Origin of the sequence: Enterococcus sp. AZ050, from assembly GCF_051715085.1 — a bacterium.
Classification (GTDB): Bacteria; Bacillota; Bacilli; order Lactobacillales; family Enterococcaceae; genus Enterococcus; species Enterococcus faecalis.
This window is the reverse complement of sequence record NZ_JBIOTC010000001.1, coordinates 1,750,001-1,807,671: the sequence shown is the minus strand read 5'-3', so window position 1 is coordinate 1,807,671 and position 57,671 is coordinate 1,750,001. Positions and strand designations below refer to the sequence as shown.

The window sequence follows — 57,671 nt, the reverse complement described above, 5'->3', positions numbered from 1 at the left end:
ATGGAGAAGTAACATTAACGATATGATAGATGCCTTCACGGAATCCGTTCATTTCATATGCTAAGCGGCGTTTTTCCCAATCTTTAGATTCGATAACTTCTGCTCCGTTATCTTTTAAGATTGTGTCGAAACGTTCTACTAAAGCAGTTTTTGCTTCTTCATCAATGTTCGGACGAATAATGTACATGATTTCGTACTTCGTATCTTGACTCATTGATTTTCACCTCCCTATGGACTTCAAGGCTCTTAGTTGGCTAAGAGCAAGGAGAACATACCTAAAAAGGTAGTTCACAATCTCTAATTATATGCTAATTGATGGACAAAAGCAAGAAATAGTTTTGAAAAGCCCCAATAAAAAAGTTTCGCCAGTTGGCGAAACTTTTTTATGTTATTCTTCTGTTTCTGATGTTGTTTCTACAACTTCAACGATTTCTTCTTCCACTTCTTCTGGTTCTACAACGGCCATTGTTACCACTTTGGCACCATCTTCCATTCTCATTAAACGAACCCCTAATGTTGCGCGTCCTGTTTGAGAAACAGAATCAACGTTAAAGCGGATAATGACGCCTTTGTTCGTAATCAATAAGATATCTTCATCCCCATTGACCGTGGTTAAACCAGCTAATGGACCATTTTTCTCAGTGATATTTGCTGTCTTAATCCCTTTACCGCCACGTCCTTTAACTGGATATTCAGAAGCTTTTGTACGCTTACCATAACCATTTTCAGTAATGACTAGGACTTCTTTATTTTCATCCAGAATCGCTGCGCCGACCACATAATCATTTTCGCGGAGACGGATTCCCCGAACACCTGATGCTGTCCGGCCCATATCACGTACAGTATTTTCATCAAATGTGACAGAGTATCCTGCATGTGTTCCGATAATCATCTTCTGATTGCCATTAGTCGTTACCACGTTAACTAACTCATCATCTTCTTTTAAGCTAATGGCGATTAATCCATTACTACGGATATTAGAAAAGGCTGTTACGGCTGTCCGTTTGACGGTTCCTTTTAAGGTTGTGAAGAACAAGTATTTACCTGCTTCCGCTTTGCCCTCAACAGAAATAATCGCTTGAATTTTTTCTGCAGAATCAATTCCCAGTAAGTTGATCACTGGAATTCCTTTTGCTGTTCTACCGTACTCAGGGATTTCGTAACCTTTTGCTCGGTAAACTTTCCCAGTGTTCGTAAAGAATAATAACGTGTCGTGTGTTGAACAAGAAACTAGGTTTTTCACGAAATCATCATCATGAACGCCCATCCCTTGGACACCACGTCCGCCACGGCGTTGCGCCCGGAATTCAGAGTTTGCCATCCGCTTAATGTAGCCGTTATTGGTTAACGTAATCACGACTTCTTCTTCTTCGATTAAATCTTCATCTTCAAGACTTAAGACTTCACCTACTAATAATTCTGTGCGTCGTGCATCACCAAATTTTGTACGAACGTCATTTAACTCTGTTTTAATGATTTCAATGACGCGTTCTGGACGGGCTAAAATGTCCTCTAAGTCCGCAATGAATTTCAATAGCTCTTGATATTCATTTTCAATTTTGTCGCGTTCTAAGCCTGTTAAACGGCGTAAACGCATATCTAAAATCGCTTGCGCTTGACGATCTGAAAATTCAAAGCGTTCAATTAACGTTGCTTTTGCTTCGTCATCTGATTGTGATCCACGGATAATGGCAATGATTTCATCGATATGATCTAAGGCAATTCGGAGACCTTCTAAAATATGTGCCCGTGCTTCTGCTTTGTTTTTGTCAAAAATCGTCCGGCGAGTAATGACTTCTTTTTGATGCTCGACGTAGTTTTCTAAAATACGTTTCAAGCTTAAAATTTTCGGTACACCTTTTTCAATGGCTAACATGTTAAAACCAAAAGATGTTTGTAAGGCAGTCATTTTGTACAAGTTGTTTAACACAACAGAGGCACTCACATCTCGACGAACATCGATGACAATCCGCATGCCTTCACGAGAAGATTCATCCCGCAAATCGGTAATTCCTTCAATTCGTTTATCTCTGTGTAATTCAGAAATTCGTTCGATTAATTTGGCTTTATTCACCATATAAGGCAATTCAGTTACTAAAATACGTTCTTTTCCATTCGGCATTTCAGTCAATTCAACTTTTGCACGAACTGTAATCGAACCTTTCCCCGTTTCATATGCTCGGCGAATCCCTGATTTCCCCATCACTAAACCGCCTGTTGGAAAATCTGGTCCAGGTAACACTTCCATCAATTCATTCGTCGTTACATCAGGATTGTCCATCAATAAACTTGTTGCATCAATCACTTCACTTAAATTGTGTGGTGGAATATTTGTTGCCATCCCCACCGCAATCCCCGTTGTTCCGTTAACTAGTAAGTTTGGAAAACGAGCAGGTAAAACTACTGGTTCTTGTTCTGAATCATCATAGTTTCCTTGGAAATCGACTGTATTTTTGTTAATATCTCGTAGCATTTCTAAAGCAATTTTACTCATACGTGCTTCGGTATAACGCATAGCGGCAGCGCCGTCACCATCGACAGAACCGAAGTTTCCGTGGCCGTCAACTAACATAGCCCGATAACTAAAAGGTTGTGCCATCCGCACCATTGATTCGTAAATCGCACTGTCCCCATGGGGGTGATATTTACCCATAACATCCCCAACAATCCGGGCTGATTTTTTGTGTGGTTTATCAGGGGTTACCCCTAATTCGTTCATTCCATATAAGATTCGGCGATGAACAGGTTTTAAACCGTCACGAACGTCAGGTAACGCGCGGGCTACGATAACACTCATTGCGTAGTCAATGAAAGATTCTTTCATTTCGCTGGTCAGATTGACGTCTTGAATGTTTTCTTTAATTTCTTCACTCATGAATTTTTTCCCCTCTAAATATATGTTCTAGCGTCTCTTACAACGTTGCGACACATTAAATATCCAAGTTTTTCACGTAATGGGCATTTTCTTCGATAAACGCACGACGTGGTTCCACACGATCGCCCATTAGCATTTCAAAAATTTGGTCAGCTTCAATGGCATCATCGACACTCACTCGCGCCATTAATCGTTTTTCTGGGTCCATTGTTGTTTCCCAAAGTTGGTGATCATCCATTTCACCCAACCCTTTGTAACGTTGAACACTTGGTTTTGGTGAAGCAGGTAATTCTTCTAACACTTTTGCTAGTTCCTCTTCAGCATGTTTGCCCGGTTGAACGTAGGTGATGTTTTTCCCTTGTTTCACACCATATAGTGGTGGTTGGGCAATATACACATAACCAGCTTCAACAATTGGCCGCATGAAGCGATAGAACAAGGTTAATAACAACGTTCGAATATGCGCACCATCGACATCGGCATCGGTCATAATCACTAGTTTGTGATAACGTGCTTTAGAAACATCGAAATCTTCGCCGAAGCCTGTTCCCATAGCTGTAAATAATGACCGAATTTCTTCATTGGCTAAAATTTTATCCATGCTGGCTTTCTCGACATTCAAGATTTTCCCACGAATTGGTAAAATGGCTTGGAATTCACGGCTACGGCCTTGTTTTGCTGAACCGCCGGCCGAGTCTCCTTCGACGATAAATAATTCGCATTTTTCCGGATCTTTACTTGAGCAATCAGCCAGCTTCCCTGGCAAGTTGCTAATTTCTAAAGCGCCTTTACGACGGGTGACTTCACGGGCTCTTTTAGCGGCTAAACGAGCTTTTGAGGCCAACATACCTTTTTCGACAATTTGTTTACCGACTGTTGGATTTTCCATCAAGAATTTTGTAAAGTATTCTGAGAATAAACGATCCGTGACGGTCCGTACTTCTGAGTTTCCTAATTTCGTTTTGGTTTGTCCTTCAAATTGAGGATCTGGGTGTTTGATGGAAACCACTGCGGTTAAGCCTTCACGAACATCTTCCCCAGTTAATTTTTCATCGTTTTCTTTCATCAATTTTTGTTTACGTGCATAGTCATTAATCACACGTGTTAAAGAAGTTTTAAAACCAGATTCATGCGTTCCGCCTTCATAAGTATGAATATTGTTGGCAAAACTTAAAATATTTGAGTGGTAGCCATCTGTATACTGCATTGACACTTCCACTGTAATATCTTGTTGCTCTCCTTCAATGAAGATTGGCTCTGGGAAAATAACGTCTTTATTGGCATTTAAATGCTCAACATAACTCTTAATCCCGCCTTCATAGTGATACTCTTTTTTATCTTCTTGTCCTTCACGACGGTCTTCAATTGAAATGTGTAAGCCTCGATTTAAAAAGGCTAATTCACGAACCCGTGTTGCTAATTTATCAAAATCATAAACGGTTGTTTCTGTAAAAATTTCAGGATCTGGAATAAAGTGAACAGTGGTTCCGTGGCGATCCGTTTCTTCGATAACTTTTAGGTCATCAACAACCGCACCACGACGATATTCTTGGTAATACACTTTGCCATCTTTATAAACACGAACATCTAAACTGGTCGATAAAGCATTAACAACAGAGGAACCAACACCGTGCAAGCCACCTGATACTTTATAGCCGCCACCGCCAAATTTCCCGCCGGCATGTAGCACTGTAAACACTGTTTCCACAGCTGGGCGACCTGTTTTGGCTTGAATCCCGACTGGAATTCCACGACCATCATCGATAACAGTAATACTATCGTCTGGTTCGATAATTACTTGAATTGATTTAGCAAATCCTGCTAAGGCTTCGTCGATAGAGTTGTCAACGATTTCCCATACTAAGTGGTGTAACCCTTCGCCACTAGTAGAACCTATGTACATACCAGGACGTTTCCGGACAGCTTCTAAGCCCTCCAAAACTTGAATCTGACTAGCGTCATATTCTTGCGCACGTTCTCTCATGTTTTTTTCTTCTTCTGTCATGTCGCTGAATTCCTTCCTATCTTGCCTTGTTGAACATAAAAAATATCTGGTTCAACTGTTAGCTTGTCTTTTATGTGATCTAAACTAGTTGTCGTTAAGAACGTTTGAACTTTGCCTTCAATCGTTTCTAACAAGTGAATTTGACGTTCATTATCTAATTCACTCATGACATCATCTAGTAATAACACAGGATATTCTCCTGTTTCTGAATGCATCAAATCAATCTCTGCCAATTTAATACTTAAAGCTGTCGTTCGCTGTTGGCCTTGTGAGCCATACGTTTGAACATTTTGACCATTGACAATAAACAGCAAATCGTCACGATGAGGGCCTAAAAAAGTATTCGCTTTAAACAATTCACGCTTACGATTGTTCATTAATTGTTGGAGCAATTGATTTTGAAGTGCTTCTAAGGAAAGATCCGTGTTGTCAATTGGGATGCTTGATGCGTAGTCAATGGTGAGCGTTTCGCGTCCATGACTAATTTTTTGATGGAGTAAGTTTGCCCAGTGTTCTAATTTTTTAAGAAAACCTAACCGAGCGTATAGAACTTTCCCGCCAAATTCAGCTAGCTGTTCTGTCAAAATATCCAGATAAACAGTATCTGTTTGTTTCTTTTCAGCTAGTTGTTTTAGGTATTGGTTCCGTTGCTTTAAAACAGACTGATATTGGACAAGATCATAAAGATAAATAGGACTCACTTGTCCGAGTTCCATGTCAATAAATTTCCGGCGGACTTGAGGTGAGCCTTTCACCAAAGATAAATCTTCTGGGGCAAATAAAATAACATTCAGTTGCCCAATGTACGCACTGAGCCTTTTTTGCTCAATGTGGTTAACCTTGGTTTTACGTCCTTTGTTGGAAATTAAAATTTCCAACGGCACGGTGCCTGTCTTTTTTTCAACCACACCGCTAATTTTAGCTGCTGCTTGTTCCCAGCCAATTAATTCTTTTTCATTGCTGGTTCGATGACTTCGTGTCATTGCTAGAACATAAATGCTTTCTAACAAGTTGGTTTTTCCTTGGGCGTTTTCGCCTAAAAAAAGATTTAACGTTTTTGGAAAATCTAAGCTGACTGTTTCATAATTACGATAATGCTGAAGTGTCAGCTCATTCAGCCGCATCGTCGGACTCGTTTCCGTTTTTCACCATAAAAAAAGTACCTTCTTCAGGTATCTCAATCATCATGCCCGCATAAAGTTTCCGTCCGCGACGATTTTCCAACTCGCCATCAACAAACACGCTATTGTCTGCCAAATACCATTTGGCTTGGCCGCCACTACCAATGACGTTGATTTCTTTAAGAAACTGACCAAGCGTTATATACTCAGTTGCTAAAACAAACGTTTTTTTCAATGTGCATCCCTCTTTTTTCTAATACGTTCTCATATATATTATACCCTTTTTCATAAGAGAAAACAAATTTATCTGTCTAATTTTCATTCTAAGCAATTTTAATTCTAAATGACCGAAAATATTATTAGGATAAAAAAACTCTTAAAAAGCATTTTAAAACGGAAATTGATATTTTCTTGAGAAAAAAGGGGCCTGATTTGGCAGAAATGACGAGTAGCGTTTAACTAAAAAACAATTAGGGGTAACTCAAAGACAAACGAAGAGGGCGCGCAATGAAGAAAAGTAGCTTGTAGAGGTCTGAGCGTCGTTTTAAGCAACGTAAACTTCTTTCACTAGGAAATATTCATAAAAAAATGAACAGCCCTTAAACGAAAAATTAAAGGGCTTTTTTCTTTATCCACGAAAAAAAAGGCAGAATTTATTCGTCAAACGATAGTTCAAATATTCACAATCATATTAGCGTAAAAGCTATTCTAGTTTTAAAAAGCTTATCTAGCAGCGTTTATCGGCTTTAAACAGACGACAAAAAAGAACCTTCGGCGATCATAGTGATTTTCCGAAGGTCTTTTTTAAACATGATTAATTTGTACGAACCGGTGTAATTAGTTGAATGAAATCTAGTTCTGTTTCGGTTGGCTCCAATGTAAACGGACGAATTGGAGAAAGGAATTTCACGGTAATATTCATATCGCCAAACGCTCGCAATGCATCTTTCATATAATCTGGGTTGAAAGAAATATCCAACGCTTCACCAGAAACATTTTCATAGTTTAACGCTTCTTCGACTTTTCCAATTTCAGGTGAATTTCCATATAAAACAACAGAATCTGGTGAAATTGAAAGGCGAACAATATTGTTACGTCCTTCATGAGAAAGTAAAGAGGCACGTTCGATTGCTGAAAGCAGTTCTGGTACATAAAATTCAATTTGCGTGTTATGGCTAGTTGGAATTAAACGGTTGGTATCAGGATAATTTCCTTCTAACAAACGAGAATAGAAGTACATTGTTTCTGTTTTAAATAGCACTTGATTTTCCATAATGCTGATTTCAACCATTTCTTCTTCATTGGTTAATGAACGAGAAAGTTCAGTTAAACTTTTTCCTGGAATTACAATGTTAAAGTCTTCTACTGCTTGTTCTGTCGGGATCACACGTTGACTTAAACGATGTGAATCTGTCGCAACGGCAAGTAATTTTTGATTTTCTAAAATAAAGTGAACCCCAGTTAAAATTGGACGACTTTCGTGCATCGATACAGCAAAACCTGTTTCACTAATAATTTTTGTAAATAAATGAACAGGTAATTTCATTTGGTTTTGAGTATCAATTACTGGTAAGTGCGGATAATTGTCAGCATCTAATCCATTGACCGTAAAATCAGCTTTTCCTGAAGTAATTGCAACTTGATTGTTATCTAGAACTTCCATTGTGAACATATCTTCTGGTAATTTACGAATAATTTCGCCAAAGAAACGAGATTGTAAAACGATGCTACCTGTGCGTTCAATCGTCATTTGAGCTTTTTCATCATCTTTACTTAAAAAACTTTCAATTGAAATATCCGCGTTACTCCCAGTAAGTGATAAGCCATCTTCTGATAACACAATTTTAACACCTGTTAAGATTGGAATCGTTGTTTTAGAAGAAATTGCTCGTTGAACAGTTTGTAATTCTTGTAAAAAGACACTTCGTTTGACCGTTAATTTCATAATGTAAACTCCTTTTTAAGTATTTTCAATACGTTCTAATTTTGTACGCCACTGTTTTGTATATTATATATAAATAAATAATAAAAGTAATAGGGCATGTTGATTCTGTGGAAAAGTCAAAAGAGCATTGATTTTACTAAGTTATCCACTTGTGTATAAGTTGTGGATAACTTTATTCTTTTTTGTTTAGTTTTCCACATCCTAAGAGTTCAATAAATTTTTAATTTCACTGACTTCTTTTTGAATCGCTGGATCTTTTTCCAATAATTGCTGAATCTTTTCGTGCGCATGAATCACCGTTGTATGATCTTTACCGCCAAATTCGGCACCAATTTTTGGCAAGGAATTGTCGGTCATTTCTCTAGCAAGATACATTGAGATTTGACGAGGAACCACAATTGTTTTCACCCGTTTTTTCCCTTTTAAATCTTTAAGAGGCACATGATAATATTTGGATACTTCTTCTTGAATTTGTAAGATGGACAATTGATTTTTACTACCAACTGATTTTAGAGATTTCAAGGCGTCCGCCGCTAAACTAGTGGTAATATCTTCTCCATTAATAGTTGCAAAGGCTTGAACGCGGACCAAAGCACCCTCTAATTCACGGATATTGGAATCGATTTGACCAGCGATATAACTTAGTGTATCATCCGGAATTTCTAAACGCTCGGCATCTGCTTTTTTGCGCAAAATTGCAATCCGTGTTTCTAAATCAGGCGGGGTGATATCGACAGACAAACCCCAAGCAAAGCGAGAAACTAATCGTTCAGGTAATTTTGGAATATCATTCGGCGGGCGATCACTTGTTAAAACAATTTGTTTATTTTCATTGTAAAGATCGTTGAAGGTATGGAAAAATTCTTCCAATGTTGCTTCTTTTTCCGCCAAAAATTGAATATCATCGACTAATAATAAGTCAACATTGCGATATTCTTTCCGAAATTGTTCGGATGTCTTTGTTTGAATTGAGTTGATAAATTCATTCGTAAACGTTTCGCTACTAACATATTTGACTTTGGCATCTGGTTGATTCACTAACATTTGATGACCAATGGCATGCATCAAATGGGTTTTCCCTAACCCTACACCACCATAGAAGAAAAGGGGATTGTAAATCGAACCCGGATCCTCGGCAACAACAAGCGCTGCAGCGTGCGCCATTTGGTTTCCTTTACCAATAACGAAGGTGTCGAAAGTGTACTTAGGATTAAGCATCGCTTTTTTACTTTGTTCACTAAAAACAACTTCTTCTTCGGCAGGTTCTTCGAGTTCTTGTGCCAGTGCTGCGTCTTTTTCATCGGCAACAACAAAATGGGGCATCACTTCTGCACCGGTCAATTTAAATCCAGTTTCGACAATTTTTGCCGAAAGATTTTTTTCCCAGTAATCACGATGAACTGCAGAAGGGACTTCTAGCCACAATTGATTGTTGTCTAATTTCAAAGGGCGTGTGGTTTTAATCCAAGCATCAAAACTTGGCGCCGACAAAATCGCTTGATAGGCTTCTTCAAGGCTATGCCAAAAACTTTCCACGTCGGGCATACAGTGACCTCCTATATGTTTAAATTTTGGTTATCTAAAAAATGTGGATAACTTAAAAGAATGAGCATAGTCGATTTTAGCATTTTTTTAAAACTTTTTCCACAAGCAATTGTTCAATGTGGAAAAAAAGTACACAAGGGTGAAAAAAAGTTTTCCACAGGGTGTCGACACTTGCGGAAGAAAGTGGTTGTTGAATGAGTTATCCACAAAAAGTTGAGAATAATTAAGCTTGACACAATAATGTTTCAATAACTTATCAACAGCTAAAAAAACACCTGTGTAAAACTTTTTAACAGGCTGTTTTTTTGTGTAAAACTAGTGGAAAAATGGCTGTGAACAGAAAAAAATGTGGAAAACTATCCACAAGCTACTCACAGGAAAATTTAATTTGTGGATAATTGAAACGAATCTTTCTCAGGAAATATTTCTTAAATTTTATTGACAAAAGACCCTATTACTCGTTATACTATCAAAGTATGTCTATATATTGATGGATAGTTACAATTTCAGGAGGTGTAATTGCATGAAAAGAACGTATCAACCAAACAAACGTAAACGCCAAAAAGTTCACGGATTCCGTAAACGTATGAGCACTAAAAATGGCCGTCGCGTATTAGCAAGCCGTCGTCGTAAAGGTAGAAAAGTTATTTCTGCTTAATGATGGTCTGGTCTTTTAAACAGTCAATTTCTAAGAACCCTTAGTTATCTCCATAATTTTTTGGAAGATGTGAAGATAACTAAGGGTTCTTTTTCTGTTTTCAATAAAAGAAAGCAGGATTCTATAGAAAAGGCTACTAAAAAAGAGCGGAAATATGCTATTATTATTAAGAAGTAAAAAAATATAGAAACAAAGGGATGCCGATGAAAAAGTCCTACCGTGTCAAGAAAGAAAAAGAATTTCAACAGGTGTTTAATAAAAAACAATCTTGTGCAAATCGTCGTTTCGTGGTGTACGTTTTAGAGAAACCACAACAAGCCCATTTTCGAGTGGGGATTTCTGTTGGGAAGAAAATTGGAAACGCGGTCACAAGGAATGCTGTGAAGCGGAAAATCCGCGCGAGTTTATTTCAATTAAAAGACCGTATCTCTCCAGAAATTGATTTTATCGTGATTGCACGTCCAGGATTGGAAAAGTTATCGTCTGAAGAAGTGAAAGCTAATTTAACACATGTGTTAAATTTAGCTAAAATATTAGATGTAAGAGAGGGAATTGAGTAGTGAAGAAGTATAAGCGCTTATTATTAATGGCTGGGTTAGTGACCTTAGTCTTTGTTTTATCCGCCTGCGGAACCGCGCCCGTAAGTGAAAGTAGTACAGGAATTTGGGATCGATACATTGTTTATTATTTTGCCCAAGCGATTAAGTTCCTATCATTAGGCGGCAGTGTCGGAATTGGGATTATCCTATTTACGTTAGTCATCCGGATTATTTTATTGCCGTTGATGCATTTCCAAACGAAGAGTATGCGTAAAACACAAGAGTTGCAACCGCAATTAAAGGCCTTGCAACAAAAATATTCTTCAAAAGATCCTGAAACACAACGCTTATTCCGAGAAGAACAGCAACGTTTGTATGCAGAGAATAATGTGAATCCTTACATTGGCTGTTTACCACTGTTGGTTCAACTACCAATCATGATGGCTTTGTATCAAGCCATTTCACGCGTGCCTGAGTTAAAAGAAGGAACGTTCTTGTGGTTAAGCCTCGATAAGCCGGATCCGTATTTAATTTTACCGATTTTAGCGGCTGTCTTTACGTTTGCTAGTACGTATCTTTCAAGTATGAGCCAACTAGAAACAAATGCCTCACTGAAAATTATGAATTACGTTATGCCAGCGATGATCTTCTTTATGGGGATTTCATTAGCCAGCAGTTTATCTCTTTACTGGGTGGTCTCAAATGCCTTCCAAACAGGGCAAACATTGTTATTAAACAATCCATTCAAAATCCGTAAAGAGCGGGAGGAAGCAGCACGTCAAGCCAAAGCACGGGAGCGAGCGCTTGAACGAGCAAAAAGTCCTAAGAAAAAAGGGAAGAAAAAATAAAGGAGGTCGTTCAGATGCCGATTTATGAAGGAAATACAATCGAAGAAGCAACGCAGAAAGGCTTACAAGCACTTGGTTTAACCAAAGAGGATGTTACAATTGATGTGTTAGACGAAGGAAAAAAAGGATTTTTAGGTCTAGGAAAAAAACTTGCCCAAATTTCAATGGAACCAACGATTAGTGAGCAAGTCACAGAAGCGGTCGAAGAAACAGTGGAAGATATTGTTGTTGCCGATGAAGCAACAGCAGTGGAAGAAGCAGTTGAGGAATTAACCGAAGCAATTCCTAGTCTCTCAGAGGAATCAACACATTCTTTAGAAAATCTGGAAGACGAAGCTGCTATTACTGAATTAGCGATGTATTTAACGAATATTTCAAATGAACTGAACGCCCCTGCCATGGTTCGCATAGCGCGCGAGAATGGCAATATTATCTTCCATTTAGAAACAGAAAAACAAGGTATCTTAATTGGAAAACACGGAAAAGTGTTAAATGCGTTACAGTATTTAGCGCAAGTCTTTATTCACCGCATTGCAAGCAATAAGCTATCGATTGTTGTGAATGTCGGAAATTATCGTGAAAAACGTCATGAAATTTTGGAACGTTTAGCGAAACGCACCGCGGAAAAAGCCAAACGTACTGGGCGGCCAGTCTTCTTGGAACCAATGCCGGCTTTTGAAAGAAAACAAATTCATCACACGCTAAGTAAAGATGAGCAAATCAAAACCCATTCTGAAGGGGATGAACCTTATCGGTATTTAGTGGTTGAACCAGTTAAGAAGTATTTTTAAACAAACAAAGAAACGTTGGCAACTCTCAGCAGGGACTGAATAGTTGCTAACGTTTCTTTGTTAAATGATTTTTTAGCCGTCTTCGTTTCTTTTTTTATGTTATGATAATCAGTAATTACTCCAGTAGTAAATTCAAATGAAAAAGTTTTGTAAAGAGACGTAGGGGGAGCAACAGGTATGCGTACGGAGAAAATACTGGTTGTAGATGATGATGCAGCAGTTCGTCGCTTGATTTGGAAAGCATTACAATCAACAGGTATTCTTATTTACCAAAGTGAATCAATTGAAAAAACAAAAGATATCGTGTCCAGAGTTACCTTTGATTTGTTCATTTTAGATGATAACTTGGAACATGACAGCGATGGTTACTACTTAGTCCAAATGATTAGAGAGAAATATCCACTAGTGCCAATTATCTTTTTTAGTAGCAAAAAAGAAGAAGAGGATATTATTGCAGCCTTGGAAATGGGCGTGGATAGTTATATAACGAAACCTTTTTCCTTGAATGTTTTTAAGGCTCAGGTGATTGCTTCGTTGAATCGAGCTCGAATGATTCGAAAACAATTGAATGTTTATAAAAAAGAAGAGCTACAGGTAGGCGATTTCCGTTTTGATTATGGTCGTTATCAACTATTTAAAAAGGATTTACCTATTTCATTGTCTTCGAAAGAAGTTCAATTAATTCAATTTTTTCTGGAGAATCCCGAGCAAGTATTCTCTAAAGAACAAATTTACAGCAGTGTTTGGGGTACTGGGGATGTCGATGCGAATACGATTATGGTTTTTATTAATCGTTTACGAAGTAAATTAGAAGAAAACCCGAAAGAACCTTGTTACCTTCGGACCGTTTGGGGCATTGGTTATACCTTTACGCCAGATGGTTGCGTACAAAAAAAATGAAAAAAGGCCCGCAGTTGCACGAGCGACTGCGGGCCTTTTTTGATTATTCAATTTGTCGACGTTCCATTTCTTTCAAAATAAATTGAAGCGAACGATTTAGATGTTCATGGGTTAAAAGTGTGATCTGGTCAATATTCTTTGTTTTCATTCCGCGGAAAATTAACCAATGTTCTTCTAGGGCAATACTACGACGTTCTGAGGCACGAATCGCAATATCTCTGAAATAGATTAAGTAAGCATGGAGATCAGTCACAATTTTTTTTAAACGTAGCATCTGACTCTTAGTATAAATAAAGGAATTAAAATCTGAAAAGTTCTGTAGTAAGTCATCTACTTGGTTATTTTTATTGTATTGTTCTCCTTCGAGAAGTAAGGCTTCCAATTCATCAAAATCTTCTGGTGTCATGAGTTCCATGGCTTTAATGGTTGCTAAAGTGTCCAAAGATTTACGAATATCATAAATTTCATAAGCATCTTTCATACTAATCCCTTTAACCACGATACCCACCATAGGTATATGTTCCACCAATTGTTCTTTGACCAATTCTTGTAAAGCAAAGCGAATGGGCGTCCGACTAATGTTTAATTGCTCGGAAAATTCTTTTTCGTTAATCCGTTCACCCGCAGGAATATCCCCTAAAATAATGGTTTTTTTAAAGGCTTCGTAGGTACAAATTTTTAGAGGTTTACTGCTGGTTAAATCTAAGTTCCGTTTTACTGCTTCAACCGTTGGATTCATATGAGGCACCTCCCTATAGGTTATTTTTATAGATAATAAATATAATATTAAAAATGAAAATATAACGCAAGAAAAGACAAAATGAAAAGAAAACCGAGGAGAAAAGGCACTCCTACGGTTTCAGCGACGACGTTTAATTTTGTGGAATAAATAAAGGCATGTGACCTAAAGCAACAATTGTAACAACGAAAATAACGAAAATTCCTAAGGCATATTTTGCCGATTCTTTTTGCCATTGGCCCATATCTAAACCAGTTAAACGTAATAGCAAGTAAATAAATGCCACTAATGGACTTAATAAGTGGAACGCTTGCCCCATTAAGGAAGCTAAAGCCATAGACATATTGTCAAATCCATAAGAACGTCCAGCTTCTGCTAGGACTGGTAAGACACCGAAATAGAAACCATCGTTTGAAATAAAGAATGTTCCTGGTGCTGAAATGAACGCAATCACTAAGCCCCAAGCGCCGGCTAATTGTTTTGGAATAATATTAACAAAGCTATTTGCTAAGGCATTGGCCATACCAGAACCTTGGAATAAGCCCATGAAGACGCCAGCAGCAAAAACTAAGATAACTACTTGCACAGCATCACCAGCATTTGCACTGATACGGCTGCTTTGATCTTTTAATTTTGGATAGTTGATCATTAAAGCGATACAAGTACCAACTAGGAATAATAATAACGGTGGCATTTCAATCCACGAAGGCAAACCTAATTGACCAACGAATGAACTTAGGACTAACCATCCGATTAAGACAATCGTTAAAATACCATTGAATGCAAAATTCTTTGGACGACGAATTTCTAATAACTCAGGATCGTTAACAATAGTCATTTCTTCCAATTCTTTATCAGTAAGCGTTGTCACGCCTAAGCGAGCACGTTCTTTTTTCCCCATGCGATAAGCAACAAAGAAGATAACATACAATACAGATAAAATCATACCAGGTGCTAAATAAGAAAGAATGTCGGCATCAACTTCTAGTACGGCCATGGCACGAGCTGTTGGACCGCCCCAAGGTAATAAGTTCATAATGGTGTTTTGTAAGATAACAAGCACACCTAAATTCATCAATTTCATATTAAGTTTTTTGTAGATGGGAATAAACGCAGAACAGCAAATCAAGGTCGTGGTTGTTCCATCTCCGTTTAAGGAAACAGCAGCAGCAACTACCGCAGTGGCCATCAAGACTTTCATTGGATCGCCTTTAGCAAAGTAAATCATTTTTTTAGTGATTGGGTCAAACAAACCAGCATCCAACATAATAGAGAAGTAAAGAATGGCAAATAATAACATAATACCAGTTTTTGAAGTAGTTGAAATCCCATCTAAGACGAAATTCCCAATGTTGACTTCAGGGACAACACCGTCAGCACCAGGTGGCGGACTCGCTACTCCAGTTGCAATTGCAATCAAAGTAAAAATAAGAGGAATAATTACTAAAGATGTAAACGGTGACAATTTCTTTTTCATGATTACATACATAAAGATGATAATCATACCATAAGCTAAAATAGTGAGTAACATGTTTTTCTTCCTTTCTTTTTTAGAACTTTTTTGTAAGCGTTAACAACCGGTGTTAATAAAAAAGAATAGCCATGAGAAATGTTTCACAGTATTCTGGTTTACAACAAAAAATATTTTTTGTGTTTGTCTATAGTGTGAGAATATACAAACTTTCGCAGAGAATAAATAGCCTAAAACAAAAAGAACATCAAAAAAACAATTCAACAATCAAATTCTTATTAATAACTTAATATAATATTAATAGAATCTTAACGGCTGATAAATGCTTATATACCAATGTTTACAGAGTTTTTTTCACAAAATAAACAATAAAAGAACAATCTGAGCTAGTGTTTTCACTAGGTTTTTTAACGGTTTTTTCTATAATGAACGTATACCAAGAATTAGTGAAAGGAGAGACAATATGGGCCTATTTAAGTCCTTATTCAAGAAAGAGCAACACACGCAGGATACCGAGATTAATGAAAGCGTTATCCAACGTGAAGCGGATAACTTGGAAAAGCGATGGATAGATATACCAGCATATATTCCTGCTGAGCCAAAAGAATATCAATTGGTAAGTATTGTGGCCACTGCCATCGCAGCAGGAGAGTTTCCAGAAAGTCGTTTTGTTATCAAAAAAATCGCAAAACGAAATCCAGAAGCAAAAGAAGTTGCCATTATTGCAGCCAGTATAGCTGCAGAGCTTTCAGAAGAGTCTCAGCTAGTTGTCAAAAGAATTTCAAAACAAAACCTTGAGGAGGATCATTATGTTACGCAAATTTAAAATTTCAATTGATGGGAAAGAATATTTAGTCGAGATGGAAGAAATCGGTGGCGTCCCACAACCAGCACCTGTTGCGCCACAACCAACAGCGCCAGTTGCTACGACAGAAACACCAGCCCCTGCTGTTGAAGAAGCCCCAGCGCCAGCAGCACAGCCAGCCGCCCCAGCAGGAGCAGATGCAATGCCTGCGCCAATGCCAGGAACTGTGTTAAAAGTATTAGTCAATGTTGGTGATACGGTGTCTGAGAACCAACCATTGTTAATTTTAGAAGCAATGAAGATGGAAAATGAAATCGTTGCAGGAAAAGCAGGTACGGTAACAGGAATTCATGTTACCCAAGGCCAAATTGTGAATCCAGGGGAACCATTAATAACAATTAACTAGAATTAATTTAAGAAGAGGAAGTGATTTGTGTGGAGACACTGATTCAAGGTGTTATAGGAATGGGCCAAGAACCAGGACGCATTGTGATGATGCTGATTGGTGGACTATTAATGTATTTAGGAATAAAAAAAGAGTATGAACCAACACTTTTAGTGCCGATGGGTTTAGGAACGATTTTAGTGAACTTTCCTAATTCCGGCGTATTGAGCGCTGGCGGCGAGCCAGGTCCGTTTAATGTTCTTTTTGATTTTGGAATAAAAACAGAGTTATTCCCGTTATTATTATTTATTGGGATTGGGGCAATGATTGATTTCGGGCCATTGTTACAAAATCCGTTTATGTTGATGTTTGGTGCCGCTGCACAGTTTGGGATTTTCTTTACAGTTATTATGGCTGTTTTATTAGGTTTTGATTTAAACGATGCTGCTTCGATTGGGATTATTGGTGCCGCTGATGGTCCAACGTCTATTTTCGTAGCAAATACCTTACATTCAAAATACATGGGGGCCATAATGGTTGCCGCTTACTCCTACATGGCGTTAGTTCCGATTATTCAACCAGTAGCGATTAAAGCAGTGACGACGAAAGCCGAACGTCGTATCCGTATGACTTATCGGGCCGGTGAAGTTTCTCAAACAGCGAAAATTCTTTTCCCGGTTGTTATTACGATTGTCGCAGGGTTAATTGCGCCGGTGTCATTACCATTAGTTGGTTTCTTAATGTTTGGGAACTTATTAAGAGAATGTGGCGTTTTGGATCGTTTATCCATTACAGCTCAAAATGAATTGGTAAATATTATTAGTATCTTGCTAGGACTATCTATTTCCGTTAGCATGAACTATGCAGAGTTCTTAAAAGTCGATACATTGATGGTTATTGGCTTAGGGTTAGTCGCCTTTATTATGGACTCAGTCGGCGGCGTGCTTTTTGCTAAATTCTTGAATTTATTTAGAAAAGAAAAAATCAATCCAATGATTGGTGCTGCGGGTATTTCCGCTTTCCCAATGTCTAGTCGGGTCATTCAAAAAATGGCTACAGATGAAGACCCACAAAACTTTATTTTAATGCATGCTGCTGGTGCCAACGTTTCAGGACAAATCGCTTCTGTAATTGCTGGTGGCTTACTATTAGCCTTTTTAACATAGGACGGAAAGGAGAACGAATACATGTCTGTTAACATGGAAGATTTAAAAATTGCTTTTGAACTGTTAGGTTTTGGTTGGGGCGGCGTTTTCGTTGTTTTATTTATCATTTATCTAGCATCTAAATTACTAACAAAATTATTTCCAATTAAAAAATAAAGGAGGTTATTGCTGTGAGCAGCGTATATACAATGAAAAGAATCTGGTTGCAAAAAGATAAAAAAGCTTATCAAGCTTGGCGCGAATTAATGGAAAAAGCCGAATTGCAAACGACAGAAGCACTTGATTACACCGTTGGCATATATGATGACGCAGCATTAATCGCCTCTGGCTCGCTTTCAGGCAAAACGATTAAGTGCGTGGCCGTTTGTAAAAAATATCAATCTGAAAATTTGTTAACCCAATTGGTGGTTCATCTACTTGAAAAACTGAGAGAAGAAAACCAATTACACAGTTTTTTGTATACAAAACCAAAAAATGAACAAATTTTTCAGTCGCTAGGCTTTCAAAAAGTGGTTGCGAATCAAGAGGTGCTATTTATGGAGCAAGGCAAACCAGATTTTGCCGATTATCTTGGTTACCTGACACAACATAAAAAAGCAGGGCCAGCCAGTAGCATTGTCATGAATGCAAATCCTTTTACGAAAGGCCATCAGTACTTAGTCGAAAAAGCAGCCCAAGAAAGTCCGCACGTTTATGTGTTTGTTTTATCTGAAGATAAATCGCTATTTTCAAAAGAAGCACGTTTCGCAATGGTGCAAAAAGGGGTCGCCCATTTACCCAATGTGACAGTCCTATCTACAGAAGATTACTTAGTTTCGTCTGCGACTTTTCCTACCTATTTTTTGAAAGAAAAAGCGCCATTAGAGGTAGCTGCAATTCAAGCAACGCTTGATGCAACGTTATTTAAAGAAAGAATTGCGCCAATACTTGAAATTCAGCAACGTTATGTGGGAGAAGAGCCTTATTCAGAAGTGACCGCTGTCTACAATCAAGCAATGCAACTAGTTTTCGGACAAACGATAACGCTAACCATTGTCCCGCGATTAGCGAGTGATGGAGAGCTGATTAGTGCGACGAAAGTTCGCAAAGCGATGGCTGAAGGCGACAAAGAGACACTCAAGAAGTTTTTACCAGCAACAAGTTATCAATACTTAGTAGAACACAAGAAACTAATGAGGTGAAGAAAGTGAAGATTATCAAAAATGCTACTGCAGGGACAGTAGAATCAAGTGATATTATGATTACCGTCCAACCCATTGAATCAACAGAAAATACCATTGAATTAGAAAGTAGTGTCGAAAAACAATTTGGCAATCAAATTCGTCAGGTGATTACGACAACTTTGGAACATTTAGATGTCCAAGGCGTTGCGGTCAAGGCGATTGATAAAGGGGCATTAGATTGTACGATCAAAGCTCGGATGATTACAGTTTTACATCGAGGCGCTGAAAAAGAAACGTATGATTGGAAGGAGTTGGACTCATGGAACGTTTAAGAAGAACAATGATGTTTGTCCCTGGAGCGAACGCAGCAATGCTAAGAGATGCACCTTTGTATGGGGCAGATTCAATCATGTTTGATTTAGAAGATGCAGTTTCATTAAAAGAAAAAGACTCTGCCCGTGTTTTAGTCCATTCTGCTTTGAAAACTTTCGATTATGGCAATATTGAAATTGTTGTTCGGATCAATGCTTTAGATGCCGGTGGCGCAGAAGATATTGAAGCAATGGTCTTAGCTGGTGTCGATGTGATTCGTTTACCAAAAACAGAAACAGCCCAAGATATCATTGATGTCGAGGCAGTCATTACAGAAGTAGAACAGCAAAATGACATTCCCGTAGGAACAACGAAAATGATGGCTGCCATCGAATCGGCTGAAGGTGTTCTAAATGCGCCCGCGATTGCCAAAAGTTCAACTCGCTTGATTGGCATCGCGTTAGGCGCCGAAGACTATGTTACCAATATGAAAACACGGCGCCATCCAGATGGCCAAGAACTATTCTTTGCTCGTAGCATGATTTTACATGCCGCTCGAGCAGCTGGGATTGCAGCTATTGATACGGTCTATTCAGATGTAGACAATACGGAAGGCTTTGAAGCCGAAGTTCGTTTGATTAAACAGCTAGGTTTCGATGGGAAATCGGTGATTAACCCTCGTCAAATCCCATTAGTTAATACTATTTATGCGCCAACAGAAAAAGAAATCCAGAATGCTAAGGAAGTAATCTGGGGCATTCGGGAAGCCGAAGCAAAAGGTTCCGGTGTTATCTCCGTAAATGGAAAAATGGTTGATAAACCAATTGTTGAACGAGCTGAACGGGTCATTGCGTTAGCATTGGCGGCTAAATTAATTACCGAGGAGGAAATATAGACATGGTAGTAAATAAAGTAGGCAAAGACATTCCTCAATCTTATGCAGAGCAATACGGCATTTATGAAGGAGAATTAGCACACATTGATGCTTATCAAGAAGCGAGCCGAGCAATTAAACCAGTGAAACCTCGGGAGACAAAACTTTTAGGAAGTATTCGTGAAGCAATTGAAAAAACAGGTTTAAAAGATGGCATGACCATCTCTTTCCATCACCATTTCCGTGAAGGAGACTATGTGATGAATTTAGTTTTAGCCGAGATTGCCGCCATGGGGCTGAAAAACATTTCGATTGCACCTAGTTCAATTGCAAATGTTCATGAACCTCTGATCGAACACATTAAAAATGGAGTAGTCACCAACATTACTTCTTCTGGTTTGAGAGATAAAGTAGGCGCCGCTATTTCAGCAGGTATCATGGAAAATCCTGTGGTGATTCGTTCACATGGTGGCCGGGCACGGGCAGTAGCAGCAGGCGATATCCATATTGATGTAGCTTTCTTAGGTGCACCAAGTTCAGACGCTTATGGAAATGCGAATGGAACCAAAGGAAAAGCCACCTGTGGTTCTCTTGGATATGCGATGGTCGATGCAAAATATGCGGATCAAGTGGTCATCATTACTGACACATTAGTGCCATATCCTAATACCCCTATTAGTATTCCACAAACAGATGTTGATTATGTGGTAGAAATTGATGCAATTGGTGATCCAGATGGAATTGCCAAAGGCGCGACACGTTTTACAAAGAATCCTAAAGAATTATTGATTGCTGAATATGCCGCAAAAATAATTACACATTCTCCTTACTACAAAGAAGGCTTCTCATTCCAAACAGGAACAGGTGGCTCTTCACTAGCAGTTACGCGGTTCATGAGAGAACAAATGCTTAAAGATGGCATTAAAGCAAGTTTCGCTTTAGGCGGAATTACGAATGCAATGGTGGAACTTTTGGAAGAAGGTTTAGTAGAAAAAATTATTGACGTCCAAGACTTTGATCATCCATCAGCTATTTCTTTAGGAGAAAATGCCAATCATTATGAAATTGATGCCAATATGTATGCTTCACCGCTTAGCAAAGGGGCGGTTATTAATCAATTAGATACAGCTATTTTATCTGCTTTAGAAGTGGACACAGATTTTAATGTAAATGTCATTACTGGTTCAGATGGTGTCATCCGTGGTGCTTCTGGCGGACATTCCGATACAAGTATGGCTTGTAAAATGAGTCTAGTGATTGCACCACTTGTTCGTGGACGGATTCCAACAATCGTCGAGCAAGTAAATACAGTCGTTACACCAGGTACGAGTGTCGATGTCGTAGTAACAGAAGTCGGCATTGCAATCAATCCAAAAAGAACAGACTTAATTGATTGTTTTAAAACCTTAGATGTTCCTCAGTTTACGTTAGAAGAGTTGAAAGACAAAGCCTACAACATTGTTGGCACCCCGGAACCAATTAAATATGGAGACAAAGTTGTTGCGTTAATTGAATACCGAGATGGTAGTCTAATTGATGTGGTACGCAATGTTTAATGGGGAAAAAGTAACACTTTTAGAGATGTTGGATGCTCGCGAACAAAGAGCTGCCACACAGAAGGAGTTGTTAGAAACAGCACCAGAAGCTAGTCTCTTATCTGCCACAATGAATATTCCTGGAGAAGTAAAAAATTCGCCCACTTTAACGGCTGTTTTTTTAGAAGTAATTGACGAAGTCGAGCAACAATTGCTGGATCAAGTACCGATTGTTAATTTTTACCGGAATGAAAAAACAGGTCCTGAATATTATTTGGCGGTTTCGTTAGCCCCACAAGAATTAAAACAAAGAATGGTCAAAATTGAAGAAACACATCCTTATGGTCGTTTAGTGGACCTAGATGTTTTATGGGGAAATGAAGAACTAAAAAGCCTTCATCGAGGAGATTTAGGCTTGCCACCACGGCGCTGTTTTATTTGCCAAGAAGAGGCGAAAGTCTGTGGACGAAATCGACGTCACAGTCTTGAAGCAATGCAAGAAAAAATAACAGAAATAATTTTGACACGAAAGGAGCAGCCAAGTGAGTAAAAAAATTCGTTTTACAGAAACGGTGCTACGGGATGGGCAACAAAGTTTAATTGCAACACGGATGCCAACCTCAGATATGCTGCCGATTATTAAAACAATGGACGAGGCAGGATTTCATGCATTAGAAATGTGGGGCGGGGCAACGTTTGATTCCTGTGTCCGCTATTTAAACGAGGATCCTTGGGAACGTCTTCGCCAAATTCGCAAAGAAGTTAAAAATACCAAACTTCAAATGTTATTACGAGGACAAAATTTACTAGGATATCGTCATTACGCTGATGATGTGGTGCGGGCCTTTGTCGAAAAATCAGTTGAAAATGGGATTGATATTATTCGTATTTTCGATGCCTTGAATGATGTCCGTAATTTACAAACAGCAATTCAAACAACAAAAGAAGCTGGCGGACACTGTCAAGCAGCGATCTCTTATACCACGAGTGAAATTCATACCATCGATTACTTTGTAAAATTAGCCAAAGAATTGAGTCAAACAGGAGCGGATTCCATTTGTATTAAGGATATGGCAGGCGTTTTGACGCCACAAACGGGTTTTGAATTAGTGAGCAAAATGAAAGATGCCATTGATTTACCTTTAGAGGTGCATACGCATGCGACTAGTGGTATTTCTGAGATGACCTATTTAAAAGTTGCTGAAGCAGGTGCGGATATCATCGATACAGCTATCTCTTCTTTCGCTGGCGGTACGAGTCAACCAGCCACAGAATCTGTAGCCATTGCGTTAGAAGATTTAGGCTTTGAAACAGGTTTAAATATGGAAAAAGTAACAGAGATTGCTGACTATTTCAATCCGATTCGTGATCGTTTTAGAAGTGAAGGCATTTTAAACCCTAAAGTTAAAGATACGGAACCGAAAACCTTGATTTATCAAGTGCCTGGTGGTATGTTATCAAACTTATTAAGTCAATTAACGGAGCAAGGTTTACAAGACAAATATGAAGAAGTTTTAGCTGAAGTACCTAAAGTAAGAGCGGATTTAGGGTATCCACCACTAGTTACGCCGCTTTCACAAATGGTCGGAACACAAGCTTTAATGAATGTGATTTCTGGGGAAAGATATTCCTTAATACCGAATGAAATCAAAGATTATGTGCGCGGAGAATATGGCAAATCACCAGCACCTATCGCAGAAGAGATTAAGCAAAAAATCATTGGGGATGAAGAAGTAATTACTTGTCGACCAGCGGATTTATTGAAACCAGAGTTGCATAGTTTAGAAAAGGAAATCCAACAATACGCAAAATCTGAAGAGGATGTCCTATTATATGCGATGTTCCCACAACAAGGAAAAGACTTTTTAGGACGTCGTGAAGATCCTTTTTACGATGTACCGTTACAGAAAGTGACAGTCAAACTTGACTTGCCAGAATAGAACGGGCAAGTGCTCCGCAAATGTATAAAGAAGCAAGGGTTTGAGCGACGATAACGGTTGTTCAAACCCTTGCTTCATCAAATAGAAAAAAGGCAGCCCGTGAAAGGAAGTGACAATGTGTTAGAAGAAGTTCTAGCAATTCATCAAAAAAATATTGGTGTGCTAAGTCTTGAAGCAACAGAAGCGGTATTAAACCATCATGATTTAGCCAAAATGTATACACCTGGTGTCGCAGAATTGAGTTTAATGATTGCCCAAAATCATGAATTAGCGCGCGAGTGGACCATTAGTGGTAAGTTAATTGCGGTTATTACAGATGGGTCAGCTGTTCTGGGTCTCGGCAATATGGGCACGCAAGCGGGCTTGCCAATTGTTGAAGGCAAAGCTTTACTTTATAAAAATTTGGCGGGGGTCGATGCTATTCCTTTAGCACTGGAACAAAAATCAGTTGACGAGATGGTTCAAACAATTGAAAATTTACAAAATAGTTTTGCAGGAATCCATTTAGAAGATATTTCTGCACCAAAATGTTTTGAAATTGAAGAAAAACTTCAACAACGTTTGAACATTCCTGTGTATCATGATGACCAAGAAGGCACAGCCATTGTCGTTTTAGCTGGGCTAATCAACGCAGCCAAAATTAAAGGAAAACCTTTAAATCAATTGCGTGTGGTGATTAACGGAGTTGGTGCTTCTGGTGTAGCGACCGCTAAGTTATGTATTCAAGCGGGAATTACGCATCTTACCTTAGTAGATCGCCAAGGTGTTTTAAGAGAAGAAGACCCGACATTGAATCCTTACCAACGTGCTTTGCTTCGACAGGTAATAAAACCATCAGTAGAAAACAAAGATTTAGCCACCGCTGTCGTCAATCAGGACGTTTTTTTAGGCTTATCAGAAGCGGATGTGCTAACGCCAGCCCTGATTAAATCAATGAACCAAGACCCAATTATCTTTGCTTTAGCAAATCCTAAACCAGAAATTGAACCAGCCCTCGCCCAAGCCAATGGCGTCCGTTTATTAGCAACTGGTTCTTCCAAATATCCGAATCAAGTGAACAACATTTTAGCTTTTCCAGGTCTTTTTAAAGGGTTATTGGCAGCGAAAGGCAGAAAAGTCGATGTCGGTTTGCAAATGACAGTAGCACGAAGCTTGGCCGCTATGATTTCAGAACCCACAGCAGAAAAAGTCATACCTAATGTATTTGATGGCGGCGTAGTTGACACGGTTTTTAATGCTGTACTAGACTATATAAAACAAGAAAAGACCACGGCACAGAAGAAGGGACGTAAAAGGCAATGACAAAGCAAGCAAGGAGTAAATTAGCGCAGCAAGCACAATTGGCACTACTCTATGAAGTGACCTGTTTAAATAAACCAGGCTTGGTGGATCCAGTCGATGCAGGCGCCCATCAAGATATGGATGTTTTCACTTTTTTAGAAAGTAGTGTAGTTTTGACTCCTTATTTTGAAGCCTTCGTTCAAGCTGGGACAGAGCTACGTCATTTGCCGATTGAGGCAACATTTCGCGCGATTCGACAAGTTGGTTTAGAAGCAGAACGAGCGATGTTTGAGGCAACAGAAGGGATCAACACACATAAAGGAGCGATTTTTTCTCTAGGTATTTTTTTAGCTATCTGTGGTCGTCTAATGATTTGGGAGACCCCTTGCACCTTACAATTGTTTCAACAAACGCTTCAAACAATGACGCAAGACTTACTGGCCGACTTTGAAAACCTCGCTACGAATGAGCTAGAAAAACTAACTTGGGGTGAACGACTATTTGTTCAGCATGGCTTGACTGGAATCCGTGGTGAGGCGCAACAAGGCTATCCCGCTGTCTTTGAACAGGGAGTGCCTTATTATCAAAAACATCAAGGCACACAACAACAAAAACTCATTGATACGCTCCTTTATTTATCGCTCTATGTTGAGGATACGAATTTGATTAAACGAAGTCAAAATGTCCAAATTTTTGAAATATATCAACCGTTAATCCAGGAATATTTTGCTTTAGGGGGGATACAAACGTTACGGGGAACCCTTTGCTTAGAAAGATTGAATCACTTATTCAAAGAAAAAAATTGGAGTATTGGTGGCAGTGCAGATGCTTTAATTTTGGTGGTGTTTTTAGATAAACTAATGAAATTAAATTGGCTGACGCCTTAATTAAAAAGATAGTTACAACGCTGATTTGGTCAGTTATTTTGACCTTATATGCTTATGGAAAGGTCTCAAGAGAATTCAAGAAAGCGATTGACAAATACCACGAAACACAGTATATTTTATTACGAAATCATTCTTATCAGAGTATACAAATACGATGATAAACAGTTGAAGCGAATCTTGATTTGCTTTTCCTAAACCTGATTCTTTTAGAATCAGGTTTTTGTTTATCTAAAAGGCGGCATTCGTTCAAAAACGGCTGTCGTCTTTTTTTTATGAAATTTTTTTAATATAAAAAATTTCATAAAAAAAATCTTAAAAACAGAAAAAATTGTTATAGATTAGAGTCATTTTTTTGATGTAAAGTTTTTATGACTTATGTCTATAAAATTGATAAAAACAGTCAAAGAAGCAGAAAAAATAATAGTGGAATTTCTCAAAAAAATAAAAAAAATTTCCGTTATTTAATTATCGATTTATCAAACGATAAGTTATAATAAAATAATTTATTTATCTTTAATGATTGGGGAGAAACGTATAAACTTCCTCATTTTCCTCTCATTGTATAATAACTCACTAATGAATTAGTGAGTTTTTTAACATATTTAGGATGCTTGTTATCAAATGAATTTTTATATAAAAATTCACAGCATTATATTTTGAAAAGCTGAGGAAATGTACTAAACTGCAGGTGTTAAATCCATTTAAATCGCTAAAGGGGGAGATGAACAACTAGGGGAAGCTAATGATCTTGGTATTTATCGTTTATTTTAAAGAAAAGAGGGACGATCAGATGAAAAAGAAAATTGTTGAGGATTTTAATCGGAAAAGTCAGTATAAAAAATGGACAAAACGCAAGATGCTTAATTTAGCAATATCAAGTGGTTTATTATTTACGTCATTAGCAATCCCTGTAAGTATAGCTGTTACCTCTGGCACAATCAGTGCATCAGCAGCGGTCTTGGATATCGAACTATTATCAAATGTTACGTCAAATAATGACAGTGGCACTTCAACGAGTAATCGTTGGACAGCCGCAAACCAAAATCAACCAGTTAATTTCACGGTTTCTGGTGGCGCTTTAGCAGATGCTTCCGCTGTGTTTAGTGGACAAAAACAAGCGGTGTTAGTGGTTCCTCCTGAGTTAAGAGGAAATGTAGCTGCAGCAGGCAGCGCAGCAATCAATACCAACGTTACGATTGATCTTTCAAAAGTTACTTTTTTGACTGCCGTTTTGAATGCAGCCAATGATTTAACCAATGTCATTACTCAAATTACCAGTGGGGCTTTAGGGAATTTAACTGGTGTTGATATTGATTTGACGGAAGTGAATCGTCAATTGGAATTAGTTAATAACATTGAAAACTTAGGTGCTGCTTCATTTACAGCTCCGGAAACGTTAGCAGCTGACGGCTCATACATTAGTGCACCGATTAGTGATGGTTTAGGGTTAGTTTTAGCCCAAAATGTTTCAAACATCTTACAAGATTTGAATGCGGCAGTTCAAGCTTTGGAGGCAAAAGGTACCAGTATCCCAAGTAATCTTGTCGCCGCAGCTATAAATGCAGCCTTGCTTCCTGTCAAAGGCACGGTGAACGTGGCTGTTTCAGGTGCTTTGCCTTTATTAGCGGTTGGTGGTTCAGGCGTAAATGAGTTAGTGGATGCTTCTTTACTAGGCGCAACCACGGTTACTTTACCAACTACCGTTTCAACACCTCAAAATTTATCCAATAATTTAGATGCTCGTTTTGTAGGAACAGTCGTTCAAACAGATCTTTTAGACGTTAATTTATTAGCAACAGCAGACGGTGTATCCAACATTTATTTTGCTGCAGGCACTACTAGTGAAGTAACCGCACCAACAATCACAGGAGTAACAGGTAATTCAACGGCAGGTTACGAAGTTAAAGGAACTGCCGATGCCAATGCCACGGTTGAGATCCGAAATGCAGGAGGCACCGTAATAGGTACAGGTACCGCTGATGGGACAGGGGCATTTACAGTTACCGTTCCCGCAGGTGAAGCAGGTGCCAATGAAACGTTAACCGCCGTAGCGAAAAACGCCAGCGGCACAGAAAGTACGCCAACAACGTTCCAAACACCAGCGGATGAGACAACCGTAACCGCACCAACAATCACAGGAGTGACAGGTAATTCAACGGCAGGTTACGAGGTTAAAGGAACTGCTGATGCTAATGCCACGGTTGAGATCCGAAATGTAGGAGGCACCGTAATAGGTACAGGTACCGCTGATGGGACAGGGGCATTTACAGTTACCGTTCCCGCAGGTGAAGCAGGCGCCAATGAAACGTTAACCGCCGTAGCGAAAAACGCCAGCGGTACAGAAAGTACGCCAACAACGTTCCAAACGCCAGCGGATCCTAATACGCCCGTGGCGACGCCAATTGTTGAGACTGTAACAGGTAGTACAACAAAAGGCTATGAGGTCAAAGGGACTGCTGAAGTTGGCACCACCATTGAGGTTCGCGATGCAGCTGGCACGGTCCTTGGTACTGCAACAACTGGAACTGATGGAAAATATACAGTGACTTTAGCTCCAGGAAAAGCAACAGCAAATCAAACGCTGAGCGTTGTAGCGAAAAACGCTAGTGGCACGGAAAGTCAACCAGCAACGGCGACAACACCAGCTGATGTCACTGCACCAACAGTTGATAACATCACAGGCAACTCTGGTTCGGGTTATGAAATTACAGGAACAGCAGACCCTAACACAACAATCGAAGTTCGTGATCCAGCTGGGGCAGTCATTGGTACAGGTACCTCTGATGCGAATGGTGATTTTACTGTCACACTACCAACGGGAACGACCAATCCTGGGGATACGTTAACAGTGATTGGAAAGGATAACGCGGGAAATGAAAGTCAACCGACTGAAGTCCTTGTTCCTTCTGATGCCACGGTTACAGCACCAACTGTAACAGGAGTAACAGGTAATTCAGTTGCTGGTTATCAGGTGACAGGCACCGCTGATCCGAATGCTACCATCGAAATTCGTGATGCAGATGGGAACGTGATTGCAACAGGGACTGCCGATGGGACTGGTTCCTTTGCTGTGAACCTTCCAGCTGGGACGGCAAATGCGAATGAAACATTGACAGCGTTAGCCAAAGATCCTGCTGGCAATACAAGTACACCGACAACCTTCCAAACACCAGCAGATGAAGTAGTGGCACCGCCAAGTGTCGACAAAGTAACCGGGAATACAACACAAGGATATCAAGTGACAGGTACCGCTGAACTTGGCACCACCATTGAAGTTCGTGCAACAGACGGAACAGTTTTAGGCACCGCAACAACTGGACCGACTGGCCAATATACTGTGACGTTAGCTTCAGGAAAAGCAACAGCGAAACAAACAGTGAATGTAGTTGCTAAAAATGATACTGGACTTGAGAGTCAACCAACTACAGCTATGACACCCGCTGATGTTACCACACCAACAATTGGTGACATTACTGGAGATTCAACAACTGGTTATGAAATCACTGGGACGGCGGACCCTAATACCACCATTGAAGTACGTAACCCAGATGGAACAATTATTGGTACAACGACAACGGATGATCAAGGAAACTTTACTGTGGACCTTCCAGCGGGAGCCGCTAATCCTGGTGATACATTAACAGTTGTTGGAAAAGACGGTGACGGCAATGAAAGTCAACCAACGGAAGTGACGGTCCCTGAAGATGCAACCGTGGCAGCACCGACTGTGACGAATGTCACAGGAACAACTGCTACTGGGTATCAAGTAACTGGCACGGCAGAGCCAAATGTCACCATTGAGATTCACAATGAAGCAGGTTTAGTTATTGCTACGGGAACGACTGATGGTGCTGGCGCCTTTACAATCACTCTTCCGACGGGCACAGCAACAGCCAACGAAGCCTTAACTGCCATTGCAAAAGATGCTGCTGGGAAAGAAAGTAATCCGACTGCTTTCAAAACACCTGCTGATCCAGATGCACCAGTCGCGACACCTACTGTTGACAAAATCACTGGTAGCACGACAAAAGGCTATCAAGTAGTAGGAGCAGCAGAAGTTGGTACAACAGTTGAGGTGCGTGACGCCGATGGCACAGTCCTTGGCATGGCAACTACTGGAACTGATGGCAAATACACAGTGACTTTAGAGCCAGGGAAGGCCTCAGCTAACGAAACAATAACTGTCGTAGCGAAAAATGCAACAGGAAAAGAAAGTCAGCCAGCTACAGCAACTACACCAGCCGACTTAGCCACACCAACCATTGATTCTATTACCGGAAATTCTAGTAAAGGTTACGAAATCACTGGAACGGCGGAGCCAAAAACCACTATTGATGTCCGTGACGCAGACGGAACCATCATTGCTGCTACAACTGCTAACGAAACCGGCCAATATACGGTGACTCTACCAGCTGGCGTAGTGACACCAGGAGAAACGATTACGATTATTAGCAAAGATGGCGCAGGTAATGAAAGTCAACCAGCTACAGCCGTTATTCCAGCGGATGTTGTTTTAGCGGCGCCAACTATTACGAAGGTTGAAGGAAACAAAGCCAATGGCTATACAGTCACTGGAACTGCTGATCCAAATGTCACGGTTCAATTTTACAATAGCAGTGAACAACTATTGGCAAGTGGCAGTACAACTACTGGAGGCACCTTCTCCGTTCATATTGCAGCAGGGTTAGCAACAGAAAAAGAAACATTAACCGCACTAACCACAGATACACAAGGAAATGTGAGTCCTAAAACCACATTTATGACGCCGGCCGATATTACGGGAGAACCAGAGATTAAAATTGCGGCACCAACTGTTTCTTCAGTTTTAGGAACGTCTAAAGCCGGCTACCTCATCAAAGGAACAGCTGAACCAAACCGAATCATTCAAATTAGTAACCGACTATTAAGAAGTGTGATTGCTGTAGGTGCCACCGATGCTGAAGGCAACTTCGCTATCCAATTAACAGCGGGACAAGCGACTGCTCAACAAAGTTTACTTGCGACAGCTACCGATGGCGCAGGACATTACAGTACGGCTACAACCTTCATGACGCCAGCCGACCCAAAAAGTCCTGGAGGAGGCAATGGTAACACTGGCGGAAATAACGGCAATACAGGCGGCAACACAGGAAACAATGGCGCAACTGGCGGGAATAATGGAAATGGTTCAAACACAGGTTCAAATCCAAATGGAGGTTCTGGTTTAGGTACAACAGGTTCTGGCTTAGGTTCACTAGGCAATGGCCTCGGTACAAATGGTAGTGGCTACCACCCTAAACTAAGTACCATCAGTTATGGCACTGGAAATCACGGGAAAACAGGCTACTTACCTAGTACAGGTGAAAAAGAGTCCTCAGCCGTGACAACAAGTTTGTTTGGCGCCTTTGTCGCACTCCTTGCGAGCATGGGAATCATCAAACGCAAACGTAAAAACTAGCTCTCTCCTTTAATTCCTATAGATGAGAAAACGTATTGTTGAGAATTCCCCACTCAATGATACGTTTTCTCGTTCCATTTAATGAAGAAAAATTGCCAAATAGAATAAAATGTGCTATTCTATTTTCAGAAAATCGAAGGAACAAGCAGTGAAAGTGCTAAATCCAACCTGAATTTTTTAATGCAGGAGGAGTGGGCGCTTTTTTTGTTGTTATGAAGAAAGGAAGCTAATTATGCAATCAGCTACAATGGAATTTGATACAATTGCGGCGATTTCTACGCCGCCAGGTGAAGGTGCGATTAGTATTGTTCGTTTAAGTGGCGAGCAAGCAGTTGCTATTGCAAACAAAGTTTATCGGTCAGGCACTAAAGATTTAGCTAAAGTCCCCACGCACACGATTCATTATGGTCATATTGTTGATCCGCAAAACGATCAATTGATTGATGAAGTCATGCTTTCTGTGATGCGGGCACCGAAAACATTTACACGAGAAGACGTGGTAGAAATTAACTGTCATGGCGGCATTGTCGTGGTGAACCAACTACTGCAATTACTGTTACGTGAAGGCGCACGAATGGCCGAACCTGGGGAATTTACAAAACGTGCTTTTCTAAATGGCCGAATGGATCTTTCACAAGCAGAAGCAGTGATGGACTTAATCCGTGCTAAAACAGATAAAGCGATGAATGTTGCATTGAACCAATTGGATGGTAACTTGTCGGCGTTAATTCGTTCATTAAGACAAGAAATTTTAAATACTTTAGCACAAGTAGAAGTTAATATCGATTATCCAGAGTATGATGATGTCGAAGAATTAACCACGAAATTACTTTTAGAAAAAGCCGAATTTGTGAAAGCGCAGATTCAACAATTATTAACGACCGCTAAACAAGGAAAAATTTTGCGAGAAGGTCTAAGTACAGCAATTATTGGCCGACCAAATGTCGGGAAATCCAGTTTGTTAAACCATCTGTTACGAGAAGAAAAAGCTATCGTTACAGATATTGCTGGAACGACACGTGATGTCATTGAAGAATACGTTAACGTTCGCGGCGTTCCTTTAAAATTAATTGATACAGCGGGGATTCGCGAAACAGAAGACATTGTGGAACGAATTGGTGTCGAACGTAGCCGCAAAGCGTTAGCAGATTCGGATTTAATTTTGTTAGTCTTAAATCAAAGCGAAGAATTGACGGAGGAAGATCGTCAACTGTTGGAAGCAACGAAAGGCTTAAAACGCGTTATTCTTTTAAATAAAATGGACTTACCGACAAAACTGGATCCTAACGAATTACAAGAATTAGTCCCTGCAGAAGAAATTTTATCCGTTTCGGTGTTGTCAAACACAGGCTTAGACCAGTTAGAAGCGAAAATTGCTGATCTTTTCTTTGGCGGCCAAACAGGCGAAAAAGATGCTACCTATATTTCTAATACACGTCATATTGCTTTGCTAGATCAAGCAGCGCTTTCGTTACAAGAAGTGATTAACGGCATCGAAGCAGGTATGCCAGTCGATTTAGTTCAAATTGATATGACCCGTTGTTGGGATTATTTAGGGGAAATCGTCGGCGATAGTGTCCAAGATGAATTAATTACACAGTTATTTAGTCAATTTTGTTTAGGAAAATAAGACAAGAGAGGAATTTTTTATGAATCAATATCAAGCAGAATCATATGATGTTATTGTCGTCGGTGCTGGACATGCTGGCTCTGAAGCAGCCTTAGCAGCCGCACGAATGGGCGTTAAAACGTTACTTTTAACGATTAATTTAGATATGGTTGCTTTTATGCCATGTAACCCTTCTGTTGGTGGACCTGCCAAAGGAGTCGTTGTCCGAGAAATCGATGCATTAGGCGGCGAAATGGGTAAAAACATTGATAAAACCTACATCCAAATGCGGATGCTAAATACTGGTAAAGGTCCAGCAGTGCGTGCGTTGCGCGCGCAAGCTGACAAACATGCCTATGCGACAGAAATGAAACATACCATTGAAAAAGAAGAAAATTTAACCCTTCGTCAAGGGATTGTTGAAGAATTAATCGTGGAAGATGGCGTTTGTCGTGGTGTTGTAACTTCAACAGGTGCCGCATACCGTAGTCAAGCAGTGGTGATTACTGCCGGTACTGCCTTGCGTGGCGAAATTATTATTGGTGAATTAAAATATTCATCAGGACCAAACAATTCGCAACCTTCCGTTGGTTTAGCCAATCATTTAAAAGAATTAGGTTTAGAAATCGATCGCTTTAAAACAGGAACGCCGCCGCGAGTAAAATCAAGTACGATTGATTATTCTGTGACAGAGGAACAACCAGGCGATAAAGAACCCAACCACTTTAGTTACAGCACGCCAGATAGTGCCTACAATCAAAACCAAGAACCTTGTTGGTTAACTTATACGAATGAAACAACGCATGAAATTATTCAAAAAAATCTACACCGCGCCCCAATGTTTACTGGGATTGTGGAAGGTGTGGGCGCTCGGTATTGCCCATCCATCGAGGACAAAATTGTTCGTTTTGCAGACAAACCAAGACACCAATTGTTCTTGGAACCAGAAGGGTTGAATACCGAAGAAGTTTACGTCCAAGGCTTATCTACTTCTTTACCAGAAGATGTCCAAACAGAAATGCTTCATTCTATTGAAGGATTAGAAAAAGTAGAAATGATGCGTACAGGTTACGCCATTGAATACGATGTGGTAGTCCCTCACCAATTACGCCCAACATTAGAAACAAAGGTCATTGAAAATCTTTATACAGCAGGTCAAACGAACGGAACTAGTGGCTACGAAGAAGCTGCTGGTCAAGGCTTGATGGCAGGAATTAATGCTGCATTGAAAATTCAAGGCAAAGAGCCTCTTGTTTTAAAACGTAGTGACGGCTATATTGGCGTCATGATTGACGATTTAGTTACAAAAGGTACCAACGAACCTTATCGCTTATTAACGTCACGTGCGGAGTATCGTTTGATTTTACGACATGACAATGCGGACTTACGTTTAACAGAAATGGGTCATGAAATTGGCTTAGTCAAAGAAGAACAATATGCCGCCTATCTAGTCAAAAAAGCGGCTGTTGAAGCGGAAATTGCCCGCTTAGGCAAACATCGGATTAAACCAACCAAAGAAGTGCAAGCATTTTTGGAAACCAAAGGCGCTGCTGGCTTAAAAGACGGTATTTTAGCTAGAGATTTTCTGAAACGCCCAGAAATCAGTTATCAAGAAGTCGCTCAATTTATTCCCGCACCTGAAGAGGCGCTCGATCCGAAAGTGATTGAACAAGTAGAAATTCAAATCAAGTACGAAGGCTACATTAAAAAAGCCATGGAAAAAGTTGAGAAACTAAAACGCATGGAAGCAAAACGAATTCCAGAAAACATCGATTACCAAGCGATTAACGGCTTGGCTACAGAAGCAAAACAAAAACTACAAAAAATCCAACCAGAAACGATTGCCCAAGCAAGCCGTATCAGCGGTGTGAATCCCGCTGACATTAGCATTTTGATGGTCTACATCGAACAAGGAAAAATCGCGAAAGTGCAAGGATAATAAAAATTTGAAGCAGTTGCTTCTTCACGGATGATTGATTGTGAAGAAGCAACTGCTTTTTTGTTTTGAATTAGTCTACTTTTTTTTCTAAACTGCAAAAAAAGACTGTCTTAAATAATTTCACAAACTGACCTATACTGAAAGCGCAAACAAATGATAGGAGTGGAACAAATGACAGATTGGTTAGGAATTAAAGGAAAAGTAGTGATTGTTACAGGAGGCTCATCTGGTATTGGTCGCAGCATTGTTGAAAGCTTGTTAGCGCAAGAGGTCTATGTCGCTAATTTTGATATTTCAGCATCAGAAACGCAACATGAGCATTTACTCTTTGTGAAAGTCGATGTAACTTCTCGAGCAGAAGTAGAAGCGGGTGTCGCTCAAGTGGTGGAAAAATTTGGAACCGTAGATGGCCTAGTAAATAACGCCGGAATCAATATTCCTCGTTTGTTGGTGGATAAAAATCATCCTCATGGGCCTTATGAATTATCGGATGAGGTATTCGACAAAATTGTAGCCATCAATCAAAAAGGGCTCTACCTAATGAGCCAAGCAGTGGGCCGGATTCTTGTACAAAAACAAGCAGGTGTCATTATTAATATGTCTTCAGAAGCTGGATTAGAAGGCTCCGAAGGGCAAAGCGCCTACGCTGCAACGAAAGCAGCGGTCAGCAGTTATACACGTTCATGGGCTAAAGAGTTAGGAAAATCAAACGTCCGTGTCGTGGGGATTGCGCCAGGCATTATGGAAGAAACGGGCTTGCGCACTTTAGCATACGAAGAAGCATTGGCTTATACACGAAACATTTCTGTGGAGCAATTGCGAGCAGGTTATTCAAAAACAAGTACGATTCCATTAGGTCGTAGCGGAAAACTCCATGAAGTCGCTGACTTAGTATGCTATTATTTATCAGACCGTTCAAGCTATATTACAGGCATCACCACAAACGTAGCTGGAGGTAAAACAAGAGGATAGAGGTGGGAAAACTAAATGACGCTAGTAAATAGATGGTACCAAGTAATAAAATTACTAGTTGATCACAAAGGAATGAGCTTACAGGAATTGCAAGAAAAATTAGCCGCAAGTCCTCAAACAGTTCGTAAAAACATTGATACATTGAATGATGAATTAATCGGTATCGCCCAAATTATTCAGAAGGAAAATCTCTTTCAGTTAGAAATCAATAACTTTGAAGGTTTTGAAGAGGTTTTGTCTGGACGGCTAAAAAGGGAATCTGATTTTAATTCTTCAAGCAAGCGTGTTTCCTACATTATCAAACGATTAATAGAAGAAGATCAATTTATTTCAACTTATGATTTATCCGAAGAAATCGCCGTTAGTCGCGGCACAGTTAATAAAGACATTAAGCGCATGAAAGAGCTGATTGCTCCTTGGCAGGTTGCGGTTGTAGGTACGCCAAACCGTGGCATTCATTTAGAAGGAAAAGAGTTTGATTTACGCTTACTTCATGTGAATTACGTCCAAGAATATTTTGAAGAACAGTTTCTTCATGAAACTACCAAACAAATGATACAAAAAATAATCAAAGAAACAAGACTAGCAAAACAAGATAGTTTTCTTTTACGAAGAGTGGTTTCAATTGTTTTGCAGCGTGTTTTAGCTGGAAAACTCATTACGGAACTACCACCAGAATATGTTGATTATGTTCGTCATAACGAGCAGATTGAAGAACTGATGTATCACTTGGAAATAACCTATAATGTAACGTTAAGCCAATGGGAACGTTCCTTTATCAGCTTTCCTTTTAACATCAACACAAACCATATTCGTAATTCTTTATTGGCTGATGAAGGACTCTTAGCTGACTATTTTCAAAAAATGATGAAAAAAATTCATCATTCAGTTGTTGTTGAATTTGATGAGGACTTCTTGTTTTCAGAAATGAAAGATCATTTAAGAAACGTGATGAATCGACTCGTTTTTCATGTGGAATGTCACGATTTATTTTACGGAGAAATTGAACGACAATATCCTTTGGCCTATGAATTAGCCAAGATTGGCTTGCAAGAATTGGGCCGTTTGTTAAATCGTTGTGTGCCGACGGTTGAATTTGGGTATCTCGCTTTGTATTTTGAGCTAGCATTGAGAGGGAACTATGAAGCGGGAGCCAAAAAAGAAATCGCTGTAATCTGCAGTACAGGTCATGGAACGGCCTTGATCATTCAGCGGCAATTGGAAAAAGTTTTGGGTCCAGACGTCCAGATTGCCCATTTTTCTGAAGAAGAGGCAGAGAGAAGAGAATTGAATCAATATTTTGCTATTTTTACAACCATTCCCTTAAAAAATATTCGACCACAAACACCGATGATCCATTTAACTAATTTATTTAACGATACTTGGCTCAGAAATGAGTGGCAGAGAGCAAAAGAAATTCGTTCCGTGGAATCTCAAAATATTCATATGACCTATCAATTATTAGAGAATACTCAAGGTTACCGAGCGAATATCCAGAAAATGATTGCTGATTTAGAAGCAGAAAAATTAGTAGATCCCCAATTTATCGAACGAATTTTTACTAGAGAAGATCAACAAACAACTATTTTTGAATCGGGGATTGCCTTTCCCCATACAATTAATCAAGCCTTACCAACGATTATTTTATCGATTGGGGTTTTTGAAGAATCACTGGTTACACCAGAAGGTAAAGTTGATGTTATTTTGCTGTTGGGTATTCCAGAAGAGCTGACGGCCACTGTTGAAGCAGAGTTACTACAACTATATGACCGCTTGTTTACAATCGCAGGAGACGAACGTTTACGTAATGAGTTACGGAAGCAACGAGATGTTTTAGCGGTTAAAGAGTGGATGCAAAGGAAGGGGATTATCATATGAGTTTTATCTACGTATTCGGGGCGCTTTTTTTAACAGCTTACTTCGTTCAGATAGCTATGGGAATGAAACAGATTAAACACTTTAATCAAAACTACCAAGAATTGCGACAATTAGGGAAAGTCGCGATTGGTCGACGTGCAGGGAAGTTAAAAGCAGGCACGATTATCTTGTTTGCTGTGGATTCACAAGGGAAAATCTTAGCCGCTAGAAAGATGCAAGGTGTCACTGTTCTAGCTAAATTTCATCCCTTACCTCAGTACGTGAACGAGGATATTCATTATATGGATCATTACCATCCACTCGTACAAAAGGAAAATAAATTAACCCAACAAGCGATGGAAAATGCACGAGAAATTTACTTACGTGTTGAGCTTGGCAATTATCAAGAAACACAACCATTAACGCCGCTTAATGGAGCCAAAATTCAATGGCAATTATGGAAAAATAAAGTACAAACAAAATTGAAAGGAAGTGTCGAGTAATGTCTTATATTACAAAATTTGCGGAAGGATTTATGCACCTTTTCCAAACAGGAGCAGAAACATTTATTTCTTGGATGACAGGCATCGTACCTGTTGTTTTGATGTTAATGGTAGCTATGAATACTTTAATTGCTTTTCTAGGAGAAGAAAGAGTAACCAAAGTAGCCAAACTTTCTGCCAAAAATCCTGTTACGCGGTATTTAGTGCTGCCTTTTTTATCCGCTTTTATGTTAGGCAATCCAATGTCCTTTACGATGGCTCGATTTTTACCAGAATACTATAAACCTAGCTATTATGCTGCACAAGCGCAATTTTGTCATACCAGTAATGGAGTTTTTCCTCATATTAATCCTGGTGAATTGTTCGTTTGGTTAGGGATTGCGCAAGGGATTGATACGTTAGGACTAAATTCGATGGACCTAGCGATTCGCTATATGTTTGTAGGGATATTAATGAATTTTATTGGCGGTTGGGTTACCGATTTCACTACCGCCTATGTTTGCAAACAACAAGGAATTACCCTTAGTAAAACAGTAGAGATTGCTGTGGATTAGAAAGGAGCAAGGTGAGATGACGTACAATAGTATTAAGGTAGTTAAAGGAAATGGCGGTTATGGTGGGCCCTTAGTGATTACACCGACAGAAGAAAAACATAAATTTATTTACATTACAGGTGGCGGCGAGAAACCCGCAATTGTTGATAAAATCGTAGAATTGACAGGAATGGAAGCGGTCAATGGTTTTAAGACATCGATTCCAGATGATGAAATCGCATTAGCCATTATTGATTGTGGAGGCACTCTTCGTTGCGGGATTTATCCTAAAAAAGGAATTCCTACTATTAACGTTGTTCCAACTGGCAAAAGTGGTCCCTTAGCACAATACATTAATGAGACAATTTATGTTTCCGCTGTAGGCCCGAAACAGATTACATTGACATCAGAAGAAGCTGCTGCTGATACAGAAAAGCCCACCTCGAAAAAAACAGAATTTAAATATGATACAAGTAAAAAAATTACTGAACAAAAAGCGGAACAACAAAGTTTTGTTGCGAAAATTGGTATGGGTGCAGGAAAAGTTGTAGCGACATTCAACCAATCAGCCCGTGAAGGCGTACAAACGATGATCAACACAGTGATTCCGTTTATGGCATTTGTTTCTTTATTAATTGGTGTGATCCAAGGTTCAGGAATTGGTGAATTTTTTGCCAATATCATGGCGCCCTTAGCAGGAAACATTGTGGGGTTAACAATTATTGGTTTTATTTGTTCTCTGCCGTTTCTTTCTCCTTTATTAGGTCCTGGAGCAGTAATCAGCCAAGTAATTGGTACGTTAATTGGTGTGGAAATTGGGAAAGGCAACATTCCGCCACAACTAGCTCTACCAGCATTGTTTGCTATTAATACACAAAACGCGTGCGACTTTATTCCCGTGGGCTTAGGCTTGGAAGAAGCTGAAGCCGAAACCGTTGAAGTCGGGGTCCCTTCTGTTTTATATTCTCGTTTCTTAAATGGTGCCCCTCGAGTACTAGTTGCTTGGTTAGCAAGTTTTGGATTGTATAGTTAAAAAATTTTTTTGGAGGATGGGAAATGTCAGTATTTACAACAAAGGTTCAGTCTATTGGACCAGAAGCCGAATTATTTAAAGAAGAAAAAATGGTCATCTTATTTGGAAAAGATGCACCAGATGCTTTAGCAGATTATTGTTATAACATTGAGGTTCAGCCAGTCACAGAAGCGATTACGGACAAGCAAACGTTAGTGATTGATGAACAAACTTACCAGATTACCGCTGTAGGCGAGGTAGTATTAACTAATTTAGACACATTGGGTCACATTACTATTAAATTTGATGGCGCAACAACACCTGAATTACCAGGTACATTATATGTTGAAGAAAAAGCTATTCCTGAAATAACTGTTGGTACAACAATCACTATTCTATAATTATCGTTTAAGGGAGGAACGTAAAAGATGGAATTTATGCTAGATACAATTAATCTTGAGGCTATTCGAAAGTATCAGAAAATTTTACCACTGGCAGGCGTGACGTCTAATCCCAGTATTGTTAAACAAGCAGGAAAAATTGACTTCTTTGCGCAGATGAAAGAAATCAAAAAAACGATTGGACAAGCGAGTTTGCACGTCCAAGTGGTCGGTCAAACGACAGAAGAGATGCTAGAAGATGCCCAAACCATTGTACAACAATTAGGCCAAGAAACATTCATTAAAATCCCAGTCAATGAAGCAGGCTTGGCAGCCATCAAACAACTAAAGCAGGCAAATTATCGGATAACAGCAACCGCTATTTATACAGAATTTCAAGGTTATCTAGCGATTGCGGCAGGTGCAGATTATTTAGCGCCGTATTATAATAGGATGGAGAATTTAACAATTGATTCTCAAAAGGTTATTGAGCATTTAGCTGCAGAAATTAAACGGACGAACGCAAAGAGTAAGATCTTAGCTGCTAGTTTTAAAAACGTGGCACAAATTAATCAAGCCTGTCAAATGGGGGCGCAAGCGGTCACTATCGCACCAGAACTCGTGACACAAGGCTTGGCAATGCCCGCCATTCAAAAAGCAGTAACTGATTTTCAGGAAGATTGGGTTGCTGTTTTTGGAGTAGAAACGGTAAACGAATTAGCATAAAAAGAATGAGAAGAAAAAGCGGCCATTTTTCTTCTCGTTCTTTTTTTGTTTCACATGAAACATCTACGATTATTCACTTGCTTAAAAATTAGACAATTTTCTTTATTTGTCAAAGAATTTCTTAAAAAAAAGGGTTATCTTTTGGGTATTTTTTTTGGTAGCAGTATGATGAGGGTATCAAATGATAGGAGGAAACGAGAATGAGATACACAAATGGAAATTATGAAGCATTTGCTCGACCAAGAAAACCAAAAGGTGTAGATGACAAGAGTGCCTATATCGTTGGTGGTGGCCTAGCAGGTTTAGCAACGGCTGTTTTCTTAATTCGTGACGGTCAAATGAAGGGCGAAAATATTCACATTTTTGAAGAACTCACGCTGTCTGGCGGTTCTTTAGATGGTAAATTTATTCCCCATGATGGCTTTGTCACTCGCGGCGGACGCGAAATGGAAAACCATTTCGAGTGTTTGTGGGATCTATTTCGTTCGGTACCATCATTAGAAGTAGAAGATGCCTCTGTCCTAGATGAGTTTTACCGGTTAGATTTAGATGATCCGAATTCTTCAAATTGCCGCATTATTCATAACCGTGGCGAACGTGTCCCCGATGATGGACAATTTACTTTATCCAAAAAAGCACAAAAAGAAATCGTTGATTTATTTATGACTTCTGAAGATCAATTAATTGGCAAAAAAATTGAAGATGTTTTCGGCGAAGAATTTTTTGAATCCAACTTTTGGATCTATTGGTGTTCAATGTTTGCTTTTGAAAAATGGCACTCTGCCATTGAAATGCGCCGTTACATCATGCGCTTTATCCACCACATCAAAGGGTTGCCTGACTTTACAGCCTTGAAGTTTACCAAATACAATCAATACGAATCGTTAGTGAAACCATTACTAAGCTTTTTAACCAATCAAGGGGTAGACTTTCAATATGAAACAACGATCAATGATATCCAAGTCGACATCAAAGGAGCTACTAAAGTTGCTCGGCGATTATTGCTGACACAAGCGGGCAAAACCAAAGAAATTCCTTTAACTGAAAATGATTTAGTCTTCGTAACGAATGGCTCAATTACTGAAAGTTCGACGCAAGGAGATCATCATACACCAGCACCAATTACTCATGAACTAGGGGGAAGTTGGAATCTCTGGAAAAACTTAGCAAAACAATCCCCAGAATTTGGGCACCCAGAAGTTTTCTGTGAAAATTTACCAGATGAAAGTTGGTTTGTCTCAGCAACGATTACGTGGGAAAATTTCGATATTGAACCGTATCTTTCTCGGTTAACACATCGTAAATTACGCACAGGAAAAATTGTCACAGGTGGTATTATTACTATCAAAGACTCTAATTGGATGATGAGTTTCGCTATGCATAGACAACCGCATTTCAAAGAACAAAATGATCAACAATCTATAACTTGGGTATATGGATTACTTTCTAATAAACCAGGAAATTATATCAAAAAACCAATCGAACAATGTACCGGCCAAGAAATTACGCAAGAGTTACTTTATCATTTAGGGGTCCCAGAAGGGGAAATTGAACGTATTTCAGAAGAATCGGCTACCACTATTCCGGTTTATATGCCGTTTATCACTTCTTACTTTATGTTAAGAGAACCAGGCGATCGACCATTAGTTGTACCAAACGGCTCTAAAAATCTTGCTTTCATTGGGAACTTCGCAGATACTGAACGAGATACGGTGTTTACAACAGAGTATTCTGTACGGACAGCGATGGAAGCTGTTTATCAATTGCTAGAGGTTGAACGCGGAGTACCAGAAGTGTTTGCTTCTGCATACGACTTGCGCGTCTTAGCAAACTCTGTTTATTATTTATCTGACAAGAAAAAATTAACAGAAATGGATATGCCGTTCGTGGAACGCAAAATGGTTGAACACTTTGTGAAGAAATTTGAGGATACGTATATTGGTGATATTTTAAGAGAAAATCATTTAATTTAGATGAAAAAGCGAGTGTAAATCACTCGCTTTTTTGGTTGTTTTATTAACCGTTGAATAAATATTCATTATTGTGTATATTTATTTTATGATTTTGTGGATATTAAATATATAATATGTTGAATGAGGGTAGCCAGTGGGCAACTTCGCAAAAAAATCTTAATTTCTGAAGAGACTTTTTCAAAATTTTGTTGAAAAGAAGGCGCATTTTTACCATAGTTTCTTCACATTTAACGGCTATTATTTAAACATACCCGATAAACAAAACCCTAACAAAACACTTTTTCATTTTTTAACTCCTCCGCCCGCCCTTCCCCAAAGGGCGGGTTGTTTTTTTGCGTTAAAGCAGTTGGCATTTTGCGGGGAAAGGATTATCATTATAGAAGAAGTATATAGAAAAAGGCGGCGAGAAGATGGGACGTTGGCAAGAATTACAACAAGCAATGAGTGCTGGTGTAGAGGCGGCGATTGACGCTGGCTGGGACCGCCAAGCTGTTTATGGATTAGTGGAAAGCGCCATAAAAGACACGCGTTTCTTGCCACTTGAGCAAGCGAAAACAGCAGTCGCGGAACTGTTTTCTGAAGTGGAAGAAGTGGGCTCTTCAGCGTATGAGCGATTATTTCGCTTTTCGGCTTATCGTCCGCAAGAAAAGCTCTCGTTACTGTTATGGCAATTAGGTGCAGTGTTGGATCAGCATGGCATGTTGCAATTAGTAGGGCCTTATCGTTTCTCGAAGACGATTGCACCGCATGCGACGTTTTGGCATTTGTTGGCAAAAACAGTTCAAAAAGCCTATCCGTTAGGTCTTCTTGGGAGCTTTAACCAAGAGAAAGCGAAAAAGATACATCAATTAAGAATGTATATTGATCGTCAAAATATCACGTATATCCGCGATTTTTTTAAACAAGAAGGGGACACCGATGAACAGGCATTAAAACGTTATGTTTTTGCGGCCAAGCCGCAAGGGATGGGTGGGCGGAAGCTGAAAAAAAGCTCTGCTCGTTTGCACAACAAATACCCTGAGGGGGCATCTTATTCTTTAATTAATAAGAAACGATTGACGCCTAATTTTCACAGTGAGTTTATTTTGAATGAAGAAGGGACCTTTGTGACCCAGTGGGATGTGTTAGTTGAAGACTGGCGAGGCAGATTAATTAGTAATCCAGCTTATTATCAAGCGGCCAAAAACAATGAATACCAGGAAAAAGTCTTGAATGGTGAATCGTTTAATTATGCAAATCGGAATAATCGTACCCATGAATTACTAGATAGTTCACCACCAGGGAGATTTGATCATCAATTACGAAAAACAGCCAAAAAAGGTTGGTTAAGTCCCCGTATCCAAGAATACGACTACCGCAGAGAACGACAAATAAAGTGCGATGATTATAGTAAGTAAAACAAGCCAATGTTTCACATGAAACATTGGCTTGTTTTACTCTTAGAGAAAGGCGGTTTTCGTTGCCGCCAATTGAACATTTTGGCCCGTGGCTAGAGACTTTTTACCACATAAAAAGGCGGATTTTTCTTTTATCATTCAGGCAAAAATCTTCCGAAAAGCATTGCAAGAAATTGCTATTTGCGTTAAAGTAGGAAAAGATGATTGTGAAACATTTTTCTGTTTCACAAAAAAGGAAGGAGTCTTTATGCTACCCGAAGAATTTAGACAACTATTAGCCGCAAAAGGCATTGAATTGACAGACCAACAGATGACACAATTTGACCAATATTTCCATTTATTAGTAGAATGGAATGAAAAAATGAATTTAACAGCCATTACAGAAGAAAAAGAAGTTTATTTGAAACATTTCTATGATTCTGTTTCGTTGGCATTCTTTGAAGATTTTGCCAGTGACAAAGCCATTTGTGATGTTGGCGCAGGCGCAGGATTTCCAAGTATTCCTTTGAAAATTGTTTTTCCTTCATTAAATGTCACAATTGTTGACTCTTTAAATAAACGAATTACTTTCCTAACAGAGTTGGTGAATCAACTAGGTTTGGCTAATGTTTCTTTGTATCATGATCGTGCAGAAACATTTGGTCAAAAAGCAGAATTTCGTGGCGCGTTTGATTACGTTACAGCGCGAGCAGTTGCACGATTAAATGTTTTAAGTGAACTGTGTTTACCCTTAGTTAAAAAAGAAGGCTATTTTTTAGCCTTAAAAGCATCGAAAAGTGAAGAAGAAATTAATGAAGCAAAACCTGCAATCGCTACATTAGGCGGTCAATTTCAGAAAGAAGTTGGTTTTACTTTGCCGATTACGGCAGACGAACGCCACATTGTCGTGATTCAAAAGAAAAAAGAAACCCCTAAAAAATATCCCAGAAAACCTGGATTACCAAATAAACAACCGATTAAATAAGATGGAGGCACACACATGACACGAATTATTTCTGTAGCGAACCAAAAAGGCGGCGTTGGTAAAACAACGACCACTGTAAATTTAGGCGCATGTTTAGCAAACTTAGGCAAAAAAGTCTTACTGATCGACATTGATGCACAAGGAAATGCTACCAGTGGCATGGGTGTCCCTAAACCAGATGTCGCACACGATGTGTATGATGTCCTTGTAAATGAAGAACCAATCACTAGCGTGGTTCAACATACCAGCCGTGAAAATTTAGATATTGTCCCTGCAACTATTCAATTAGCAGGCGCTGAAATTGAATTAACTTCAATGATGGCTCGAGAATCGCGCTTGAAATTAGCAATTGATGAAGTAAGAGACATGTATGATTTCGTTTTAATTGATTGCCCGCCTTCTCTAGGGCATTTAACAATCAATGCTTTTACAGCAAGTGATTCGATTCTAATTCCTGTTCAATGTGAATATTACGCATTAGAAGGCTTGAGTCAATTGCTAAATACGATTCGCTTGGTTCAAAAACATTTTAACCCTGAATTGAAAATTGAAGGGGTCTTGTTAACCATGTACGATGCTCGGACCAATTTAGGTGCCGAAGTCGTGGAAGAAGTCCGTAAATATTTCCGTGAAAAAGTCTATGATACGATTATTCCAAGAAATGTCCGTTTATCCGAAGCACCAAGTCATGGTTTACCAATCATTGACTATGATATTCGCTCAAAAGGTGCCGAAGTGTATCAAGCACTAGCAAAGGAAGTGTTGGAGAATGAATAAAGGCAAAGGTTTAGGCAGAGGCATCGATGCCTTGTTTCAAGATATCGCAAAGCTAGAAGATGTCGACGTTAAGAACGAACAAGTGACAGAAATTCTATTAAACGAACTTCGTCCCAATCCTTACCAACCGCGGAAAACATTTGATGAAACCTCTTTACAAGAACTTGCAAACTCGATTCTACATTCCGGTGTGTTTCAACCGATTATTGTTCGTAAATCGGCAGTTAAAGGCTATGAAATTATTGCAGGTGAGCGTCGGTTCCGGGCTTCTAAATTAGCCGGCAAAGAAAAAATTCCCGCAATTATTCGCGAATTTGATGAAGAATCCATGATGCAAGTTGCTGTTTTGGAAAACTTACAAAGGGAAGATTTAAATCCGCTAGAAGAAGCAGAAGCCTATGAAATGCTAATGAAAAATTTGAAATTAACACAAGCGGAAGTCGCAGAACGTTTGGGCAAAAGTCGCCCGTATATTGCCAATTATTTACGGTTGCTAACCTTACCAGATGCGGTCAAAGCAATGGTTCAAAAACAAAGCATGTCAATGGGTCAAGCACGGACGTTATTAGGTTTGAAGAACAAAGAACAGCTATTGCCATTAGCTAATCGTTGTATTAAAGACAATTTAACGGTTCGACAATTAGAACAACTTGTCGCTGAATTAAACGAAACACAAGGCAAAAAGGGCAAAAAAGCGAAAAAAGCCATCAAGGAAAAACCCATTTATATTCGTGAAAGTGAAGACCGCTTAATGGATAAATTTGGGACAACCGTAGCGATTCAAGAAAAAGAAGGCAAAGGAAAAATTGAAATTGAGTACTTGTCCTCTTCGGATTTGGCTAGAATTTTAGATATTTTAGATATTCATTTTGACGAGGAATAAAAAGCAAAGTGAGAAAGTAAGACAGAAAGTCACAAATCCTTTTGCTAGTTTCGTTAAAAAATGGTATTGTAATCATGGTATTTTTATATAAGTAAGAGAAGAAAGAAGGCTTGGAACATGTATGATTTAGGCGAGATTGTCGAAATGAAAAAGCCGCATGCTTGCCAAGCAAATCGTTGGCAAATCATTCGCATGGGCGCTGATATCAAAATCAAGTGCACGAATTGCGGGCATATTGTCATGATGCCGCGTCGTGATTTTACTAAAAAATTAAAAAAAGTAATCGAGAAAAAAGCAGACTAATGCTTTGATGCCTCTAATAGAAAAGAGAATAGACTGAGAGAAAGAGTGGAAAACAAATGGCACTAACAGCTGGAATTGTCGGCTTACCAAACGTTGGTAAATCGACCCTATTTAACGCAATTACAAAAGCAGGAGCAGAAGCTGCAAATTATCCCTTTGCAACGATTGATCCGAACGTCGGCATGGTTGAAGTACCAGATGCCCGTTTACAACGCTTGACAGAACTAGTAAAACCGAAAAAAACAGTTCCCACAACGTTTGAATTTACAGACATCGCCGGAATTGTTAAAGGTGCCAGCAAAGGAGAAGGGCTGGGAAATCAGTTTTTAAGTCACATTCGTCAAGTAGATGCAATCTGTCACGTGGTTCGTTGTTTTGATGACGAAAATATCATGCGTGAACAAAATCGAGATGCGGATTTCGTTGATCCTTTAGCAGACATTGATACAATTAATTTAGAGCTAATTTTAGCAGATTTAGATTCAATCAATAAGCGCTATACTCGCGTGGCTAAAATGGCGAAAGCAAAAGATAAAGAAGCGGTGGAAGAATTAGCTGTTTTAGACAAAATTAAACCAGTTTTAGAAGAAGGTTTATCTGCTCGTACGATTGAATTTACGCCAGAAGAAGAGAAAATTGTTAAATCTCTTTTCTTATTAACCACAAAGCCGGTCCTTTATGTAGCGAATGTTTCAGAAGATGAAGTGGCGGATCCAGACAACAATGAGTATGTACAACAAGTTCGTAATTTTGCAACTAGTGAAAATGCGGAAGTAATCGTGGTTAGTGCGCGAGCAGAAGAAGAAATTGCTGAATTAGATTCTGAAGAAGACAAGGCTGAATTTTTAGAAGCAATGGGCATTGAACAATCTGGCTTAGATCAATTGATTCGTGCGGCGTACGATTTGTTAGGCTTAGCTACCTACTTTACAGCTGGTGAACAAGAAGTTCGTGCGTGGACGTTCCGTAAGGGAATCAAGGCACCTCAAGCAGCTGGGATTATCCACAGTGACTTTGAACGAGGCTTCATTCGTGCGGAAACAGTTTCTTATGAAGACCTAGATAAATATGGCAATATGCAAGCTGCCAAAGAAGCGGGCCGTGTTCGTTTAGAAGGAAAAGACTACGTCGTTCAAGATGGCGATGTTATGTTGTTCCGTTTTAACGTTTAAGAAAAGACCCATGCCCAACAAGCAATTTGTTTTGGGGTAAGCCCACATATTTAAGGCCATTCAGCCGTTTAGAAAGAGGTTCCCTCTACATGAGGGTGAGGAGGATACAACTATGGAAGCAGAAGCATTACGAGCAATCGTGGCTGAGAATCGTCAATTAGAACAGAATTTGACTAAAAGAAATGAACAATACATTTTTGACTTAAAAAAATCATTAAAAGCGGCTAATTTATCTGAAGAAGAGCTAGCATTGGCTCTACACGGTATTTTACCAGAATTAGTAGCCGGTCAAAAAACAGGCAAAACAGCCCGTCAGTTATTTGGCACTGTTTCAGAACGGACGGAAGCGATTTTAAATAAACCAGCAGAAGTCAAAGAACCAGCGGGCTGGATGATTTGGCTCGACAATACCTTACTATTACTTGGTTTATTAACAATCATGTTAGCGGCGATGTCTCTATTTTCAAAAGGAACCGCACAGCCTCTCGGATTAACCACATATATCTTAGGTGCGATGGCTGGGGGTTATGTTTTCTATCTAATGCACAAATATGTTTACCGTTTTGATCGTCAAGGTGGCGACAAAAGCAAACGTCCTGGTTGGTTAAAAACGACTGCCATTCTATTTGGCGGAATGTTCTTGTGGATTGCAGTTTTCGCTGGTTCAGCAATGCTGCCACCAGTGATCAATCCCATTTTAGATCCGATGATTGCTTTAGTAATCGGTGCGTTAGCCTTTGTAGCACGCTATTTCTTCAAGAAAAAATACAATATTCAAGGTAGTTTCATGACACGTCAATAAACGGCGCGTGCTCAATTGTGAATACGCTCGGCTGACGCAGAAACTGCAACAAGCAAAGTCGCTCTCTCAATAGAGCGTTTTAACAGTTAAAGCCTGGGGGATTAGTCGAAAAAACTAGTGTCCCAGGCTTCTGTTTTCAGAAGTTTGCTAAAGAAAGGAGCCTCTTATGGGACAACAAGTGAAGTCTTGGTGCCGTCAACACGAGCGGCTACTCATTTTTATTAGTTTTCTCTTATTAAGTGGACTTTCTCTCTATTTTGTCTATTTTCAAGAGAATTTTTTACGAGCAAGTGATTTTCGCTTTCATCAAAATCGGGTGGAAGGTCTCGCATTAGCAATTAAAAACAACGACTGGTTTCCTAAAATCAATTATTTTTTCTTGGGAGGCTATGGCTATGCCTCTAGTTTGTTTTATCCAGATGCGTATCTTTATTTACCTGCGCTTTTGCGTGTTCTGGGGCTTTCCTTTGTCGCTAGTATGGCGATTTTTGTGTTTGCGGTAAACTTGGCAACATTTAGCCTTACTTATTATGCAGGCCGATTAATGGCGCTCTCTAAAAAAAGAAGCTATCTCTTTGCCATTTTGTATGGCTTATCTATTTACCGCATGCAAGACTTGTTTAATCGCCAAGCGTTAGGAGAATTTTTGGCGCTAAGTTTTTTTCCGTTGGTCTTAGCGAGCCTGTTTTTATTACGAAAGGGAACTACGAAATATTGGCCGTTGTTAACGCTGGCGATGACTGGCATTGGGTTGGCTCACTTTATTTCTATTGAAATGGTTTCTATTTGGATTGGGTTATACATTCTGTTTTATTGGCAGCATTTTTTTAAAAAGGAGGTCCTGTTGGCATTAGCGAAGGCTGCAGGTTTGACGCTGCTTTGGCTGGTCTTTTATCTTTTACCAGTTGCTGAACAAATGAAAAATCAAGTGTTTAAAGTTACATCCAATCCACTCACTTATATTTCCGAAAGAAGTTATCCCATTGATTCTCTTTTCTTTAATAGTTTAAAGAGCAGTGTTTTTCACGCGAAAACAGCGAATCTAGGAACCCTTTTGTTTGTAGGGCTTGTTGTAGCAGTGGTTTCGCTTGCCAGCAAAAAAATTCAGAACAAACGGTTTATTGGTTTGACGCTAGTACTCTTATTGATGGTTACTACGCTTTTTCCTTGGCACTGGCTGAACCACACGCCTTTAAATACGATTCAGTTTCCTTGGCGTTTTTTAGGGATTCTTTCTGTAATGCTCGCTTTTTTCATTGCACAAGACGAATGGGGCGTTTTCCGTAAATCTTGGACCGTGGCTTTGTTGGTTTTCCTTGCCATCAGCAATTTAGGCATTTATCAATATCAAAGTATTCAGTCACAACAAGGCCGCCTGTTAACAAAAGCTGAGTATGAGCAGCCAGCGCCTTTTTATATCGGTGCGGGCCATGAATATTTGCCAGATGAAATCAATTATCAGGAATTATTGAAACAGAAAAAACGACAACTTGATTATTCGGAAGAACAAGTAACCATTACAAACGTTAGAATGCCTTATGGGAAAATTTCATTTGACTACCAAGTGGTGAATCAATCAGCGAAGGTGACCGTTCCTTTTATTTATTACTTAGGCTATCAAGCCACGATTCAAATGAAAAACCAAACGGGCGCTAAAAAAATGAGCCTAACCAATCAAGGAGGCTTAGCCGCTCTTTCTTTATCTGGTACAGGACATGTCGACATCCGTTACCAAAGAACAAAAGTGCAAAAAATAGGGACAATGATTACCTTGCTTTCTGTTGGCGGTTTTGGATTTAGCCGATTTTTACAACAAAAAAAGAAACACAAGATAAAAGAACAACGATGAAAATAGGACTTTAATTAGGAAGAGTTGAATAAAGGACAAACCGATTTTGGCGTTTTGTCCTTTATTCCTCATTGATTATTTAAACAAATCTAGTTGACTTCCTTAGTATTATCTGTTATTTTCATATATAAAATTAAGTTGAGGAGTGGACAAAAAAATGTCAAATTGGGAAACAAAATTTGCGAAAAAAGGTCTTACATTTGATGATGTGCTATTAATCCCTGCAGAAAGCCATGTCTTACCAAATGATGTAGACATGAGTGTACAATTAGCTAAAAATATCAAGTTAAATATTCCATTGATGAGTGCCAGTATGGATACTGTTACAGATAGTAATATGGCAATTGCGATGGCTCGTCAAGGTGGACTAGGTGTCGTACATAAAAATATGACTGTCGCCCAACAAGCAGACGAAGTACGTAAAGTCAAACGTTCTGAAAGCGGCGTTATCATTGATCCATTCTTTCTAACACCAACAAACTTAGTAGCGGATGCAGAAGAATTAATGAGTCGTTACCGTATTAGCGGTGTGCCAATTGTAGAAACAATGGAAAACCGTAAATTAGTCGGAATTATTACAAACCGTGATATGCGTTTTGTAACCGACTACCAAATCAAAATTGAAGAAGTCATGACAAAAGATCATTTAGTCACTGCGCCAGTAGGCACATCTTTAAAAGATGCAGAAAAAATCTTACAAAAACATAAAATCGAAAAATTACCAATCGTTGATGAAGCAGGTCGCTTAAGTGGCTTAATTACAATTAAAGACATTGAAAAAGTGATTGAATTCCCAAATGCTGCCAAAGACGAACACGGTCGTTTACTTGTGGCGGCAGCAGTCGGTGTTACTAGTGATACGTTCGAACGTGCGGAAGCATTATTAGAAGCAGGTGCCGATGCGATTGTTATCGATACTGCACATGGCCATAGTGCCGGCGTTATTCGCAAAATTAAAGAAATTCGTGAAACGTTCCCTGAAGCAACATTAATTGCTGGTAATGTTGCCACTGCTGAAGCAACCAAAGCATTGTATGATGTCGGCGTTGACGTTGTTAAAGTTGGTATTGGACCTGGTTCAATTTGTACAACACGTGTCGTTGCCGGTGTTGGTGTTCCTCAATTAACAGCGATTTATGATGCTGCTTCTGTAGCTAGAGAATATGGTAAAGCAATTATCGCTGATGGCGGTATTAAATATTCTGGTGATATCGTGAAAGCCTTAGCTGCTGGTGGACATGCTGTAATGCTAGGAAGTATGTTAGCAGGTACAGATGAATCTCCAGGCGAATTTGAAATTTATCAAGGCCGTCGTTTCAAAACTTACCGTGGCATGGGCTCATTGGGCGCAATGGAAAAAGGATCAAGTGATCGTTACTTCCAAGGAAGTGTCAATGAAGCAAACAAATTAGTGCCAGAAGGAATCGAAGGACGTGTCGCTTACAAAGGAAGCGTTTCTGATATTGTCTTCCAATTAATCGGTGGCTTGAAATCAGGGATGGGTTACGTCGGTGCAGCAGACCTGAAAGCGTTGCGTGAAGAAGCACAATTTGTTCAAATGAGTGGTAACGGATTGAAAGAATCACATCCACATGACGTTCAAATCACAAAAGAAGCACCAAACTATTCTGTTCAATAAAATAAAAGCTGATTTTTTTGAAATTTAAAAGAGGCAGACATCATTTCGACGTCTGCCTCTTTTTCTGTAGAATGAAGGAGTTGCTTCTGTTTCCACCGTTTATCAATATTTAAGCCTGTAATAAAAATCCAAAGTGATTTTTGTTACAGGCTACTTTTCCTATAGAATAAAAGCCGTTATCTGATATCAGACAACGACCTTCATCTTCCCTTTATTTAATAACTGTTAGGTTACCCATGTAAGGAACTAGGACTTCTGGTACAGTTACAGAGCCATCTTCGTTTTGGTAGTTTTCTAAAATAGCAGCGACTGTCCGTCCCACGGCTAAACCAGAACCATTGAGTGTATGCGCATATTGGACTTTATCGTTTTCATCACGGTAACGAATCATCGCACGGCGCGCTTGGAAATCTTCACAGTTTGAGCATGAACTGATTTCACGGTATGTCTCTTGAGCAGGAATCCAAACTTCCAAGTCATAAGTTTTCGCAGCTGAGAAGCCCATGTCACCTGTTGAAAGAGCCATGACACGGTAAGGTAATCCTAGTTTTTGTAGAATTTCTTCGGCATTATTCGTCATTTTTTCTAATTCCTCATAAGAATGCTCTGCATCACTAAATTTAACCATTTCGACTTTATTAAATTGGTGTAAACGAATTAACCCACGTGTGTCACGACCAGCGCTACCAGCTTCAGAACGGAAAGAAGGGCTCAAGGCCGTAAAGTAAATCGGTAAATCCTTGCCATCTAAAATTTCATTGTTGTAGTAATTGGTTAAAGGGACTTCCGCAGTTGGAATTAACGTTAAATCCGTATCTTGTAATTGGAAGACATCTTCTTTAAACTTAGGAAATTGGCCAGTTCCGAACATGGCGGTGTCATTAACGATATAAGGCGTAATCATTTCTGTATAGCCATGTTCATAAACATGTAAATCTAACATGAAGTTGTATAACGCACGTTCTAAGCGAGCACCTAAGCCTTTGTAATAAACAAAACGGCTACCAGCTACTTTGGCACCACGTTCAAAATCTAGAATGCCTAAGTTTTCAGCGACTTCCCAGTGTGGTTTTGGTTCAAAAGCAAAAGTTCTTGGTTCACTCCAACGACGTACTTCTACATTTTCTTCTTCACCAGCACCAACAGGCACAGAAGCATCTGGCAAGTTCGGTAAAGTAGTTGTGATCCCACGTAGCTCTTCGTCAATAGCGTTAATTTCTGCATCTAATGCTTTAATATTGCCGCCGACTTCTTTCATTTCCGCGATTTTGGCCGTTGCATCTTCTTTGTTCCGTTTTAATTGAGCAATTTCAGCAGACACATCATTCCGGTATTTTTTCATTTCTTCGACTTTGACTAATAAATCACGGCGACTTTCATCTAAACGCAGAAATTCCACTAAGATTTCTTCTTTCACGCCACGGGTTTGTAGCTTTGCTTTTACTTCGTCAAAATTTTGACGCATCATTTTTACATCTAACATATTTTTTCCTCCTTAAAATTAGTACATAATCAATAATAACTGTTGTAGAAAACAACAAAAAAGCCATCTCACCCCAAAAATAAATATTCTTGGGACGAAATGACTGGAAATCTCGCGGTACCACCCAAGTTCAGTAATGTTACTGCCCTTGATTTGCAGATAACGGCTGCAGACCGTTCCAACTTATTTCGCTGGACACCTGGAAGAGACGGACTTCTTTATAGATGAATGTTTGCTCGCACCCCCGCAAACTCTCTGGAATTCAGTGCCATAAATACTTTTTCTCTTAGTTTTCTCTTTTCTATAGAATACCGAAAAAGTTCAGGGATGTCAATTAACTCTCTGATTTCTTGTTGGTACGCTGTAAGGGTAGATGAATAATAAAGGAGGTCCATTTTTGATCAGACTTCGCATAAATATATCCACCATGTAAAGCGACAATACTTTGTGCAATAGCCAGACCTAAACCAGTACCACCCGTTTCTTGTGATCGGGATTCTTCGACACGATAGAAGCGGTCAAACAACTGATCTAAAGAATGTTTAGGAATAGCTGGTCCATCATTGCGAACAGCGATAATTGCTTCGGTACCGACTTTGTCTACTTCCATCACAATATGATGGCCGCCTTTGCCATATTTCAAAGCGTTTGAAAGAAGGTTGTTAAAGACTCGGACTAGTTTTTCCGTATCGCCTTCCATCATTAAAGAAGCTGGATTGGCTTTTACTTGGATTTGCATATTAATCTTTTTCGCTTCCAATTCAAAATCGGCAGCAAGCTGTTCAATTAATTGTGCCATATCAAAAGTCGTCGTATGAATCGGTACACTTGGTTGACGGACTTTTGTATATTCAAAAAGATCATCAACTAATAATTTCATTTGTTTCGCTTTGACGTAAGCGGTATGCGTATATTTCAGTAAATCTTCTTGGCTATGAAATTGACGATCTTCAATCAATCCCAGATAACCAATAATAGAAGTTAACGGTGTACGAATATCATGACTGACATTCGTAATTAATTCATCTTTTGATTTTTCAATTCGCCGTTCATCTTCAATGGCTGCGACAGTACTATCCACCAGACCGTTAATACTCGTCACGACTTTTGCTAAATCACCACTTAATTCAAACGGAATGCGGTGATTGTAATTACCATCAGCGATGTAATGTAACTCACTGATAATATGACGCAATTGCATTTGGTGGTAGCGACGAATTAAGCGCCAATAGAGAACGGCTGCATCTACTAAAAAGAAAATGGGTAAGACAAATTTATTCCAGCTCCAAAACAAATCAGTATTTAATTCTTTAGCGACCGCATCCTTAGTGGCCCAGATGACACCAGCTAAGGGCGAGTTTTCACTAAGTAGTTGTCCTAAAAGGAACATAATTGAGACATTTAATAGTAGTAATAAAACAATTGTCACAATTGCTTCTGCTAATAACTCGCTGATTTCTTTAGAAGTTAAGGTAATTCGTTTTTGTTTTTCAATCTTTTTAGGTTTAACGAGCATCGATCTTATATCCAACTCCCCACACTGTTTGAATGACTTTTTCTCCACCAGTTGCTTCTTCAATCTTATCTCTTAAATGACTGACGTGAACCATCACGGTTTTAGCAGAAACAATACTTTCTTGTTGCCACACACGCTCAAAAATTTCATCCGCACTAAACACACGATTTGGATGACTAGCTAATAGATAGAGGATACCAAACTCAAGAGCGGTTAATTGAATTTCTTTTCCTTCTATTGTTTTGACTTCGTGAGAGTCCTTATTAATCATTAATGGGCCGACTTCTAATTCATCGGGTTCTTCTTTGGTTAATTGCATTTGGCTTCTACGTAAAATAGACTTCACCCGAGCCATTACTTCTAAAGGATTAAAAGGCTTGGTGACATAATCGTCTGCACCAGCAACTAAGCCTTTGATTTTATCCATATCGGTTGTTTTTGCTGTTAACATAATAATTGGAATTTGCGATTCTTTTCGAAGTTCTTTCACTACTTCCATTCCATCCATGATTGGCATCATAATGTCCAAGATTAATAAATCGATATCTGGTGTTGTGTGCAATTTGGATAATGCTTCTTTTCCATCATAAGCTTTCACGACTTCGTATCCTTCATTATGAATATAAATACTCAATAGTTCTACAATTTCTTTATCATCATCTGCAACTAAAATTTTCATAAGCGTTCATTTCCTCCATATATAAAAAAATCTCTTTTCCATATTTTAACAAATAATTGCTAAAAAGGACAAAATCCTTGATATATTACGATAAATTTAGAAGATTTTGCTAAAAGTTAATAAACTATAGCCAAAAAAGGATGAAAGGGGGTAAAAAGCGAACGAAAATACCTATACCAATCATAATAATCGGTATTGAAAAAAAGTTTAAAAAAAGTGAAAATAATGATTGACCAATGCTTGAAATCTTGGTATATTATTACATGTCGCAAGGCGAGTCACACAGCTGAGTGATTCAGAAATCAATAATTAAATAACAATTCTTGATTTCAAATTTCTCGGAAAAAGTTTGAAAAAACAACAAAAAAGTTGTTGACAAATAACAAGCGAGATGATAAGATATAGAAGTTGTCACAACAGACAACAACAACCGAGCAAAACAACTTAAAAAAACTTTTTTAAAAAAAGTTCTTGACATTCAAACGAAAGTTTGTTATGATATAAAAGTTGCTGCGAGGTAACGTAGACCTTTGAAAACTGAACAAAGAATAGACGAACCAAATGTGTAGGGCGTCTTGATTCAATTCAAGACAACAAACATTTTTAACAAGCAAGCAATATGCTAGCAAACAAATTGAGCTTAACAATCGCAAGATTGTTCTAACTTTTATTATGAGAGTTTGATCCTGGCTCAGGACGAACGCTGGCGGCGTGCCTAATACATGCAAGTCGAACGCTTCTTTCCTCCCGAGTGCTTGCACTCAATTGGAAAGAGGAGTGGCGGACGGGTGAGTAACACGTGGGTAACCTACCCATCAGAGGGGGATAACACTTGGAAACAGGTGCTAATACCGCATAACAGTTTATGCCGCATGGCATAAGAGTGAAAGGCGCTTTCGGGTGTCGCTGATGGATGGACCCGCGGTGCATTAGCTAGTTGGTGAGGTAACGGCTCACCAAGGCCACGATGCATAGCCGACCTGAGAGGGTGATCGGCCACACTGGGACTGAGACACGGCCCAGACTCCTACGGGAGGCAGCAGTAGGGAATCTTCGGCAATGGACGAAAGTCTGACCGAGCAACGCCGCGTGAGTGAAGAAGGTTTTCGGATCGTAAAACTCTGTTGTTAGAGAAGAACAAGGACGTTAGTAACTGAACGTCCCCTGACGGTATCTAACCAGAAAGCCACGGCTAACTACGTGCCAGCAGCCGCGGTAATACGTAGGTGGCAAGCGTTGTCCGGATTTATTGGGCGTAAAGCGAGCGCAGGCGGTTTCTTAAGTCTGATGTGAAAGCCCCCGGCTCAACCGGGGAGGGTCATTGGAAACTGGGAGACTTGAGTGCAGAAGAGGAGAGTGGAATTCCATGTGTAGCGGTGAAATGCGTAGATATATGGAGGAACACCAGTGGCGAAGGCGGCTCTCTGGTCTGTAACTGACGCTGAGGCTCGAAAGCGTGGGGAGCAAACAGGATTAGATAC

Annotated in this window: 49 protein-coding genes, 1 rRNA gene and 1 other annotated feature (2 of these 51 running past the window's edge); of the genes, 38 read left to right on the top strand and 12 right to left on the bottom strand. The window is 39.4% G+C overall.

All coding sequences use genetic code 11. From position 1 onward, the window contains the following. From rpsF to dnaA, 7 genes are all read right to left on the bottom strand, one after another. Positions 1-214 carry the 5' portion of a 30S ribosomal protein S6 gene (gene rpsF / locus IGJ04_RS08740; protein WP_002356019.1) on the bottom strand. 89 nt of this gene lie to the left of the window's left edge, so only the first 214 of its 303 coding nucleotides appear in the window; its start codon is at positions 212-214; its stop codon lies off the left edge, out of view. Positions 215-388: 174 nt separating this feature from the next. Then, the gene (gene gyrA / locus IGJ04_RS08735; RefSeq protein ID WP_010821259.1) at positions 389-2,875 is read right to left on the bottom strand and encodes a DNA gyrase subunit A; all 2,487 of its coding nucleotides are present in this window, start codon (positions 2,873-2,875) and stop codon (positions 389-391) included. Between the two features lie 55 nt (positions 2,876-2,930). After that, positions 2,931-4,880, bottom strand: coding sequence for a DNA topoisomerase (ATP-hydrolyzing) subunit B (gene gyrB / locus IGJ04_RS08730; RefSeq protein WP_002359210.1), 1,950 nt, complete (start codon positions 4,878-4,880; stop codon positions 2,931-2,933). Continuing rightward, positions 4,877-6,004 carry a DNA replication/repair protein RecF gene (recF, locus tag IGJ04_RS08725; RefSeq protein ID WP_438840125.1) on the bottom strand — a complete coding sequence of 376 codons (1,128 nt, stop codon included), beginning with the start codon at positions 6,002-6,004 and terminating at the stop codon, positions 4,877-4,879. Before recF ends, gyrB begins: the two co-directional genes overlap by 4 nt. After that, a complete protein-coding gene (gene yaaA, locus IGJ04_RS08720; RefSeq protein WP_002356015.1) occupies positions 5,991-6,236 on the bottom strand; it encodes a S4 domain-containing protein YaaA in 246 nt (81 codons plus the stop codon). Before yaaA ends, recF begins: the two co-directional genes overlap by 14 nt. A gap of 579 nt (positions 6,237-6,815) precedes the next feature. Continuing rightward, positions 6,816-7,946, bottom strand: a complete 1,131-nt coding sequence (gene dnaN, locus IGJ04_RS08715) for a DNA polymerase III subunit beta (protein WP_438840124.1) — start codon at positions 7,944-7,946, stop codon at positions 6,816-6,818. A 201-nt stretch (positions 7,947-8,147) separates the two neighbouring features. After that, complete coding sequence (gene dnaA, locus IGJ04_RS08710; protein ID WP_002356013.1) at positions 8,148-9,491, bottom strand: chromosomal replication initiator protein DnaA; 1,344 nt, start codon at positions 9,489-9,491, stop codon at positions 8,148-8,150. Positions 9,492-10,014: 523 nt separating this feature from the next. On the opposite strand from dnaA, the gene rpmH reads away from it, so the two are divergent. The 5 genes from rpmH to IGJ04_RS08685 all read left to right on the top strand — a co-directional run bounded on the left by rpmH (position 10,015) and on the right by IGJ04_RS08685 (position 13,227). Continuing rightward, positions 10,015-10,149 carry a 50S ribosomal protein L34 gene (gene rpmH / locus IGJ04_RS08705; RefSeq protein WP_002356012.1) on the top strand — a complete coding sequence of 45 codons (135 nt, stop codon included), beginning with the start codon at positions 10,015-10,017 and terminating at the stop codon, positions 10,147-10,149. A gap of 203 nt (positions 10,150-10,352) precedes the next feature. Then, positions 10,353-10,709, top strand: a complete 357-nt coding sequence (gene rnpA / locus IGJ04_RS08700) for a ribonuclease P protein component (protein WP_002356011.1) — start codon at positions 10,353-10,355, stop codon at positions 10,707-10,709. After that, a complete protein-coding gene (locus IGJ04_RS08695) occupies positions 10,709-11,536 on the top strand; it encodes a YidC/Oxa1 family membrane protein insertase (RefSeq protein WP_002356010.1) in 828 nt (275 codons plus the stop codon). The genes rnpA and IGJ04_RS08695 overlap by 1 nt, the downstream gene beginning before the upstream one ends. 14 nt (positions 11,537-11,550) lie before the next feature. After that, complete coding sequence (jag, locus tag IGJ04_RS08690; protein WP_002361456.1) at positions 11,551-12,327, top strand: RNA-binding cell elongation regulator Jag/EloR; 777 nt, start codon at positions 11,551-11,553, stop codon at positions 12,325-12,327. A 177-nt stretch (positions 12,328-12,504) separates the two neighbouring features. Then, the gene (locus IGJ04_RS08685) at positions 12,505-13,227 is read left to right on the top strand and encodes a response regulator transcription factor (protein WP_002363545.1); all 723 of its coding nucleotides are present in this window, start codon (positions 12,505-12,507) and stop codon (positions 13,225-13,227) included. Positions 13,228-13,270: 43 nt separating this feature from the next. On the opposite strand, the gene IGJ04_RS08680 is transcribed toward IGJ04_RS08685, so the two are convergent. Both IGJ04_RS08680 and IGJ04_RS08675 read right to left on the bottom strand, forming a co-directional pair. Further along, complete coding sequence (locus IGJ04_RS08680) at positions 13,271-13,966, bottom strand: GntR family transcriptional regulator (protein WP_002356006.1); 696 nt, start codon at positions 13,964-13,966, stop codon at positions 13,271-13,273. Positions 13,967-14,099: 133 nt separating this feature from the next. Next, positions 14,100-15,497, bottom strand: coding sequence for a CitMHS family transporter (locus tag IGJ04_RS08675; RefSeq protein WP_002356005.1), 1,398 nt, complete (start codon positions 15,495-15,497; stop codon positions 14,100-14,102). Between the two features lie 403 nt (positions 15,498-15,900). On the opposite strand from IGJ04_RS08675, the gene IGJ04_RS08670 reads away from it, so the two are divergent. The 32 genes from IGJ04_RS08670 to guaB all read left to right on the top strand — a co-directional run bounded on the left by IGJ04_RS08670 (position 15,901) and on the right by guaB (position 52,512). Next, positions 15,901-16,263 carry a hypothetical protein gene (locus IGJ04_RS08670; protein ID WP_002356004.1) on the top strand — a complete coding sequence of 121 codons (363 nt, stop codon included), beginning with the start codon at positions 15,901-15,903 and terminating at the stop codon, positions 16,261-16,263. Beyond that, complete coding sequence (locus IGJ04_RS08665) at positions 16,247-16,648, top strand: acetyl-CoA carboxylase biotin carboxyl carrier protein subunit (RefSeq protein WP_002363547.1); 402 nt, start codon at positions 16,247-16,249, stop codon at positions 16,646-16,648. Before IGJ04_RS08670 ends, IGJ04_RS08665 begins: the two co-directional genes overlap by 17 nt. 29 nt (positions 16,649-16,677) lie before the next feature. Then, positions 16,678-17,793, top strand: coding sequence for a sodium ion-translocating decarboxylase subunit beta (locus IGJ04_RS08660; RefSeq protein WP_002383526.1), 1,116 nt, complete (start codon positions 16,678-16,680; stop codon positions 17,791-17,793). 21 nt (positions 17,794-17,814) lie between these two features. Continuing rightward, complete coding sequence (locus tag IGJ04_RS08655; protein WP_002356001.1) at positions 17,815-17,949, top strand: OadG-related small transporter subunit; 135 nt, start codon at positions 17,815-17,817, stop codon at positions 17,947-17,949. Between the two features lie 32 nt (positions 17,950-17,981). Continuing rightward, complete coding sequence (citC, locus tag IGJ04_RS08650) at positions 17,982-18,974, top strand: [citrate (pro-3S)-lyase] ligase (protein WP_025188900.1); 993 nt, start codon at positions 17,982-17,984, stop codon at positions 18,972-18,974. A 5-nt stretch (positions 18,975-18,979) separates the two neighbouring features. Next, on the top strand, positions 18,980-19,288 hold the full coding sequence (citD, locus tag IGJ04_RS08645; protein ID WP_002355999.1) for a citrate lyase acyl carrier protein: 309 nt from the start codon (positions 18,980-18,982) through the stop codon (positions 19,286-19,288). Next, on the top strand, positions 19,276-20,163 hold the full coding sequence (gene citE, locus IGJ04_RS08640; RefSeq protein ID WP_002355998.1) for a citrate (pro-3S)-lyase subunit beta: 888 nt from the start codon (positions 19,276-19,278) through the stop codon (positions 20,161-20,163). Before citD ends, citE begins: the two co-directional genes overlap by 13 nt. A gap of 2 nt (positions 20,164-20,165) precedes the next feature. Further along, positions 20,166-21,698, top strand: a complete 1,533-nt coding sequence (gene citF, locus IGJ04_RS08635; protein ID WP_002355996.1) for a citrate lyase subunit alpha — start codon at positions 20,166-20,168, stop codon at positions 21,696-21,698. Further along, the gene (gene citX / locus IGJ04_RS08630) at positions 21,691-22,227 is read left to right on the top strand and encodes a citrate lyase holo-[acyl-carrier protein] synthase (protein ID WP_002390266.1); all 537 of its coding nucleotides are present in this window, start codon (positions 21,691-21,693) and stop codon (positions 22,225-22,227) included. The genes citF and citX overlap by 8 nt, the downstream gene beginning before the upstream one ends. After that, a complete protein-coding gene (locus IGJ04_RS08625; RefSeq protein ID WP_002355994.1) occupies positions 22,220-23,617 on the top strand; it encodes an oxaloacetate decarboxylase subunit alpha in 1,398 nt (465 codons plus the stop codon). The genes citX and IGJ04_RS08625 overlap by 8 nt, the downstream gene beginning before the upstream one ends. Positions 23,618-23,734: 117 nt before the next feature. Beyond that, positions 23,735-24,919 (top strand): NAD(P)-dependent malic enzyme, encoded by a 1,185-nt coding sequence (locus IGJ04_RS08620; protein WP_438840123.1) that lies wholly within the window; start codon positions 23,735-23,737, stop codon positions 24,917-24,919. Then, positions 24,916-25,785 (top strand): triphosphoribosyl-dephospho-CoA synthase CitG, encoded by an 870-nt coding sequence (gene citG, locus IGJ04_RS08615; protein WP_438840122.1) that lies wholly within the window; start codon positions 24,916-24,918, stop codon positions 25,783-25,785. The genes IGJ04_RS08620 and citG overlap by 4 nt, the downstream gene beginning before the upstream one ends. A 742-nt stretch (positions 25,786-26,527) precedes the next feature. Further along, entirely contained in the window at positions 26,528-31,222 is a 4,695-nt protein-coding gene (locus IGJ04_RS08610; RefSeq protein WP_438840121.1) for an Ig-like domain-containing protein, read from the top strand. A gap of 232 nt (positions 31,223-31,454) precedes the next feature. Next, entirely contained in the window at positions 31,455-32,852 is a 1,398-nt protein-coding gene (mnmE, locus tag IGJ04_RS08605; protein WP_002355989.1) for a tRNA uridine-5-carboxymethylaminomethyl(34) synthesis GTPase MnmE, read from the top strand. Positions 32,853-32,871: 19 nt separating this feature from the next. Beyond that, positions 32,872-34,770 (top strand): tRNA uridine-5-carboxymethylaminomethyl(34) synthesis enzyme MnmG, encoded by a 1,899-nt coding sequence (gene mnmG / locus IGJ04_RS08600; RefSeq protein WP_002355988.1) that lies wholly within the window; start codon positions 32,872-32,874, stop codon positions 34,768-34,770. A 171-nt stretch (positions 34,771-34,941) separates the two neighbouring features. After that, on the top strand, positions 34,942-35,742 hold the full coding sequence (locus tag IGJ04_RS08595; RefSeq protein WP_002355987.1) for an SDR family oxidoreductase: 801 nt from the start codon (positions 34,942-34,944) through the stop codon (positions 35,740-35,742). A gap of 15 nt (positions 35,743-35,757) precedes the next feature. Beyond that, on the top strand, positions 35,758-37,620 hold the full coding sequence (locus IGJ04_RS08590) for a BglG family transcription antiterminator (RefSeq protein WP_438840120.1): 1,863 nt from the start codon (positions 35,758-35,760) through the stop codon (positions 37,618-37,620). Next, positions 37,617-38,102, top strand: coding sequence for a transcriptional regulator GutM (locus tag IGJ04_RS08585; protein ID WP_002355985.1), 486 nt, complete (start codon positions 37,617-37,619; stop codon positions 38,100-38,102). The genes IGJ04_RS08590 and IGJ04_RS08585 overlap by 4 nt, the downstream gene beginning before the upstream one ends. Beyond that, positions 38,102-38,656 (top strand): PTS glucitol/sorbitol transporter subunit IIC, encoded by a 555-nt coding sequence (srlA, locus tag IGJ04_RS08580; protein ID WP_002355983.1) that lies wholly within the window; start codon positions 38,102-38,104, stop codon positions 38,654-38,656. The genes IGJ04_RS08585 and srlA overlap by 1 nt, the downstream gene beginning before the upstream one ends. A 16-nt stretch (positions 38,657-38,672) precedes the next feature. Next, entirely contained in the window at positions 38,673-39,668 is a 996-nt protein-coding gene (srlE, locus tag IGJ04_RS08575; protein ID WP_002355982.1) for a PTS glucitol/sorbitol transporter subunit IIB, read from the top strand. A gap of 23 nt (positions 39,669-39,691) precedes the next feature. Beyond that, entirely contained in the window at positions 39,692-40,048 is a 357-nt protein-coding gene (locus IGJ04_RS08570) for a PTS glucitol/sorbitol transporter subunit IIA (protein ID WP_002355981.1), read from the top strand. Positions 40,049-40,075: 27 nt separating this feature from the next. After that, on the top strand, positions 40,076-40,753 hold the full coding sequence (locus IGJ04_RS08565; protein WP_002355980.1) for a fructose-6-phosphate aldolase: 678 nt from the start codon (positions 40,076-40,078) through the stop codon (positions 40,751-40,753). A 200-nt stretch (positions 40,754-40,953) separates the two neighbouring features. Continuing rightward, entirely contained in the window at positions 40,954-42,726 is a 1,773-nt protein-coding gene (locus IGJ04_RS08560; protein ID WP_002361446.1) for an oleate hydratase, read from the top strand. A gap of 410 nt (positions 42,727-43,136) precedes the next feature. Beyond that, the gene (locus IGJ04_RS08555) at positions 43,137-44,123 is read left to right on the top strand and encodes a DUF3114 domain-containing protein (RefSeq protein WP_002404164.1); all 987 of its coding nucleotides are present in this window, start codon (positions 43,137-43,139) and stop codon (positions 44,121-44,123) included. A 247-nt stretch (positions 44,124-44,370) separates the two neighbouring features. After that, the gene (rsmG, locus tag IGJ04_RS08550) at positions 44,371-45,087 is read left to right on the top strand and encodes a 16S rRNA (guanine(527)-N(7))-methyltransferase RsmG (RefSeq protein WP_002355977.1); all 717 of its coding nucleotides are present in this window, start codon (positions 44,371-44,373) and stop codon (positions 45,085-45,087) included. Positions 45,088-45,102: 15 nt separating this feature from the next. Further along, a complete protein-coding gene (locus IGJ04_RS08545; RefSeq protein ID WP_002355976.1) occupies positions 45,103-45,864 on the top strand; it encodes a ParA family protein in 762 nt (253 codons plus the stop codon). Further along, positions 45,857-46,747, top strand: a complete 891-nt coding sequence (locus IGJ04_RS08540) for a ParB/RepB/Spo0J family partition protein (RefSeq protein WP_002355975.1) — start codon at positions 45,857-45,859, stop codon at positions 46,745-46,747. Before IGJ04_RS08545 ends, IGJ04_RS08540 begins: the two co-directional genes overlap by 8 nt. 117 nt (positions 46,748-46,864) lie before the next feature. Next, complete coding sequence (locus tag IGJ04_RS08535) at positions 46,865-47,050, top strand: DUF951 domain-containing protein (protein WP_438840119.1); 186 nt, start codon at positions 46,865-46,867, stop codon at positions 47,048-47,050. Positions 47,051-47,106: 56 nt separating this feature from the next. Then, positions 47,107-48,222 (top strand): redox-regulated ATPase YchF, encoded by a 1,116-nt coding sequence (gene ychF / locus IGJ04_RS08530; RefSeq protein WP_002355971.1) that lies wholly within the window; start codon positions 47,107-47,109, stop codon positions 48,220-48,222. A gap of 112 nt (positions 48,223-48,334) precedes the next feature. Beyond that, positions 48,335-49,024, top strand: a complete 690-nt coding sequence (locus tag IGJ04_RS08525; RefSeq protein WP_002363563.1) for a DUF1129 domain-containing protein — start codon at positions 48,335-48,337, stop codon at positions 49,022-49,024. 166 nt (positions 49,025-49,190) lie between these two features. Then, a complete protein-coding gene (locus tag IGJ04_RS08520) occupies positions 49,191-50,873 on the top strand; it encodes a 6-pyruvoyl-tetrahydropterin synthase-related protein (protein ID WP_438840118.1) in 1,683 nt (560 codons plus the stop codon). Positions 50,874-51,030: 157 nt separating this feature from the next. Continuing rightward, on the top strand, positions 51,031-52,512 hold the full coding sequence (gene guaB, locus IGJ04_RS08515) for an IMP dehydrogenase (protein ID WP_002355966.1): 1,482 nt from the start codon (positions 51,031-51,033) through the stop codon (positions 52,510-52,512). 211 nt (positions 52,513-52,723) lie between these two features. Here the strand turns inward: guaB and serS are convergent, their stop codons facing one another. The 3 genes from serS to IGJ04_RS08500 form a co-directional block, all read right to left on the bottom strand. Beyond that, the gene (gene serS / locus IGJ04_RS08510) at positions 52,724-53,995 is read right to left on the bottom strand and encodes a serine--tRNA ligase (RefSeq protein WP_002373670.1); all 1,272 of its coding nucleotides are present in this window, start codon (positions 53,993-53,995) and stop codon (positions 52,724-52,726) included. Between the two features lie 87 nt (positions 53,996-54,082). Continuing rightward, positions 54,083-54,289 (bottom strand) — a binding site (T-box leader). A 40-nt stretch (positions 54,290-54,329) separates the two neighbouring features. After that, on the bottom strand, positions 54,330-55,511 hold the full coding sequence (locus tag IGJ04_RS08505) for a sensor histidine kinase (protein WP_002363566.1): 1,182 nt from the start codon (positions 55,509-55,511) through the stop codon (positions 54,330-54,332). Continuing rightward, positions 55,501-56,190, bottom strand: a complete 690-nt coding sequence (locus IGJ04_RS08500) for a response regulator transcription factor (protein WP_002355963.1) — start codon at positions 56,188-56,190, stop codon at positions 55,501-55,503. The genes IGJ04_RS08505 and IGJ04_RS08500 overlap by 11 nt, the downstream gene beginning before the upstream one ends. A 668-nt stretch (positions 56,191-56,858) precedes the next feature. On the opposite strand from IGJ04_RS08500, the gene IGJ04_RS08495 reads away from it, so the two are divergent. Then, positions 56,859-57,671, top strand: a 16S ribosomal RNA gene (locus IGJ04_RS08495); it runs 748 nt beyond the window's last position.

Excerpts from the sequence above, each read along its gene's own strand:
- IGJ04_RS08670 (WP_002356004.1), top strand. The coding sequence starts at position 15,901 with ATGGGCCTATTTAAGTCCTTATTCAAGAAAGAGCAACACACGCAGGAT.
- IGJ04_RS08520 (WP_438840118.1), top strand. The coding sequence starts at position 49,191 with ATGGGACAACAAGTGAAGTCTTGGTGCCGTCAACACGAGCGGCTACTC.
- IGJ04_RS08500 (WP_002355963.1), bottom strand. The coding sequence starts at position 56,190 with ATGAAAATTTTAGTTGCAGATGATGATAAAGAAATTGTAGAACTATTG.
- srlA (WP_002355983.1), top strand. The coding sequence starts at position 38,102 with ATGTCTTATATTACAAAATTTGCGGAAGGATTTATGCACCTTTTCCAA.
- IGJ04_RS08565 (WP_002355980.1), top strand. The coding sequence starts at position 40,076 with ATGGAATTTATGCTAGATACAATTAATCTTGAGGCTATTCGAAAGTAT.
- dnaA (WP_002356013.1), bottom strand. The coding sequence starts at position 9,491 with ATGCCCGACGTGGAAAGTTTTTGGCATAGCCTTGAAGAAGCCTATCAA.
- IGJ04_RS08505 (WP_002363566.1), bottom strand. The coding sequence starts at position 55,511 with ATGCTCGTTAAACCTAAAAAGATTGAAAAACAAAAACGAATTACCTTA.
- IGJ04_RS08665 (WP_002363547.1), top strand. The coding sequence starts at position 16,247 with ATGTTACGCAAATTTAAAATTTCAATTGATGGGAAAGAATATTTAGTC.
- ychF (WP_002355971.1), top strand. The coding sequence starts at position 47,107 with ATGGCACTAACAGCTGGAATTGTCGGCTTACCAAACGTTGGTAAATCG.
- srlE (WP_002355982.1), top strand. The coding sequence starts at position 38,673 with ATGACGTACAATAGTATTAAGGTAGTTAAAGGAAATGGCGGTTATGGT.
- citX (WP_002390266.1), top strand. The coding sequence starts at position 21,691 with ATGTTTAATGGGGAAAAAGTAACACTTTTAGAGATGTTGGATGCTCGC.
- IGJ04_RS08555 (WP_002404164.1), top strand. The coding sequence starts at position 43,137 with ATGGGACGTTGGCAAGAATTACAACAAGCAATGAGTGCTGGTGTAGAG.
- rsmG (WP_002355977.1), top strand. The coding sequence starts at position 44,371 with ATGCTACCCGAAGAATTTAGACAACTATTAGCCGCAAAAGGCATTGAA.
- citF (WP_002355996.1), top strand. The coding sequence starts at position 20,166 with ATGGTAGTAAATAAAGTAGGCAAAGACATTCCTCAATCTTATGCAGAG.
- citE (WP_002355998.1), top strand. The coding sequence starts at position 19,276 with ATGGAACGTTTAAGAAGAACAATGATGTTTGTCCCTGGAGCGAACGCA.
- IGJ04_RS08540 (WP_002355975.1), top strand. The coding sequence starts at position 45,857 with ATGAATAAAGGCAAAGGTTTAGGCAGAGGCATCGATGCCTTGTTTCAA.
- IGJ04_RS08590 (WP_438840120.1), top strand. The coding sequence starts at position 35,758 with ATGACGCTAGTAAATAGATGGTACCAAGTAATAAAATTACTAGTTGAT.
- gyrB (WP_002359210.1), bottom strand. The coding sequence starts at position 4,880 with ATGACAGAAGAAGAAAAAAACATGAGAGAACGTGCGCAAGAATATGAC.
- recF (WP_438840125.1), bottom strand. The coding sequence starts at position 6,004 with ATGCGGCTGAATGAGCTGACACTTCAGCATTATCGTAATTATGAAACA.
- citG (WP_438840122.1), top strand. The coding sequence starts at position 24,916 with ATGACAAAGCAAGCAAGGAGTAAATTAGCGCAGCAAGCACAATTGGCA.
- citC (WP_025188900.1), top strand. The coding sequence starts at position 17,982 with ATGAAAAGAATCTGGTTGCAAAAAGATAAAAAAGCTTATCAAGCTTGG.
- jag (WP_002361456.1), top strand. The coding sequence starts at position 11,551 with ATGCCGATTTATGAAGGAAATACAATCGAAGAAGCAACGCAGAAAGGC.
- IGJ04_RS08680 (WP_002356006.1), bottom strand. The coding sequence starts at position 13,966 with ATGAATCCAACGGTTGAAGCAGTAAAACGGAACTTAGATTTAACCAGC.
- mnmE (WP_002355989.1), top strand. The coding sequence starts at position 31,455 with ATGCAATCAGCTACAATGGAATTTGATACAATTGCGGCGATTTCTACG.
- IGJ04_RS08655 (WP_002356001.1), top strand. The coding sequence starts at position 17,815 with ATGTCTGTTAACATGGAAGATTTAAAAATTGCTTTTGAACTGTTAGGT.
- IGJ04_RS08525 (WP_002363563.1), top strand. The coding sequence starts at position 48,335 with ATGGAAGCAGAAGCATTACGAGCAATCGTGGCTGAGAATCGTCAATTA.
- mnmG (WP_002355988.1), top strand. The coding sequence starts at position 32,872 with ATGAATCAATATCAAGCAGAATCATATGATGTTATTGTCGTCGGTGCT.
- rpmH (WP_002356012.1), top strand. The coding sequence starts at position 10,015 with ATGAAAAGAACGTATCAACCAAACAAACGTAAACGCCAAAAAGTTCAC.
- IGJ04_RS08560 (WP_002361446.1), top strand. The coding sequence starts at position 40,954 with ATGAGATACACAAATGGAAATTATGAAGCATTTGCTCGACCAAGAAAA.
- IGJ04_RS08585 (WP_002355985.1), top strand. The coding sequence starts at position 37,617 with ATGAGTTTTATCTACGTATTCGGGGCGCTTTTTTTAACAGCTTACTTC.
- gyrA (WP_010821259.1), bottom strand. The coding sequence starts at position 2,875 with ATGAGTGAAGAAATTAAAGAAAACATTCAAGACGTCAATCTGACCAGC.
- serS (WP_002373670.1), bottom strand. The coding sequence starts at position 53,995 with ATGTTAGATGTAAAAATGATGCGTCAAAATTTTGACGAAGTAAAAGCA.
- IGJ04_RS08685 (WP_002363545.1), top strand. The coding sequence starts at position 12,505 with ATGCGTACGGAGAAAATACTGGTTGTAGATGATGATGCAGCAGTTCGT.
- IGJ04_RS08595 (WP_002355987.1), top strand. The coding sequence starts at position 34,942 with ATGACAGATTGGTTAGGAATTAAAGGAAAAGTAGTGATTGTTACAGGA.
- dnaN (WP_438840124.1), bottom strand. The coding sequence starts at position 7,946 with ATGAAATTAACGGTCAAACGAAGTGTCTTTTTACAAGAATTACAAACT.
- guaB (WP_002355966.1), top strand. The coding sequence starts at position 51,031 with ATGTCAAATTGGGAAACAAAATTTGCGAAAAAAGGTCTTACATTTGAT.
- IGJ04_RS08675 (WP_002356005.1), bottom strand. The coding sequence starts at position 15,497 with ATGTTACTCACTATTTTAGCTTATGGTATGATTATCATCTTTATGTAT.
- IGJ04_RS08545 (WP_002355976.1), top strand. The coding sequence starts at position 45,103 with ATGACACGAATTATTTCTGTAGCGAACCAAAAAGGCGGCGTTGGTAAA.
- IGJ04_RS08610 (WP_438840121.1), top strand. The coding sequence starts at position 26,528 with ATGATCTTGGTATTTATCGTTTATTTTAAAGAAAAGAGGGACGATCAG.
- rnpA (WP_002356011.1), top strand. The coding sequence starts at position 10,353 with ATGAAAAAGTCCTACCGTGTCAAGAAAGAAAAAGAATTTCAACAGGTG.
- IGJ04_RS08570 (WP_002355981.1), top strand. The coding sequence starts at position 39,692 with ATGTCAGTATTTACAACAAAGGTTCAGTCTATTGGACCAGAAGCCGAA.
- IGJ04_RS08535 (WP_438840119.1), top strand. The coding sequence starts at position 46,865 with ATGTATGATTTAGGCGAGATTGTCGAAATGAAAAAGCCGCATGCTTGC.